Source organism: Streptomyces sp. NBC_00259 (assembly GCF_036181745.1).
Taxonomy (GTDB): Bacteria; Actinomycetota; Actinomycetes; order Streptomycetales; family Streptomycetaceae; genus Streptomyces; species Streptomyces pratisoli.
Map to the genome: position 1 here is coordinate 2,057,288 of NZ_CP108080.1, position 57,671 is coordinate 2,114,958.

Genomic DNA, 57,671 nt, shown 5'->3' on the forward strand with positions numbered 1-57,671 from the left:
GGCCGCGCCGGCGAATTCCTCGCCGACGCGGCCGAGCGCGCCATAAGGATGATCCTGCTGGGGACCCGTCTGCCGTCGCCGCTCGCTCAGACCGCGGGCACGCAACGGCCGTCCTCGGTGCGGTAGTTCCACTTCGCACCGTCGCGCACGAGCTCCTTCACCGCCCGGACGAACCGTTCGACGTGCTCGTCCGGCGTACCGGCCCCGAAGCTCACCCGGATCGCGTTCAGCAACCTCTCCCCCGGCTCGGCCTCCGGCGCGCCGCACTCGCCCACGTCCTGCGGGTCGCTGCCGAGCAGGGTGCGGACCAGCGGGTGGGCGCAGAACAGGCCGTCGCGTACGCCGATGCCGTACTCGGCCGAGAGCGCGGCGGCGAAGTGGGAGCTGTTCCAGCCCTCGACCACGAAGGAGATGACGCCGACCCGCGGAGAATCGTCGCCGAACAGCGACAGCACCTTGACCTCGGGGACCTCGGCGAGGCCGTCGCGGACCTTCGTGATGAGGTGCTGCTCGCGCGCGACGAGCGTGCCGAAGCCGGCCTCGGTCAGCGCCTTGCAGGCGGAGGCGATGGAGTAGACGCCGATGACGTTCGGCGAGCCGGCCTCGTGGCGGGCGGCGGTGCTGTGCCACTCGACGTCCACCCCGCCGTCCGTGCGCCGTGCGACCTTCCGTGAGGCGCCGCCGCCCGCGAGGTACGGCTCCGCGTCCTGCAGCCAGTCCGCGCGTCCGGCGAGGACACCGGAGCCGAAGGGCGCGTACAGCTTGTGCCCGGAGAAGGCGACCCAGTCGACGTCCAACTCCCGCACCGAGAGCGGGTGGTGAGGGGCGAGCTGCGCGGCGTCGAGGACGATGCGGGCGCCGTGGGCGTGCGCGGCGGCTGCCAGCTCCCGTACCGGCCACAGCTCACCGGTCACATTGGACGCGCCCGTCACGCAGACCAGCGCGGGGCCGTAGGGGTCGCGGTCGGCGAGCGCCGTCTCCAGGGTCCGCACCGCCTCCCCGTGCGTGCGCGGCGCGTTGAGGTAGGTGACGCGGGCGTCCCTCCACGGCAGCAGGGAGGCGTGGTGCTCCGTCTCGAAGACGAAGACCTGGCAGTCGGCGGGGAGCGCGGCGGCCAGCAGATTCAGCGAGTCGGTCGTGGAGCGGGTGAACACGACCTGGTCGTCGTCCCGGCAGTCCAGGAACTCGTGGACCGTCCCCCGGCTGTTCTCGAACAGGTCGGTGGACAGCTGCGAGAGGTATCCGGCGCCGCGGTGCACGCTGCCGTAGTAGGGGGCGTACGCGGCGACGTCGTCCCACACGCGCTGCAGCGCCGGGGCGCTGGCCGCGTAGTCGAGGGCGGCGTACGTGACTTCGCCACCGGTCACGAGCGGGACGGTGACGTCCCGGCCGAGGACCGGCAGCGGGGCGGCACAGCAGGGGTCGGCGTCGGTGACGGCCGCGGACGTGGCGACGGCGGGGGCAGGGACGGTGACGGCGGGGGCGGCGTCGGGGCGCACGGACATGGCGGTATCTCCCGGGAGGAAAGGGCGAAATGGCTGTGGAGAACCCGTAGGGCGGCTGAACTGCCGCTCGGCATACGGGTGTTGCCTCGACGTACGGCGTGACGGCACGCACGTACGGAGGTGAGGGAAGAGGGGCCGAGGGGCCCTAGCGCATTCGCTTGCTCACGAGACAGCTCCCTTGAGGACCAGGACCCCAGGGGCAGGGGTCCGCGCTTGCCGTAGACCTCGCTGCCTACGACCTGGTCTTCACCCGGGGCACCCCGCCACGGACGGAGGGTTGCCGGACAGCGGGCCGGGGCCGTAGTCGCTGTCACTCATGACCTTGAGGAGAATCCTGCCACACGTTCCGGAGCGCGCAAGGCGCAGTCCGTCATGCGGACTGCGCCCTGCGTCACATGGATCGGCGCCTAGCGATTGCTCGCCGCCACCCAGCGCTCCAGCGCCCGCTTCGCCGCGCCCGAGTCGATGGACTCCGCCGCCTGCGCCATGCCGGTCCTGAGCCGGTCCACCAGGTCGCCCTCGCCGTCCCCCAGCGCGGCCAGCGCCGCCGCCGAGTTCAGCAGCACCGCGTCCCGCACCGGCCCGGTCTCGCCGGCGAGCAGTCTGCGGGCCACGTCCGCGTTGTACGAGGCGTCCGCGCCGCGCAGCGCCTCCACCGGGACCAGTTCGATACCGACGTCCCGCGGGTCGAAGGCCTCCTCACGCACCGCGCCGTCGCGCACCACCCACACCCGGGAGGTCGCGGTCGTGGTGAGCTCGTCGAGTCCGTCGTCCCCGCGGAAGACCAGCGCGCTGGAGCCGCGCTCGGCCAGCACCCCGGCCATGATCGGCGCCATCCGGGCGTCGGCGACACCGGTGGCCTGCGCCTTGACCCGTGCGGGGTTGGTCAGCGGACCCAGGAAGTTGAACGTCGTACGGATGCCGAGTTCCTTGCGCGCCGCCGCCACATGCCGCAGGGCGGGGTGGAACTTCACGGCGAAGCAGAAGGTGATCCCGGCCTCCTCGGCGACCTCCGCGACCCGCTGCGGCGTCAGCTCCAGATTGACGCCGAGCTTCTCCAGGACGTCGGAGGCGCCGCTGGCGCTGGACGCCGCACGGTTGCCGTGCTTGACGACCTTCGCGCCGGTGCCGGCGACGACGATCGCGGACATCGTCGAGATGTTGACGGTCTTGGCGCCGTCGCCGCCCGTGCCCACGATGTCGACGGTCGCCCCGGGGACCTCGATCGTCCTGGCGTGCTCGTACATCGTCCGTACGAGCCCGGCGATCTCCTCGACGGTCTCCCCCTTGGCGCGCAGGGCGACGGCGAATCCCGCGATCTGCGCGTCGGTGGCCTCGCCCCGCAGGATCCGGTCCATCGCCCAGGCGGTGGCGTCCGCGCTCTGGTCGCGTCCGTAGAGCAGGGAGTCCAGTACCCCGGGCCAGGAACGGCCCGCCGCGGTAGTGCTCCCCCTCACTCCGCCGGGGGTACCCCCACCTGCGGGGGTCACAGCGCTCATGGTCGCTCCTGGGTCCGTACGTATGGGATGTCTCCACCCTATCGAGCCCCGGGCACGGCAAAGGGCCCCGTCCATCGAGTGGACGGGGCCCCTGCCGTGGCGATCGCTGCGATCAGCGGGTGGGATCAGTGGTGGCCGTGGCCGCTCGTGATCTCCTTGTACTCCTCGACCGTCGGCTTCTCGATCTGGTTGCCCTCGCCGTAGTACGCCTTGCTCAGCCGTGCCCGGAGCTTCTGGCTGCGCGGCACCTTGCGCTCGACACCGTTCTCGTCGACCGTCGGGCCGATCTCGGTCGGCTTGTACTGCTCGTGCGCCGTGAGCGTGTGCAGGGCCTCCTGCGTCAGCGGCTCGTGGACCTCGACGAACTCACCGTGCGGGAGCCGCTTGATGATGCCGGACTCGCGTCCGTGCAGCACCTTGTCGCGGTCGCGCCGCTGCAGACCCAGGCAGATCCGCTTGGTGATGATGAAGGCGAGGACCGGTCCGGCGAAGAAGAAGATCCGGACGAACCAGGTGATCGAGTTGATCGACAGGTTGAAGTGGGTCGCCCAGAGGTCGTTTCCACCACCGATCAGCAACACGAAGTACCAGGTCAGCCAGGCCACGCCGAAGGCCGTACGGGTCGGGGCGTTGCGCGGGCGGTCCAGGATGTGGTGCTCGCGCTTGTCACCGGTGACCCAGGACTCGACGAACGGGTAGACCGCGATCGCCACCAGCACCAGCGGGAAGATCACCAGCGGGATGAAGACGCCCAGGACCAGCGTGTGGCCCCAGAGGTTGATCTCCCAGCCGGGCATCACACGGATCAGACCCTCGGAGAAGCCCATGTACCAGTCGGGCTGCGCACCGGTGGACACCTGGTCCGGGCGGTACGGGCCGATCGACCAGATCGGGTTGATCGTGGCGATGGCCGAGACGACCGCGATGACACCGAAGACCAGGAAGAAGAAGCCGCCGGCCTTGGCCATGTAGATCGGCAGCAGGGGCATGCCGACGACGTTCTTCTCGGTCCGGCCGGGACCCGCGAACTGCGTGTGCTTGTGGTAGAAGACCAGGATCAGGTGCGCCACCAGCAGGCCGAGCATGATGCCCGGCAGCAGCAGGATGTGGACCGAGTAGAACCGGGCCACGAAGTCGCCGCCCGGGAACTCGCCGCCGAACAGGAACATCGACAGGTACGTGCCGACGACCGGGACGGACAGGACCGCGCCCTCCATGAAGCGGACACCGGTGCCGGAGAGCAGGTCGTCCGGGAGCGAGTAACCGGTGAAGCCGGTGAACATGCCGAGGACGAACAGCAGGAAGCCGAACAGCCAGTTGATCTCACGCGGCTTGCGGAACGCGCCCGTGAAGAAGACGCGCATCATGTGGACCATCATGGCCGCGAGGAAGATCAGCGCACCCCAGTGGTGGATCTGCCGGATGAGCAGACCACCGCGGACGTCGAAGCTGATGTCCAGGGTCGAGGCGAACGCCTCCGACATCAGCACGCCCTGCATCGGGACGTACGAACCGTGGTACTCCACCTCGTTCATCGACGGGTGGAAGAACAGCGTCAGATAGACACCCGTGAGGATGACGACGATGAAGCTGTAGAGCGCGACCTCACCCAGCATGAAGGACCAGTGGTCCGGGAAGATCTTGCGCATGTTGGTCTTGGCCAGGGAGTAGATCCCCAGGCGGCCGTCGGCCCAGTCCGCGACCCGCTCACCCGCGGGCGCTTTCCGCTTGTTTGCGTCGTTGGTGCTCATCCGCGCTCCCAGAAGGCAGGACCGACGGGCTCGTCGAAGTCGCCGAGCGCTTCGAGGAAGCCTTCGTCATTCACACCGATCCGCAGCTGCGGAAGGGCGTGACCGGCCGGGCCGAAGATGACGCGGGCGCCGTCGGAGAGGTCGAAGGTGGACTGGTGGCACGGGCAGAGCACGTGGTGCGTCTGCTGCTCGTACAGGGAGATCGGGCAGCCCACGTGGGTGCAGATCTTCGAGTACGCCACGATGCCGTCGTGGGACCACTCGAGCTCGCGCTTGTCCTTGATGTCCTCCGGCTGGATCCGGACGATCATCAGGGCGGCCTTGGCGATCTCGGTCTGGAAGCTGTGGTCGTGCTCGCTCAGACCCTCGGGCATGGCGAACGTCAGCGAACCGACGACGACGTCCTCGGGACGCAGCGGCTCGTTGGTGTTCATGTTGATGAGCTGCTTGCCCTTGGCCCACAGCGTGTGCCGGAGCTTGTCCTCGGGCAGCGGGCCCAGGTCGCGCAGCAGCACCACACCGGACAGCGGCACCATGGCCAGCGCGCCGAACATGGTGTTGCGGATCAGCTTGCGACGGCCGAAGCCGGACTCCTGCGCACCGGCCGCGAAGTCGGCCAGGACCTTGGCCTTGACCTCGGGCTCGGCCTCGATCGGGTGACGCTCGTCGGCGATCTCCGTGTCGGACATCAGGGTGCGGGCCCAGTGGACGGCACCCGCGCCGATGCAGAACAGCGCCAGACCGAGCGTGATGCCCAGCGAGAAGTTCAGCGCGCTCACATGACCGAACGGCCAGATGTAGACGATCTCGTCGACCGGGAAGATCACGTAGGAGGCGATGAAGGCGATCGTCGCCAGCATCGACAGCGTGAACAGGAGGGCGACCGTACGCTCGGACCGCTTGGCGGCCCGCTCGTCGATGTCCTGGACGCGCGGCTTGTGGGCCGGAAGCCCGGGGTCGGCGAAGGGGTCCTTCGCCTCCACGGTGCCGCGCGCGTGGTCCTGCTCGGAGGGCAGGGTCTCTTCTGGAATGTCTTGGCTACTCATGACTTCTTGGCCTTAGCGGTGTGGGCCGCGACCCAGATGGCAACGGTGATCAGCGCACCCAGACCGAACACCCAGGCGAACAGTCCCTCGCTGACGGGGCCGAGGCCACCCAGGCTGAGACCGCCCGGGCTTGCCGACTCGCCGCTGTTGACGGTCTGGATGTAGGCGATGATGTCCCGCTTCTCCTGCTCCGGCATCGTCGTGTCGGGGAAGGAGGGCATGTTCTGCGGGCCGGTCTGCATGGCCTCGTAGATGTGCTTCGGGCTCACGCCTTCGAGGTTCGGGGCGTACTTGCCGTGCGTCAGCGCACCGCCCTCACCCGTGAAGTTGTGGCACTGGGCGCAGTTGGTGCGGAACAGGTCACCGCCCTTGGCGATGTCGGCACCGTCGGGGCTGTACTGCTTCGCGGTCGGCGTGATCGGGCCGGCGCCGAGGGAAGCGACGTACGCCGCGAGCTGGTCGATCTGGGCCTGCGAGTAGATGACCTTCTTCTTCGGCACCTGGGCGCCCGGCTGCTGCGCGGGCATACGGCCGGTGCCGACCTGGAAGTCCACGGCGGCGGAACCGACGCCGACCAGGGACGGGCCGTCTGAGGTGCCCTGACCGCCGGTTCCGTGGCAGCTGGCGCAGCCGACGGTGTAGAGCTTCTTGCCCTCCTCGATGGCGAGGGACTGGGCGGTTTCATCGGCCTGCGCCTTGTCCGCGGGCGCGAACGCGGCGTACAGCCCCCCAGTGGCCGCCAGCGCGAGAAGTAGGACGACGACCGCCGCCAGCGGATGGCGTCGTCGTGCGGAGAGCTTTTTCACGGATTACCCCGGTGTCAGGATCTTCTGCGTCGATGCTTCTGGAATGTGTGCGGGTACGAGCCCGGCTACTTGATCATGTAGATCGTGGCGAAGAGGCCGATCCAGACGACATCGACGAAGTGCCAGTAGTAGGACACGACGATGGCGGCGGTTGCCTGCTCATGGGTGAATCTCCGGGCCGCGTACGTCCTGCCGAGAACGAGCAGGAAGGCGATGAGACCGCCCGTCACATGCAGTCCGTGGAAGCCGGTGGTCAGGTAGAAGACCGAGCCGTACGGGTCGGAGGAGAGCGAGAGGCCCTCGTGCTTGACCAGCTCGGTGTACTCGAACACCTGGCCGCCGATGAAGATCGCACCCATCACGAACGTGATCACGAACCAGGTGCGGAGCTTCTTCACGTCACCGCGCTCGGCGGCGAACACGCCGAGCTGGCAGGTGAGGGAGGAGAGCACCAGGATCGTGGTGTTGGTCGCCGAGAAGGGGAAGTTCAGGGCCGAAGCCTGTTCTGCCCAGTACTCGGCACCCAGCACCGATCGCAGGGTGAAGTACATCGCGAAGAGGGCCGCGAAGAACATCAGCTCGGAACTCAGCCAGATGATGGTTCCGACGCTGGTGAGGTTCGGCCGATTGACCGACGGGTGCGCGTGCCCGGTTTCTACTGTCGTTGCTGTCGCCACGACCGACATTATGTCGGTCGCTTATCCAGCCCTCACTCCGGGGGGTGCCGTTCGGTGTGTCAGTGAGCCGTGTCCAGCCCGAACGGCCCATCAGATGCCGTCATTGGGCCGTCACGAGCGGTGCTGTCGGGGCGCTGTGAGGGGTAGCATCCGGCGCATCGGTTCAGCCCGCAGTTCTCCCCGACGAAACCGGAGGAACAATGCAGTCGACCGCCACGGTGCTGGTGTACAGCGACAACGCCGGCACCCGCGAACAGGTGCGGCTCGCCACGGGCCGGCGCCCGGCCGCCGACGTTCCCGCGGTCGAGTTCATCGAGTGCGCGACCCTCCCCGCGGTCCTCAAGCAGCTGGACAAGGGCGGGATCGACGTCTGTGTGCTGGACGGCGAGGCGGTGCCCGCGGGCGGTATGGGCGTCTGCCGGCAGATCAAGGACGAGATCTTCCGCTGCCCGCCGGTCCTGGTGCTCATGGGGCGTCCGCAGGACGCCTGGCTGGCCACCTGGAGCCGCGCGGACGCCGCCGTGACACTTCCGGTGGAGCCGGTGGAGTTCGCCGACGCGCTGGCCGGTCTGCTGCGCAAGGGGCGGGCCGCGGCCTGAGCCCGGCGGCCCGCCCCCGTGCGGGTCCGGCCGGGGTCAGATGCGGGGACGCAGCCGTGCGTCGTCGGCGGCGCCGCTGCCGTCCCTGGTCCCCTCCAGCAGTGCGCTGCCCGTGCGCCACTGGTCCCAGTCCAGGTTCCAGTCGCCGAAGCCGTTCCCGAACGGATCCATGGCCTCGCCCAGGCTGTTGACGACCTTGACGATGTCGCCCTCGCGGACGGTGTTGTAGAACCAGGCGGCGTTGCCGGTGGACATTCCGGTGCAGCCGTGGCTCACGTTGGCGTACCCCTGGGAGCCGGTCGACCAGGGCGCGGCGTGGACGTACTCACCGCTCCAGGTGACCCGCGTCGCGTAGTAGACGGGCAGGTCGTAGGACTCCGCGCTGCCGACGGGGATGCCGATGCTGGTGCCGCGCATCCGTACGAAGTACTCCTTGCCGAGCACCACCTTGACGCCGTTACGGGTGGAGAAGCCCGGCTTGCCGGTGGTCACCGGAATGGTGTTGATCACTTCTCCGTTGCGCTTCACCGTCATCTGGTGGGTGCTCGCGTCGGTGATGGCCTCCACGCGGTCGCCGATCGTCAGCTTGAGGGGCTTCGCGGCTCCTCCGTACAGGTGATCGCCGACCTTTACGCCTTCCAGGTTGCTGTGCACCTCGACGACGGCGCCCGTCGGCCAGTACTCCTTCGGGCGGTAGTGCAGTTTCTTGTCGTCCACCCAGTGCCAGGCACCCTCCACGCCCGGCCAGGACTGGACCTTCAGGGCGCGTTCGACGGCGGCTCTGGCCTCCTTGGCGGCCACGGGCGCGCTGAGCTCGGCGGTGATGGGCTGTCCGACGCCGTAGGTGCCCGCCTTCGGGCCCAGCGCGACGTCGAGTATCCGTTTCGGGGACGCGGTCTCGAAGGTCACGGTACGGACGCCGGGAGCGCCGTGGCCGTCCTCCGTGGACACCTTGACGGTGTAGCGCGTTCCGGCCGCGAGAGGGCCCGTGGAGCGCCATCTGGCGCCGTCCGCGGAGAGTTCCCCGGCCAGGTAGCGTCCGGCGGTGTCGACGGCGGTGACGTCCGTGATCCGGCCGTCCTTGCCCTTGGCGGTGACCTCCAGGGGCTTGTCCGGGTCCGCCTTCTTGCCCGCTGCGGGTGCGTTCATGGTTACCTGACGCGCCGCGTCGTACGGCCTCGCCGACAACGGATGGCTGTCCTGGCCGCTGCACGCGGTCGCCCCCGCCCCGATGACCAGGGCCAGCACTGTGCAGCTCACTACGGTGCGCTTGCGCGGCGTGTCGTTCATGAGCACACGCTATGAAGAACCCCCGGCAGCGGCGCGCCGGATGACTGCAAACGAGGGGCCCGGACACACCCGTTCGGGTCAGTGTCCGGGCCCCTGCGCAGTGCGGAGCAGCGGATTCGCTACTGGTTCTGGTTCTCGCCGCGGTAGTACTCGAAGACCCAGCCGAACAGCCCGACCAGGATCAGCGGGGCCGAGAAGTACAGGATCCACCAGCCGATGGCGACGCCCAGGAAGGCCAGCGCACCGCCGACGGCCAGCGAGAGCGGCTGCCAGCTGTGCGGGGAGAAGAAGCCCACCTCACCGGCTTCGTCCGCGACGTCGGCCTCCTTGTTGTCCTGGGCCATGGCGTCCACTCGCCGGGCCGTGAAGGCCAGGTAGTAGCCGATCATGATGCTCAGGCCGAAGGCCAGGAAGAGCGCCGTCGTACCGGCCGGCTCCTTCGACCACACGCCGTAGAGGATGGCCATGGCGAGGATGAAGACGCTCAGCCAGATGAACATCCTGCCTTGGATCTTCACTTGCCGGCCTCCTTGTCAGCGCTGATGGCACCGTGACCGGCGTGGTCGAGCTGGTCGAGAGCCGCGATCTCCGGGTGGTGCAGATCGAACGCCGGGGATTCGGAGCGGATCCGCGGCAGGGTGAGGAAGTTGTGCCGCGGCGGCGGGCAGGATGTCGCCCATTCGAGTGAACGGCCGTAGCCCCACGGGTCGTCGACCTCGATCTTCTTGCCGTACTTCGCGGTCTTCCAGACGTTGTAGATGAACGGCAGGATCGACAGACCGAGCAGGAACGAGCTGATCGTGGAGATGGTGTTCAGCGCGGTGAACCCGTCGGCGGCCAGGTAGTCGGCGTAACGGCGCGGCATGCCCTCGGCGCCCAGCCAGTGCTGGACCAGGAACGTGCCGTGGAAGCCGATGAACAGCGTCCAGAACGTGATCTTGCCGAGCCGCTCGTCCAGCATCTTGCCCGTGAACTTCGGCCACCAGAAGTGGAATCCGGCGAACATCGCGAAGACCACGGTGCCGAAGACGACGTAGTGGAAGTGCGCGACGACGAAGTACGAGTCGGAGACGTGGAAGTCCATCGGGGGCGAGGCCAGGATGACGCCGGTCAGACCACCGAAGGTGAAGGTGATCAGGAAGCCGATCGTCCAGAGCATCGGGGTCTCGAAGGACAGTGAGCCCTTCCACATGGTGCCGATCCAGTTGAAGAACTTCACACCGGTCGGTACCGCGATCAGGAAGGTCATGAAGGAGAAGAACGGCAATAGCACTCCGCCGGTGACGTACATGTGGTGGGCCCACACGGTCACGGACAGACCGGCGATCGCGATGGTCGCGGCCACCAGGCCGATGTAACCGAACATCGGCTTGCGGCTGAAGACCGGGATGACCTCGGAGACGATTCCGAAGAACGGCAGGGCGATGATGTACACCTCTGGATGGCCGAAGAACCAGAAGAGGTGCTGCCATAGCAACGCGCCGCCGTTCGACGCGTCGAAGATGTGGGCGCCGAACTTACGGTCCGCCTCCAGGGCGAACAGGGCGGCGGCCAGCACCGGGAAGGCGAGCAGGACCAGCACACCGGTCAGCAGCACGTTCCAGGTGAAGATCGGCATCCGGAACATCGTCATGCCGGGCGCGCGCATGCAGATGATCGTGGTGATGAAGTTGACCGAACCGAGGATCGTGCCGAAGCCGGAGAAGGCCAGACCCATGATCCACATGTCGGCGCCGACACCCGGCGAGCGGACCGCGTCCGACAGCGGGGAGTAGGCGAACCAGCCGAAGTCGGCCGCACCGTTCGGGGTGATGAAGCCCGCCACCGCGATGATGGAGCCGAAGAGGTACAGCCAGTACGCGAACATGTTCAGCCGCGGGAACGCCACGTCGGGCGCGCCGATCTGCAGCGGCATGATCCAGTTGGCGAATCCGGCGAACAGCGGCGTCGCGAACATCAGCAGCATGATCGTGCCGTGCATCGTGAACGCCTGGTTGAACTGCTCGTTCGACATGATCTGCGTACCCGGACGGGCCAGCTCGGCGCGCATGAAGAGCGCCAGCAGACCGCCGATGCAGAAGAAGACGAACGACGTCGCCAGATAGAGCGTGCCGATGGTCTTGTGGTCGGTGGTCGTCAGCCACTTCACGACCACATTGCCGGGCTGCCTGCTACGGACCGGGAGCTCGTTCTCGTACGAGTCGTCAGTCGTCGCAGCACCCTGGGGTTCGTTGAGGATGCTCACAGTTGGTTCTTCTCCGCATTCCGGGCCGGGTCCGACTGCTCAATGCCCGACGGGATGAAGCCGGTCTGCCCCTTCTCGGCGAGCTCCTTCAGGTGCTGCTGGTAGCGCTCCGGGGAGACGACCTTGACGTTGAAGAGCATCCGGGAGTGGTCGACACCGCAGAGCTCGGCGCACTTGCCCAGGAAGGTGCCCTCCTGGTTCGGCGTGACCTCGAAGACGTTGGTGTGACCGGGGATGACGTCCTGCTTGAACAGGAAGGGCACCACCCAGAAGGAGTGGATGACGTCCCGGGAGGTCAGGATGAAGCGGACCTTCTCGCCCTTCGGCAGCCACAGTGTGGGGCCGGGGTTGCCGGTCTGCGGGTTCCGGGTGCCCGGGATGCCGGCGTCGTAGACGCCCTCGGCACCCTTGGGGAAGTCGTTGGTGTACTTGTCCGGAATCGCGTTCAGGTTCTTGTCGGCCTGAGCGTCGCCCGAGGCGGGGTTGCCGTCCACGTCCTCGAGGTAGTTGAAGCCCCAGCTCCACTGGTAGCCGACCACATTGACGGTGTGGGCCGGCTCGTCGGAGAGGGCCAGGAGCTTCGACTCATCGCGCGCGGTGAAGTAGAAGAGCACCGAGACGATGATGAGCGGAACCACGGTGTACAGCGCCTCGATGGGCATGTTGTACCGGGTCTGTGGGGGAACCTCGACCTTGGTCCGGCTGCGCCGGTGGAAGATGATGCTCCACAGGATCAGACCCCACACCAGCACACCCACGGCGAGGGCGGCCGCCCAGGAGCCCTGCCAGAGGGAGAGGATCCGGGGAGCCTCCTCCGTGACGGGGGTGGGCATTCCGAGGCGGGGGAAGTCCTCCCAAGTGGGGGAGCAACCAGTGGCGGTTGCCACGATCAAGCCCGCAGTCAGCACCTGCGGCAGCTTCCGCCGCATCGGGCGCCGCGACATGGGGGAACCGCCCACGCCCGGCGGGCGGTGGGGGAGGTCGGAGCCGTTGGGACTCACGTAGCGCCTTCCCGAGAGTCTCGCCCGCGCAACCGGCTGCGGCCGTCTCGCTGGTCGGTCGCCGGCCCTGACGCGGGCAGGGGTTTGGATGTTTATGCGGACCAAACCCTACTGGACGCTATTTGGGGTCGCGCATGGAGGGTGCCCAACGCGCCGTCCGACGACCCGAAGGGGTGGACCGTGCGGTTCCGGGAACGGTCCCGGGGCTGGTCACGGACCCCGACTGAGGGCTCGCGGCGGCCTTCTGACGCCTTCTCCGAAGCGGCGCGTTAGCGTGGAAACGTGCCCTACTTCGACGCCGCGTCCTCCGCCCCGCTGCACCCCGTCGCCCGGCAGGCCCTCCAGGCCTCCCTCGACGAGGGCTGGGCGGACCCCGCCCGGCTGTACCGCGAGGGTCGCCGGGCGCGCCTGCTGCTGGACGCGGCCCGGGAGGCCGCGGCGGACGCCGTGGGATGCCGCCCCGACGAGCTCGTTTTCACCCCTTCGGGGACACGGGCCATCCATACGGGCATCTCGGGCGCGCTGGCGGGCCGCCGGCGTGTCGGGAGCCATCTGGTGGTGTCGGCGGTCGAGCACTCCGCGGTGCTGCACGCGGCGGAGGGCCGTCCGGTCACCGAGGTCCCGGTGGATCGCTGGGGCGCGGTGTCACCGGGCGTGTTCGGTCAGGCACTGCGCGAGGACACCGCGCTCGCGTGCCTCCAGTCCGCGAACCACGAGGTCGGTACCGAGCAGCCGGTCGCCGAGGTCGCCGAGGCGTGCCGGGCGGCAGGGGTGCCGCTGCTCGTCGACGCCGCGCAGTCGCTCGGCTGGGGCCCGGTCGCCGGGGACTGGTCGCTGCTGACCGCGAGCGCGCACAAATGGGGCGGACCGGCGGGTGTGGGGCTGCTCGCGGTCCGCAAGGGCGTCCGGTTCGCCTCCCAACACCCCGCGGACGAGCGGGAGTCGGGCCGTGCGCCCGGCTTCGAGAACATCCCGGCGATCGTGGCGGCCGCGGCGTCCCTGCGGGCGGTACGGGACGGGGCACGGGAGGAGGCCCGGCGGCTGCGGGCGCTGGTGGACCGGATCCGGGCGAGCGTTCCGGAGCTGGTGCCGGACGTGGAGGTGGTCGGCGACCCGGTGCGCCGGCTGCCGCATCTCGTCACCTTCTCCTGTCTCTATGTCGACGGGGAGACCGTGCTGCACGAGCTGGACCGGGCGGGTTTCTCCGTGTCCTCCGGCTCGTCGTGCACGAGTTCGACGCTCACGCCGAGCCATGTGCTGCGGGCGATGGGGGTGCTGAGCGAGGGCAACGTACGGGTGTCGCTGCCGCCGGGCACGCAGGAGGCGGACGTGGACCGCTTCCTGGAGATCCTCCCCGGGGTGATCGCCGACGTCCGCGGGCGGCTCGGCGCGCCCGTCTCCCCCGGAGCCTCCGCCGGGTCCGCGTCCCTCGTCGTGGACGCGCTCGGCAGGCGCTGCCCCGTGCCCGTCATCGAGCTGGCGAAGGTCATCGGCGATGTGGAGGTCGGCGGCACGGTCACCGTCCTGGCCGACGACGAGGCGGCGCGCCTGGACATCCCCGCCTGGTGCGAGATGCGCGACCAGGAGTACGTGGGCGAGTCGCCGGTGGAACGGGGCACGGCGTACGTGGTGCGCCGCCGGACCTGATCCCCGGGACTCCGCACCGGGCCCGGCGCCCGGTCTCCCCGCGCGGTGCGCGGGGAGACCGAGGACGGGACGGACAGCCGGGGGTTACGCCAGGTGCTCGCGAACCTCGGAGGCGGCGTCGTGGCCGTACGCCTTGGTGAAGCGGTCCATGAAGTGGGCGCGGCGCAGGGTGTACTCCTGGGTGCCCAGGGTCTCGATGACCAGCGTCGCGAGCATGCAGCCGACCTGCGCCGCCCGCTCCAGGCCCACGCCCCACGACAGCCCGGAGAGGAACCCGGCGCGGAACGCGTCGCCGACGCCCGTCGGGTCGACCTTGGACTCCTCCTCGGCGCAGCCGACCTCGATGGCCTCCTCGCCCTTCTGCTCGATGCGCACACCGCGCGAGCCGAGGGTGGTGACCCGGTGGCCGACGCGGCCCAGGATCTCCTCGTCCGTCCAGCCGGTCTTGGACTCGATGAGCCCCTTCTCGTACTCGTTGGAGAAGAGGTAGGTCGCCCCGTCCAGCAGTATCCGGATCTCGTCGCCGTTCATCCGCGCGATCTGCTGGGAGAAGTCCGCGGCGAACGGGATCCCCCGGGACCGGCACTCCTCGGTGTGCCGGAGCATCGCCTCGGGGTCGTCGGCGCCGATCAGCACCAGGTCGAGTCCGCCGACCCGGTCCGCGACCGACTTCAGCTCGATCTGACGGGCCTCGCTCATCGCGCCCGTGTAGAAGGAGCCGATCTGGTTGTGGTCGGCGTCGGTCGTGCAGACGAAGCGCGCGGTGTGCAGCACCTCGGAGATCCGTACGGACGCGGTGTCCACGCCGTGCCGGTCGAGCCAGGCGCGGTACTCGTCGAAGTCGGCGCCCGCCGCGCCGACCAGGATGGGTCCGGTGCCGAGCTGGCCCATCCCGAAGCAGATGTTGGCGCCGACCCCTCCCCTGCGCACATCGAGGTTGTCGACCAGGAAGGAGAGGGAGACCGTGTGCAGCTGGTCCGCGACCAGCTGGTCGGCGAAACGGCCGGGGAAGGTCATCAGATGGTCGGTGGCGATGGAGCCGGTGACTGCGATTCGCACGGCGAAGTGCTCCTGGAAGGGAGGCGGCGTTGACAGTTAACGCTACCGGTTCGCGGTGCCCGCGCTGAAGCACGGAAACTACCCGATAGTAGGGCTTTTTCCGCCACGTAACCCTGCGTACGGTTCCCGTATGCCGAAGCACATGTCGTACACCGTCTCTCCTGAGCGCCGGGACACCGAGATCAGCCTGGCCGAGCTGCGCGGTGACAGCGCACGGATGGCGCCGCACTGGACCGTGCCGCCGCTCACCGCGGCCGCACCCGTGCACCCGTCGCTGATCCACGGCATCGTCGTCCCGTCGGCCTCCGCGCGGCTGGTCGACTCGATGTCCGTGTACGGCGACTGACACACGCCTCCCCGGCGCCGTCACCCCCGTACGGCGCACTCGGGGAACCGCGCGCTCCCCCACTCCGTCCCATGGGTGTCCCCCGACGAGGGTCCCTAAGGAGCGATGCGGTGAGCAGTACGGAGCGGCCCCAGAACAGCGCCGACGGACCCGAAGGCAGCCCCCGCCGTCTGCGCCGGTCCCCGCTGGCCGTCGCCTCGGTGGCCGCCGCCGTCCTGGTCGCGGGTGGCGGTGGTGCCTACCTCGCCACGACGGCCTCCGACGGCGGAGCCGGCGCCGTGCCGGGCGCCGACGACAAGCCGCCACCCCTGGCGCTGGACGGCGGCACGGGTGTCGCGGCAGGTGAGCCCAGCCCTTACGGCGTGGAGTACCGGGCGGCGGGCGAGCTGCCCGACGGCCCGGATTCGGCGCCGCTGTACGAGGCGAACGGGACGGTGGGCGAGGCCGAGGTGAAGCGCCTGGCCGAGGCCCTCGGGGTGCCCGGAACACCGCGGCTGCACGGCGATGTGTGGAAGGCCGGTGGCGAGAAGGACGGCGGCGGTCCACAGCTCCAGGTGAACCGGCAGGCACCGGGGACGTGGTCGTTCGCCCGGTTCGGGCTGCCGAAGGGCGACGACTGCGTCAAGAAGGACGTCTGCCGGCCCGGTGGAGGCATCCTGCCCCAGGCGCCGGAGACGGACGGGGTGCGGACGGTGAGCGAGGAGGCCGCGAAGAAGGCCGCCGCTCCCGTACTGGCCGCGGTCGGCCAGAGCGACGCCGGGCTCGACGCGACCCAGGTGATGGGCTCGGTCCGCGTCGTGCGCGCCGATCCGGTGGTCGGCGGGCTGCCCACGTACGGCTGGTCGACCGGTGTCCATGTCGGCGCCGACGGCACCGTGAGCGGCGGCAGCGGTCAGCTGGCCAAGCCCGTGAAGGGCCCCGAGTACCCGGTGATCGGCGCGGAGCGGACGCTGAAGCAGCTGAACGAGTCGCGCCGTGGCGGCCGGGTCGACATCGGCGGCTGCGCGACTCCCGGGCCGCTGACGGGTCAGGAGAAGCCGGCCGCGCCGGAACCCGCCGCACCGTGCGAGCCCAAGGGCACGACGGGTCCGGACGAGGTGATGACGATCACGAAGGCGGAATTCGGGCTCGCCGTGCACTCCGTGGCCGGGCGGCCCGCGCTCGTCCCGTCCTGGCTGTTCGAGGTGAAGCCGACGCGTGGCGCCCAGCCGTTCACCATGACCGAGCCCGCCGTGGCCCCGGCGTATCTGAAGCAGGCGCCGAAGGAGCCGGCCGCCCCACCCGTCACCCAGGAGCCGGCCAGGCCGCCCGGCACATCGGTGCCGTCACCCGGCGACCCGTCGAAGCTTCCCGAGACGACGGTGCGGGGCGTCGAGTCGTACGCCGTGGCCAAGGACGGGCGGACGCTGACCCTGCGCTTCTGGGGCGGGGTGTGCAGCGACTACTCGGCGGCCGCGGACGAGACCGGCACCGAGGTGAAGGTGAAGATCATCGAGTCGAGGCCGGACCCCGGGCGGGTCTGCATCCTGATCGCCAAGGAGCTGACGGCGAAGGTGACGCTGGACAAGCCGCTGGGCGGGCGCACCGTCCTCGACGTGGAGAGCGGGGACGCCGTTCCCCGCAAGTGAGCGACGAACGCCTGAGGGCGGCGACCCGGTCGGGTCGCCGCCCTCAGGCGTTGTCGTGCGGGCTCAGCTGAAGGAGTCGCCGCAGGCGCAGGAGCCCGTCGCGTTCGGGTTGTCGATCGTGAAGCCCTGCTTCTCGATCGTGTCGACGAAGTCGATCGAGGCACCGCCGAGATACGGGGCGCTCATGCGGTCGGTGACGACCTTCACCCCGTCGAACTCCTTGACGACGTCGCCGTCGAGCGAGCGCTCGTCGAAGAAGAGCTGGTAGCGCAGGCCGGAGCAGCCACCGGGCTGAACGGCGACGCGCAGCGCCAGGTCCTCCCGGCCTTCCTGGTCCAGCAGGGCCTTGACCTTGGCCGCGGCGGCGTCGGACAGGAGGATGCCGTCGCTCACGGTGGTGGTCTCGTCCGATACGGACATCTGCTTCTCTCCCGGGTTGTACGGAGACTGCTTGCCGACCTTCTGCAACCGGCGGGGCTCCGGATTCATTCCGGACGAGCCCTAGTCTTTCTCCTTCATGCTCGCACACACGCTCCGGTGGGGGCACCAGCCTGTGGACAGTCGGCGATCCAGGAATTGCGTCACATCGACGCTATCGGCATCGTCAAAGTGACGTGAAGCGGTTATGATAGATAGCGTCATATAGACGAAAAGGCTTCCGCCTCGCTCAACCGCTCGAGAAGAGAAAGGGTGCGTGACGTGACCACCGCCCAAACCCTGGATGTCCAGCCGACGCCGCTCGCGCTGCTCCTGCTCGGCCGTGAGGCCGACCCCAAGAGCGAGCGCGGCGTCGAGTGCCCCGGCGACCTCCCGTCCCCGTCCGACCCGGACCTGGTGGAGCGCGCCCGTGCGGCGAAGGAGAAGCTCGGCGACAAGGTCTTCGTGCTCGGCCACCACTACCAGCGCGACGAGGTCATCCAGTTCGCGGACGTCACCGGCGACTCCTTCAAGCTCGCGAAGGACGCGGCGGCCCGCCCCGAGGCCGAGTACATCGTCTTCTGCGGTGTGCACTTCATGGCCGAGTCGGCGGACATCCTGACCGGTGACGACCAGAAGGTCGTGCTCCCCGACCTGGCCGCCGGCTGCTCCATGGCCGACATGGCCACCGCCGAGCAGGTCGCCGAGTGCTGGGACGTGCTCACCGAGGCCGGTGTCGCCGAGGCGACCGTCCCCGTCTCGTACATGAACTCCTCCGCGGACATCAAGGCGTTCACCGGGAAGCACGGCGGCACGATCTGTACGTCGTCGAACGCCAAGCGGGCGCTGGACTGGGCCTTCGAGCAGGGCGAGAAGGTGCTCTTCCTGCCGGACCAGCACCTCGGGCGGAACACCGCGGTCCGTGACATGGGGATGTCGCTGGACGACTGCGTCGTCTACAACCCGCACAAGCCGGGCGGCGGGCTCACCGCCGAGCAGCTGCGCGGCGCGAAGATGATCCTGTGGCGCGGCCACTGCTCGGTGCACGGCCGCTTCTCGCTGGACTCCGTGAACGACGTCCGCGAGCGCATCCCGGGCGTGAACGTCCTGGTCCACCCCGAGTGCAAGCACGAGGTCGTCGCGGCCGCGGACTACGTGGGCTCCACGGAGTACATCATCAAGGCGCTGGAGGCGGCGCCGGCCGGGTCCAAGTGGGCGATCGGCACGGAGCTGAATCTGGTACGCCGCCTGGCGAACCGTTTCGCCCCCGAGGGCAAGGAGATCGCCTTCCTCGACAAGACGGTGTGCTTCTGCTCGACGATGAACCGCATCGACCTTCCGCACCTGGTCTGGGCGCTGGAGTCCCTGGCGGAGGGCAACCTGGTCAACCGCATCCAGGTCGACCGCGAGACCGAGAGCTTCGCGAAGCTGGCGCTGGAGCGCATGCTGGCGCTCCCGTAACGGGGCCGCGCCCCGTCGACCCCCGGTGCCCCCGGTACGCCTCCGCGTACCGGGGGCACCGGCGTTCGCGCGGCACCAGGAGCGACCGCCGCGAACCACCGGGCACCCGGCGAAGGCCACAACGGCAACCGCCCGGCACCGGATGGACCGGTACCGGGCGGCGCGCCGGAGGCGTTACGCGCTTACGCGTTGACCGGCTGCGGGTCGGGGTCGTCCGACGGGGCAGGGGCCGCCGGGGCGGCGGGCCCCGACTTCCGCGCCCGCTTCGCCTCGCGCTTGGCACGGCGGCGCTCCTTGCGGAGTTCGACCATCGCGTAGAGCGTCGGCACCAGCAGCAGCGTGAGCAGCGTCGACGTCACCAGACCACCGATGACCACGACCGCCAGCGGCTGGGCGATGAAGCCGCCCTGGCCGGTGACGCCCAGCGCCATCGGCAGCAGCGCGAAGATCGTCGCCAGGGCCGTCATCAGGATCGGGCGGAGCCGGTGCCTGCCGCCCTCGACGACCGCCTCGACCACGCCCAGGCCCTGCGCCCGGTACTGGTTGATGAGGTCGATCAGCACGATCGCGTTGGTGACCACGATGCCGATCAGCATCAGCATGCCGATCATCGCCGGCACGCCCAGCGGCGTACCGGTGGCGATCAGCAGACCGATCGCGCCGGTCGCCGCGAACGGGATGGACACCAGCAGGATCAGCGGCTGGACGAGCGAGCGGAACGTCGCGACCAGCAGCATGAAGACGATCGCGATCGCCGCGAGCATCGCCAGGGCCAGCGAGGCGAAGGCCTCGTCCTGGTCCTCGGAGACACCGCCGATGGACGCGGTCGCGCCGTCCGGCAGGTCCAGCGCGTTGATCTTCGTCTGGAGCGACGCGCTCACGGCGCCCGTGTTGTCACCGGTCGGCTTCGCCGAGATCGTCGCGGCGCGCGCACCGTCGATCCGGGTCATCGAGACCGGGCCCGGCACCAGCTTCACGTCGGCGATGTCACCGAGCTTCACCGGCCCGAGCGGCAGCTTCTTCAGCTCGGCCATCGTCGTGGCGGGCTTGGCGGAGGTGATGACGACATCGCGCTCGGAGTCGTCGAGGATCGCCGTGGCCGCCGGGGTACCGCGCACCGCCTGGGCGACCGCGGCGCCGAGCGTGGCGTCGTTGAAGCCGGCGTCCGCCGCCTTCGCGTTGGCCCTGACGGAGATCCGCGGCACGGACTGGGACAGGTCGCTCTGGACGTCGGTGACGTCGTCGAGCTTCGCGATCTCGTCCCGTACCTGCTCGGACGCCGTGCGCAGGACGTCCGCGTCGGCCGCCTTCACCACGACGCTGAGGTCCTGGCTGCCGAAGCCGTCGCCCGCCGCGATCGTCGTGTCGCCGATCCCGTCGAGCTTGCCCAGCTCCTCGTCGATGACGTCGCGGGTCTTCTCGTAGGACGCGGAGTCCTTCAGGGTCAGCTGGTACGAGGCCTGGTTGGCGCCCGTGCCGCCGCCGAAGGCCGCCATGAAGCCGGAGGAGCCGACGGTGACCTGGTAGGCCTTGATCGCGTCGATCCCGTCGAGGACCTTCTCGATCTTCTTCGCGGACGCGTCGGCCGCCTCCAGGCTGGTGCCGGGCTTCAGCTCCTGCTTGATCGACATGACCTCCTGCTCGCCCTGGTCGAAGAAGTTCGTCTTCAGGAGCGGGGCCATGCCGAAGGTGCCGAAGAGCACGACGATCGCGAGGACGACGCTGGTGAGGCGGCGACGGGTCGCGAACCGCAGGACCGGCACGTACATCCGCTGGAGCCGGCTGCGGGCCTCCTTCTCCTCGGCCTTGCGGCGCGCCTCGTCCGGGTCGATGTCCCGTACGGCCTTGGGGGCGCGCAGGAACCAGTACGACAGGACGGGCACGACGGTCAGGGAGACCAGGAGGGACGCCAGCAGCGCCGCGGTGACCGTCAGCGAGAACGAGCCGAACAGCTCGCCGACCATGCCGCCGACCAGACCGATCGGCAGGAAGACGGCGACCGTGGTCAGCGTCGAGGAGGTGACGGCGCCCGCCACCTCGCGCACGGCCGTGAGGATCGCGGTCTCGCGCTCCTCTCCGTAGCCGAGGTGACGCTTGATGTTCTCCAGGACCACGATCGAGTCGTCGACGACCCGGCCGATGGCGATGGTCAGCGCGCCCAGCGTCAGCATGTTGAGCGACAGGTCGCGGGTCCACAGCACGATCAGCGCGAGGACGACGGACAGCGGGATGGAGACCGCGGTGACGAGCGTCGAGCGGATCGAGGCCAGGAAGACCAGGATGATGACGACGGCGAAGAGCAGACCGAGCGCGCCCTCCGTGGTCAGACCGGAGATCGACTTGGAGACGGCCGGGCCCTGGTCGGAGACGATGGAGAGTTCGGCGCCGGAGCCGAGGTCCTTGCGGAGCTCGGGCAGCTTCTCCGTGACCGCGTCGGAGATGGCGACGGCGCTGCCGTCCTTGTCCATCGTGGCCATGACGGCGAGGCTGGGCCTGCCGTTCGTCCGGGTGATGGAGACGCGCTGCGACTCCTCCTGCTCCACCGTGGCGACGGAGCCGAGCCGGACCGGCTTGGCCTTGCCGCCCTTGCCCGCCGCGGCGGCCTGCGGCGCGATGCGCAGGTCCTCGATCTGCTTCAGCGAGGTGAAGCCGCCGCCGACCTGGACGGTGCGGCTGCTGCCCGCCTCGGAGAAGGAGCCCGCGGGGACGGTCGCGCCGCCCGCCTTGAGCGCCTCGGCGAGGGCCATGGTGTTCAGCCCGGCCGCGGCCAGCTTCTTCTCGTCCGGCGTGACCGAGACCTGGAGGTCCTGGACGCCGTCGATGGTGACCTGGCCGACGCCGTCGATGTCCTCCAGGGCCGGGACGACGGTCCGCTCCAGCTGGTCGGCGAGCGCCTGCTGGTCCTTGTCGGAGCTGACGGCGAGGACGACGGTCGGGATGTCATCGGTGGAACCGGCGATGACCTGCGGGTCCACGTCGTCGGGGAGCTGGACGCGGGCGCGGTTCACGGCCTGCTGGACATCGGCGACGAGCTGCTTGGTGCCCTCGTCCCCGTAGTCGAACGTGGCCATGATCACGGCGTTGCCCTCGCTCGCCGTGGAGGTGATGCCCGTGATGCCGTCGACGGCCTTGATGGTGCTCTCGAGCGGCTCGACGACCTGCTTCTCGACCACATCGGGGGACGCACCCTGGTAGGGGGCCAGCACCGACACCATCGGCAGTTCGATGGAGGGCAGCAGTTGCTGCTTGAGCTGGGGAATGGCGATCGCTCCGAAGACGATCGCCACGATCGACATCAGCCCTATCAGGGCCCGTTGCGCGAGGCTGAATCTGGACAGCCAGGACATGGGGTCTCTCTTCTGTGGCGGTACGCAGGAGGCGGGCATGGTCAGGTGCCCCTCTATACGATCGGCCATCCAGGAGGGTGAATCCGTAGGCCCCAGGTCCACATCCTTATCCGGCGCATACTCCTCCTGGAGTACTGCCGGGTGGAGACTCACTCCACCCTTGGGCGTACCAGGCCCGATTCATACGCAATGACCACCAATTGCGCCCGGTCGCGGGCGCCGAGCTTCGCCATCGCCCGGTTCACATGCGTCTTGACGGTGAGCGGGCTGACCTCCAGGCGCTCCGCGATCTCGTCGTTGGAGTGGCCGCCCGCGACGAGGACGAGGACCTCGCGTTCCCGGCCGGTCAGCGCGGCCAGCCGCTCCGAGTACGCGCCCGAGTCCTGGCCGCCCTCCGAACTGCCGCCCTGCGCGAGGAAGGTGGCGATCAGGCCCTTGGTCGCGGCGGGCGAGAGCAGCGCCTCCCCGGCCGCGGCGATCCGGATGGCGCTGAGCAGTTCGTCGGGCTCCGCCCCCTTGCCGAGGAAGCCGGAGGCCCCCGCGCGCAGCGACTGCACGACGTACTCGTCCACCTCGAACGTCGTCAGCATCACCACCCGCACATCGGCGAGCGCGGGGTCGGCGCTGATCAGGCGGGTGGCGGCGAGCCCGTCCGTACCGGGCATCCGGATGTCCATGAGCACCACGTCCGCCCGGGCCGAGCGGGCCAGCTCCACGGCCTGTGCGCCGTCGGCGGCCTCCCCGACGACCTCCATGTCCGGCTCCGAGTCGACCAGCACCTTGAACGCGCTGCGCAGCAGCGCCTGGTCGTCGGCGAGCAGCACCCTGATCGTCATGCGTCCTCGTCCCCCTCCGCGTGGGCCTTGACCGGCAGTATCGCCTGCACCCGGAAGCCTCCTCCGTAACGGGGTCCCGCGCTGAGGGTGCCGCCGAGTGCCGTGACCCGTTCGCGCATGCCGATCAGTCCGTGGCCGCCGCTGTCCGCCTCGTGCCCAGGTCCGCTCCCCTGGCCGGCCGGGCAGCCGTTGTCGAGGATCGTGACCTCCACCGTGCGGCCCACCCGGACGACGCTCACCTCGGCCTTGGCGTCGGCGCCGCCGTGCTTCTGCACATTGGTCAGCGCCTCCTGGATGATCCGGTACGCGGCGAGGTCGACGGCGGCGGGCAGCTCGGTGCCGTGGTCGGTACGGGCCAGCTCGACCGGCAGTCCGGCGTTGCGGAAGGTGTCCAGCAGCGCGTCGAGCACCGCCAGTCCCGGGGCCGGCTCGGTGGGCGCCTCAGGGTCGCCGGACTGCCGCAGCAGACCGACGGTGGCGCGCAGCTCGTTCAGCGCGGACCGGCTCGCCTCCCGTACGTGGGAGAGCGCCTCCTTGGCCTGGTCGGGGCGCTTGTCCATGACGTGTGCGGCGACCCCGGCCTGCACGTTGACCAGGGCGATGTGGTGCGCGACGACATCGTGGAGGTCGCGGGCGATCCGCAGCCGCTCCTCGGCGACCCGGCGCCCGGCCTCCTCCTCACGGGTCCGCTCCGCCCGCTCGGCCCGCTCCCGAATGGCGTCGACGAACGCGCGCCGGCTGCGTACGGCGTCGCCCGCCGCGGCCGCCATACCGGTCCAGGCGAAGAGCCCCAGGTTCTCCTGGCTGTACCAGGGCGCCGAGCCGAACAGCATCGCCGAGCCGGTCAGCACGGCCATCGTCAGCAGGCCGACCCGCCAGGTGGTGGGGCGGTCGGTGCGGGAGGCGACCGTGTAGAGCGCGACCACCGCGGACATGGCGACGGGGGCGGGCGGATCGCCCGCGACGAGCTCCACGACGGACACGGCGGCGGTGACCGCGAGCACCGCCACGGGCCGGTTCCGCCGGAACACCAGGGCCCCGGCCGCGACCACCATCAGCAGCAGGCTGCGGACCTCGGGTGTACGGGTGCCGAAAGTGGGCCCGTGCGGCCCGTGCGGATCGGCGAACGACGCGGTGACCATGCAGACGAGCACGGCGACGGCGAGGGCCGCGTCGAACGCCGTCGGATGCGCGCGCAGCCAGCAACGGGTGTGCGCGAGCCGGGTGAATCCCGTCAGAGGTGCCGTCACGTCAAGCAACGGTACGGGGTGCGCGACCCCCGGGGCGCCGCTCCCTCAGGGGCACGGAACCCGGTCCCCCACGGGCAACAGAAACCGGCCCGCGCCCGGAGGGTGTCCGGGCGCGGGCCGAGGTGCCGAGTACCGGGGTCAGCCCGGGATGAGGCCGTCGTCGCTGAGCATCGCCTTGACCTCGCCGAGCGTCGCGTCCGGGGAGGGCAGGATCAGCTCGGACGGCTCCAGGGAGTCGTCGGGCAGCGGAGCGCCGAAGCGGCGGACCGCGTCGAGCAGGGCGCCCAGGGTGCGGCGGAAGCCGGCCCCGTCACCCGACTCCATCTCGGCGAGCAGCTCGTCGTCCAGCTTGTTCAGCTCGACGAAGTGGCAGTCCTCGACCTTCCACTGGCCCTCCCCCATGATCCGTACGATCATGACGCGCCATCCCTACTGCTTGTCGAACTTGTGCTGGGTCTGGCCCTGGGCCTGGTCCTGCGCCGAACCGCTGCCGCCCTCGATCGCCTGCTGCTGTGCGCTGCTGCCCCCTGCCAGCTCGGCCTTCATGCGCTGCAGCTCCAGCTCGACGTCCGTACCGCCGGAGATCCGGTCCAGCTCCGCGGCGATGTCGTCCTTCGCCATGCCGGTCGGGTCGTCCAGCGCACCGGACGCCAGGAGCTCGTCGATGGCGCCGGCGCGGGCCTGCAGCTGGGCGGTCTTGTCCTCGGCGCGCTGGATCGCCAGGCCGACGTCGCCCATCTCCTCGGAGATGCCGGAGAAGGCCTCCCCGATCCGGGTCTGCGCCTGGGCCGCCGTGTACGTGGCCTTGATGGTCTCCTTCTTCGTACGGAAGGCGTCGACCTTGGCCTGCAGCCGCTGGGCGGCGAGCGTGAGCTTCTCCTCCTCGCCCTGCAGGGTCTGGTGCTGCGTCTCCAGGTCGGTGACCTGCTGCTGAAGCGCGGCGCGGCGGGACAGCGCCTCACGCGCCAGGTCCTCACGGCCGAGCGCCAGCGCCTTGCGGCCCTGGTCCTCCAGCTTCGTGGACTGACCCTGGAGCTGATTCAGCTGCAGCTCCAGGCGCTTGCGCGAGGTCGCCACGTCGGCGACTCCGCGGCGCACCTTCTGCAGCAGCTCCAGCTGCTTCTGGTACGAGTAATCGAGGGTTTCGCGCGGATCCTCGGCCCGGTCAAGGGCCTTGTTTGCCTTCGCGCGGAAGATCATCCCCATACGCTTCATGACACCGCTCATGGGCTTCGCGCGCCCCCTTCTGACGGACTCAGCTCCAGCTACTCCAGGACCCACAGTACGGGCCCTGCATCCATTACCGCACTGTTCGAGCGCGGATGCGCTCCTCCCCAAGAACGACCTGTCCACGGCTGCGATCCAGCGCAAGGAGTAGGTGACCGTCAGGGGAAGCCGCGGTTGCCTCGTCGTGCACACGCGCCAACGTACGTTCTGCCTGCTTCTGCCCCGTACAGACGCTCGCCGTTGCCGGATCGTTCCCCCGGGGGCTGGGGTCCATGCCCGGCACCCCGTACCCTTGTGTTTTGTGTTCCGTAGCCGTTCGAAGGATGAGAAGGCCCCCACCGACAAGGTGACGGCGGACCTCTCCAAGCAGCCCCGCGACCCCGAGGCCCCCAAGGGCCGCCCGACCCCGAAGCGGAGTGAGGCCCAGACGCAGCGCCGTCGCGCGCAGTCGGCACCGACCGACCGCAAGGAGGCCATGCGCCGCCAACGAGAGGCGCGCCGCGCCGACCTGGCCAAGCAGCGCGAGGCGCTGGCCGGTGGCGACGAGCGCTATCTCCCGGCCCGTGACAGGGGTGCGGTGCGTCGATTCGTCCGCGACTTCGTCGACTCGCGGTTCTGCATCGCCGAGTTCTTCCTGCCGCTGGCCGTGGTGATCCTGGTGCTCTCCATGATCCGCGTGCCCCAGCTGCAGAACATCGCGCTGCTGCTGTGGCTCGGTGTGATCGTGCTGATCGTCATCGACTCGATCGGCATCTGGCTCCGCCTGAAGAAGCAGCTGGCCGAGCGCTTCCCCGACGAGCCGAAGCGCGGCGCCGTGGCCTACGGCCTGATGCGTACGCTCCAGATGCGCCGACTGCGGCTGCCCAAGCCCCGCGTCAAGCGCGGAGAGCGGCCCTGAGCGCGGACGTCGTCTCCGGTCAGGGTCAGGACGTCTCCGGTTTCGCGAGCTGCGCGGCCGCCTGGCTGAAGGGCCTGGGCGGGCTGCGCAACACCGTCCGCCAGGAGCTCGTCGCCCGTCAGCTCGACGAGCAGATAGCGGCACGCTTCCCCGTCGGGCAGCGGCTGCGGGTCCTCGACGTCGGCATGGGACAGGGCACGCAGGCCCTGCGGCTGGCGCGGGCCGGGCACAAGGTGACCGGTCTGGAGTCGGACGCGGGAATGCTCCGGGTCGCCCGGGAGGCGCTGGCGACCGAGCCCGAAGGCATCCGGGAGCGCTTCCGGACGATCGAGGGCGACGGCCGGGACACCGGGGTGCACTTCCTGCCCGGTTCCTTCGACGTGGTGCTGTGCCACGGCGTGCTGATGTACGTCGAGGAGCGCGACGCGATGCTGGCGGGCCTGGCGCGGATGCTGGCGCCCGGCGGTCTGCTGTCCCTGCTCGTGCGGAACGCGGACGCGCTGGCGATGCGGCCCGGCCTCGCGGGTGACTGGACCGCGGCGCTGACCGCCTTCGACTCGGACACGTACACCAACCGGCTCGGCATCCAGGTCCGCGCGGACCACATGGCGTCGTTGAAGGCGACCCTCGCGGGGATCGCCGCCCCCCTGCACGCCTGGTACGGCGTGCGGGTCTTCACGGACGGCGCCGCCGACGACGCGGAGCTGCCGCCCGAGGACGAACTGGCCCGGCTGCTGACGGCCGAGGACCGCGCGGGACGCATCGACCCCTACCGCTCGGCGGCCGCGCTGCTGCATCTGTGCGGGGTGCGGGGCCAGTAGGCCGTGTCTGACCCGGCCTGGGCCCGCCCCGGGGCGGTTCCCCCGGGTGCGGACCGTGAGTGGGCTCAGCCCTCGGCGTTGAGGCTCATCGGGCCGTAGATGCGGCTGCCGTCCTCGAAGAGGAAGACCTGGTCCGCACCGCCCTCCAGGAGCTCTCGCCAGACCTCGCCGATCCAGGACTCCGCGTCGCCCTGCGTGCTGAACTCCTCCGGCTCCACGGCCGGCTGGACCTCCGTCCCGTCGGACTTCTCGAACCGCCACGTCCACGCCATGTGCGCCTCCCGGGTCCACGCGCTGATGACCTTGCTTCCCGCAGCGTAGCCGGGCGCGCACCCGCAGCGGTGACGCGGGAAGATCGTGACCGTGGAACTGACTCTGCTCGGCACCGGAGCCCCCACCGGGCTCCCCCGCCCCGACTGCCCCTGCGCCGTCTGCGCCGCCGCCCGCGGCGAACGGGCGCGCGCGGCGACCGCCCTGCTGGTGGACGGCGCGCTGCTGCTCGACCTGACGCCGGGGGCGGCGCTGGCCGCCGCCCGGGCGGGCCACTCACTCGTGGGGGTACGGCAGGTCCTGCTGTCGCACCCGCACGACGGGCCCGCGATGGAGCTGCCCGTGGGGCTGCCGACGGCCGGGCGGGTGCCGGACGGTCAGGAGTTGACGCTGATCAGCGGGCACCGGGTGCGGGCGGTCGCGCTGGACTCCCCGGGTACGGGGTACGAGGTGACCTCGCCGGAGGGGGAGCGACTGCTGTACCTGCCGCCGGGCGGCGCGCCCGCCGGCGTGACGGACGGTGATCCACTGCCGTACGACATGATCGTCGCCGATGTCGTCGGACGCCCCGACGGACTGGCGAGGCTGCGGGCGGTGGGCGCGGTCGGCGCCACGACGGACGTCGTCGCCGTCCACATCGACCACGACGCGCCCCCCGGTGCCGAGCTGGACCGGCGGCTCGCGGCGGCGGGGGCGCGGACCGTGCCGGACGGCACGACGCTGTACGTCGGGGAGTACCACGCGGTCCCGGACGTACCGCGGCGCACGCTGGTCACCGGCGGGGCGCGGTCCGGGAAGTCGCTGGAGGCGGAGCGGCGGCTGGAGTCGTTCCCCGACGTGGTGTACGTGGCGACGAGCGGCGCGCGCGGGAACGACCGGGAGTGGGCGGCCCGGGTCGCGGCGCACCGGGAGCGCCGGCCGGGCAGCTGGCGCACGATCGAGACCTGCGAGCTGGTTCCCCTGCTGGCCGAGAGCGGTCCTCCGCTGCTCATCGACTGCCTGGCGCTGTGGCTCACCGACGCGATGGACCAGGTGGGCGCGTGGGACGACGAGCGCTGGGAGACGGTCGGCCGCGGCCTCCTGCACGCCCGCACGTCCGCCCTCGTCGCGGCCGTCCGCGAGACGCGCCGCACGGTCGTCGCCGTCACCAACGAGGTCGGTTCGGGCGTCGTCCCCGCGACCCCGTCGGGCCGTCGTTTCCGCGACGAACTGGGCCGCCTGAACGCGGCCTTCGCCTCGGAGTGCGAGCACGTCCTGCTGGTGGTGGCGGGCCAGGCGCTGCCGCTGCGGTGAGCGGGTGGCCCGGGAGCCGGAAAGGCGGGGCGGGCCGGTACTGTTCGGCGAATGAGCTCGCTGAATCTCGACGACTTCTCCGACCTTATCGAGCGCCCCGACACCGGTATGCGGCGCGACGCCGAGGAACGCCGGGAGCGGCTGTCCGTGCCGCCCGGGGCCCTGGGGCGGCTGGACGAGCTGGGCGAGTGGCTGTCGGCCGCGCAGGGGGCCGTGCCGGCGCGGGCCGTCGAACGGCCGCGGGTGGTGCTGTTCGCGGGGGACCACGGGGTCGCTGAGCTGGGTGTGTCGGGACGGCCGGCGGGAACCGCGCACGAGCTGGTGCGGGCCACGCTGGAGGGCGCGAGCCCCGTCGCGGTGCTGGCCCGGCGGATGGACGTGCCGGTGCGGATCGTCGACGCCGGACTGGACTGCGATCCGGACCTGCTGCCCGAGGACGTCGTACGGCACCGGGTGCGGCGCGGCAGCGGGCGCATCGACGTCGAGGACGCGCTGACCCCGGACGAGGCCGAGGCGGCCGTGCGTCTGGGTGTGACGATCGCCGACGAGGAGGCCGACTCCGGTACCGATCTGGTGGTGCTCGGCGATCTCAGTGTCGGCGGTACGACGCCCGCCTCCGCCCTGATCGCCGCGCTCTGCGGCACGGACGCCTCGGTGGTGACCGGTCGCGGCGGTGCCGGGATCGACGATCTGGCGTGGATGCGCAAGTGCGCGGCGATCCGTGACGCGCTGCGCCGCGCCCGGCCCGTGCTCGGCGACCAGCTGGCGCTGCTGACGGCCGTGGGCGGGGCGGATCTGGCCGCGACGACCGGGTTCCTGCTGCAGGCCGCGGTGCGCCGGATGCCCGTGATCCTGGACGGTGTCGTCTCGGCGGCCTGCGCCCTCGTCGGGCAGCGGGCGGCGTTCCGTGCGCCGGACTGGTGGCTGGCGGGCCAGGTGACCGGAGAGCCGGCCCAGGCGAAGGCCCTCGACCGGATGGCGCTCGACCCGCTGCTCGACCACGGCGTCACCGTCGGGGAAGGAACGGGCGCCCTGCTCGCCCTCCCCCTCGTCCGGGCGTCCGCGGCGCTCGCCGCCGAACTGCCCGTGCGTACGGAGTAGTTCCCACCCGCAGCCCGCGCGAGATCGGGATCACTCGGATCCCACTCAACTTCTCGGCATCGTCGCCGGTCTTCGATCGTGGCGCGGGGCTCGGGGCGGGACCGGATCGAGTCGTTGTAGCGCGCCGACGCCACATACCGACCCATCTGGGAGCCACGTTCCATGCTCTTCGACGTGAGCGCCGTTCTCGAGCCCTCGGCGAGCCGGCGGTGAACCGTGCGCGCGCTTTCGCGCGCCGCGAGTGGGGGCCGCTGTACACGACCGTACGGACGGCGCTCGTGACGAGGACGTGGCGCGCGGTCCCCATGACGCTCGGCGCGGTCTGTCTCACCGGCCTGTTCCAGCTGGTGCAGAACCAGTCCTGGGGCTATCAGCCGGTGCAGGACATCGGCTCGGTGCGGGCGGAGGACCCGCTCTGGCTCGCTCTGCTCCGTACCCCGCTGTCCCTCTTCGTCCCGGCGCTCGATCTGCCGGTGTGGGGCGCGCTGGCCCAGGTCCTCCTGGTGTTCGGCATCTGCGAGATCTGTCTGGGACGGCCGCGCACCCTGATGGTCGCGTACGCGGCCACGCTCGCCGGGACGCTGTACGCACGGGCCGGGATCGCCCTGGGGCCCGGTCATCCGCTGAGCCTGCCCGCCTCGGACGCCCAGGTCGTGGACACGGGGCCGTCGGCGGCGGTGGTGGGGCTCGCGGTCTGGGTCTGTCACCGCTACGGGGCGCGGGTGACGATGGGCCTGGTGGTCGTCGCGATGATCGTCGAAGTGCTGGTGAAGAACAATCTGGCGGGCAAGGAGCATCTCGCCGCGATCGCCGGCGTGCTCGTGGTGCTCGCCGTGACGGCGTGCTTTCAGCGTGCGCCGGAGCCGGGTTCGGAACCGGTGTCGGAAACGGAACCGGGAGCAGAGCCCGGGCCGGCGCCGGAGCCGAGGTCGGTGCCGGAGCCGGGATCGGGATCGGGATCGGGATCGGGATCGGGATCGGGATCGGGACCAGTGTCGGAGCCACGGCTGGAACCGGGGCTGGAACCGGAGCCCGGTTCCAGCGCCGGGGCGGGGGCGCGGCCGGCCGGCAGCCGGTCCGGGGCGCCGCCGATCAGGTCCTCGAACTTGCGGCGCGGTCCGCTCCAGCGTTTGTCGTGGTGGAACGCGCGCAGCACCGCCTTCGCCCGGGAGCGCGGGCGGCGCCGGTAGACCCGCTTGGCCCACGGCGAGGCGGGCCTGGCCAGCCGGAGCGCCGCGATGATCGCGACGAACGGCACCAGCGTGCCGATGATCGCCATCCGCAGTTTGCCCTTGAAGAGGGCGATCAGGACGAAGGCGAAGTTGACGGCGAGGGTGAGCAGGAAGACCCGGCGGTCGTCGCGTTCGTCCTCGGTGAGGTTGTCGACCCCGAGCGGCGAGAAGCCGCCGAGGATCAGCAGCAGCAGTGAGGCGGTGAGCACGACCACCTCGACGCTCTGACGGCCCGCCTCGGTCCAGTAGACGTCGTCGAGGTGCAGGATCAGCGCGAACTCGTCGAGGACCAGCCCGGCGCCCATCCCGAAGACCACCGCGAAGACGACGGTGCCCGCGCCGGTGTGCTGGCTGCTGGCGACCGACCCGAATCCGCCGATGATGATGAGGACGACACCGGGCACCACATGGTGGATGTGCAGCCCGCCGGAGCTGACGTTCCGGAAGGGTCCCTTTCCGAGCCGGATCAGCCGGGTGACCGTGCGGGTGATCAGGAAGGTCAGGACGAAAGAGGCCAGCGCGATGAGCAGCGGGAGCTTTCCCGGCTCCACGATGTTGCGGTAAAACCAGTGACCCATGCCACCCGCTCCCGTTTTGTCCGTCATGCGCAATTTACCGTCGGAGCGCACCGACTACCCTGCGCGCGGTGAGCTCTCTCAGGACAGTCGGCCCGGTCGGCATACGGTTCGCCTTCGGCACCCTCACCGTGCTGCCGGTACGCGTCACCCGCTGGGACCGCGACGCCGCACGGGCGGGAATGCTCTGCGCCCCGCTCGCCGGGCTGGTCGTGGGCCTCTGCGCGGCCGCCCTCGGCGGACTGCTGCTCGTGCTCGGCGCGGGCCCGCTGCTCGCCGCCGTCGGCTCCGCCGCCGTACCCGCCGTGCTCACCCGGGGCCTCCACCTCGACGGCCTCGCCGACACCGCCGACGGCCTGGGCAGCGCCAAGCCCGCCGAGGACGCGCTGCGGATCATGAAGCAGTCGGACGTCGGGCCGTTCGGTGTGATCACCCTGCTCTTCGTGCTGCTGGCGCAGGTCGCGGCACTGTACGAGCTGTACGGGCACGGCTGGGTCCACGGCGCGGCGGGGGCGGCGGCCGCGGGCGTCGCGGCGCGGCTCGCGCTCACGCTCGCCTCGCGCACGGGCGTCCCGGCGGCCCGCCCGGAGGGCCTCGGCGCCATGGTCGCCGCCACCGTCCCCGTACGCCACGCCGTGACGGCCGCCGTCCTGGTCACCGCGGCATGCGCGGCCGCGGGCGCGGCGTCCGGCGGGTACGGGGCGCTCCGGGTCGCCGTGGCCCTCCTCGCCGGAGCGGCGGCGGCCGAACTGCTGCTGCGGCACTGTGTGCGCCGCTTCGGCGGGGTGACGGGAGACGTGTTCGGCGCGCTCGCGGAGACGGCGGCGACGGCGACGCTGATCGCGCTGGCCGTGGGCTCCTAACAGGCCTTCCGCCACACCCCCAGCTCGTACCTCTTCAGCATCGAGCTCAGCCGCAGCCGCTTCGACTGCGGGCAGAAGCGGTCCGTCGTCAGCTCGTACTCGACGTGGAAGACCGCCTTGCCCGCTTCGACGAACGGGGTCAGCGCGGCGCATTCGGCGTACTGCGCGCACTGCTCGTTGACCGCGAAGTCGAAGTCACCGACCAGCTGCGGGATCTGGTCCAGGTCGTTCTTCAGGCCGACGGCCAGTCCCCGGTCGTGGGCGAGCCGGGCGATGAGCCGGTTGTAGCGGAGCTGGTCGGCGGTGGTGAGCGGGAAGCCCGTGTCGTTGGCGTAGCCGTCCATGTTGTCCGGCTCGACCGCGTCGAAGCCCTTCTCCCTGCACATGTCGAAGCGTTCGGCCATCAGCGGTTCCAGGACGTCCGTGCGGCGGATGTCGAGCCAGCGTTCGCCCTTCCAGCCGTTGCCCTTGCCGAGCAGGGCCCTGGGGAAGGCGTCCGCGTCCGGGCGGAAGTCCTCCCACGCGCCCGTGGAGATGTAGCAGATGACCTTGCGGCCGCGCCGGTGCAGATCGGCGACGACGGACTCCGGATGCTCGAAGCCGTCGATGTCGTAGACGGGTACGTCGACCGTCGGATCGAGGCGGCCGCTGAGCTGCCACTGCCAGGCGAGCCCCGGCTTCGGCTGCCAACGGGTGCGCGGCGGCGCGGCGTCGTCCGGGGCGGCGTGGTCCGGGACGGTGGTGCAGCCGGCGAGCAGCACCGGTGTCAGGAACAGCGCCAGGAGCAGCATAAGACGTCTTGGCGGGACCGACAGGCTCATGTTCCGTGGGCTCCTCAGCGATGCGCGGTGACCCGGCCCAGCAGAGCACAGACCAGCCCCACCAGCACGACGGCGGCGGCCGCGGGGACGAGCAGCAGGTCCGCGCCGGGGACGAGGACCGTGGCGAGCGCGGCCGCGCAGCACACCACGGCCGCGCTCGTCACCGCGCCGAACGCCTGAAGCAGCAGTGCCGTCCAGAGCACGACGCCGAGCAGCAGCACCCCGGCGAGCGCCGCTCCGCCCGGTCCGTGGCCGCTGCCCGGCCACAGCAGCGTCGCCGCCGCCGTGAGCGTCAGCAGCGCGCCCAGATGTCCGGCGAGGCAGCGCGCCAGCGCCGCGGCGACGGTGACGCGGAAGCGATGCGGGGAGGTGCTGGCCCGCAGCCCGGCGAGGCTGTCCGCCCGGAACCGGTGCAGCAGCCACTCGGCGGGCCCCATGCCGAGCGTCAGCGCGACGGCGAACGGCGGGGTGTCCAGGGCGACCTGGAGCACGAGCACACCGGCCCCGAGCCCGAACAGCCCGTACGGCACCGACCCGCCGAGCCGCGGCCGGCCACGGCCCCCGGTGCGGATACGCGTGACCAGGCCACGGGCCGGTGTGCGGTGGGCCCGGCCACCGGCAGGGCCGGGTTTCCCGCCCGGATCACCCGGACCGCCCGGACCGGCCGCACCGCCCGCACCGCCCGCACCGGCCGAGCGCAGTTCCGAGCTCACCGCCCACGCCGCCAGGGCAACCGCGGCGATGACCGAGGCCAGCGGCAGGGCGAGGTGCGCCCAGACCGGCATCGGGTGCAGTGCGGCGAACAGCGCGCCACCGGCCGGCGGCGCCAGGACGAGCAGCAGCGCACGGTCGCGGCCCAGCACCAGCAGCACAGTCGCCGCCACGAGGTACAGCGACTGGCCGGCCGCGAAGAGGACCATCGGCCCCTCGGCGGTGACCGCCGAGGCCGTGCCGAGCAGCGCGCCCACGGGCGCGCCCAGGAGCAGCGACCGGGCGGCCGCCGCGCGGTCGCCGAGGCCCAGCCAGGTGTAGGCGCGGTGGGCGAGGGCCTGGTTCCACGCCCAGCCGGCGAGCGCGGCGGCGATCAGCGGTTCGTACGCCGGGCGGCCGCCCGCGAGGAGCGGTACGGCCAGGACGTGGGCGAGCCCCGGGAGGGTGAAGACCAGGCCGCGCAGCAGGCAGGCGAGGAGCGTCGGGCCCGTGGGTGCGGCCGGCGGGCCGCCGGGCTCCGGGAAGCGGCGCTCGGCGCGTGCGTACAGCTCCTCCGCCAGGGCGAAGGAGTCCTCGCGGCCGTAACGCAGACGTATCTGCTCGTCCGTCAGCCCGTCGGACTCCAGCAGCGCGGCGATCTCGTCGGGATGGACGGCCGCCGCGATGAAGTCGCCCAGCCGCCCGGCGAGTTCGTCGACCGGGTCGGCCTCGGACCGGTCCGCGGGGAGCCGGCTGCCCGGTACGGACGGCAGCGCGTCCCGCCCGGCGGAGCCCGGTTCCTTCAGCCACAGCGATCCGCTCACCACACGCTCCCGTCCGCGGCCGGCTGCAGGTACCAGGGGTCCCTCAGTTCCAGCGTCCAGTCGGCGACGGTCTCGGCGAGCGGCTCGGGCACCGCGCCCGGCGCCCCGTCCAGTTCCCGGTAGATCCGGCGGAAGGCGTCCACGGAACGCCGCAGTGTGAAGCGGTCGAGGACCCGCTGCCGGGCGCGCCGGCCCAGTTCCGCCCGGCGCTCGTCGTCCCGCAGCAGTTCCAGGGCCGCCGCGGCCAGCGCCTCCGGCTCGCGCGGCGGCACCACCAGGCCCGTGTCGCCGACGGCCTCCCGTACCCCGCCCACATCGGTGGACACCGTCGTCCGGCCGCACGACATCGCCTCGATGACCGAGAACGGGAATCCCTCACTGATGCTGGACAGCATCACCACGTGCCCGGCGGCGTAGGCGCGCGCCACATCGCTGATCCGCCCCTCCCACACGATGCCGTCGGCGACGCCCAGTTCCGCGGCGAGCTTCTCCAGCCCGGTCGCGTACCGCTCACCGCCCGCGGGCGCCGCCCCGAACAACCGCAGGCGCAGCTCCGGCAGTTCGGCCCGGGCCAGGGCGTAGGCCCGGATCAGCGTCTCCAGGTCCTTGATGGGGTCGATCCGGCCGGCCCAGGTGAGCGTGGGTACGGAGGGTTCGGCACCGGCATGCGGGAAGGCGTGCGGATCGACACCGTTGTAGACCGTGCGGATCCGGTCGGCGGGGGCGCCTCCGCGCTCCTCCCACCGGCGGTTGTACCGGTTGCACGGCGTGATCAGATCGGCCCGCGCGTAGCCGAGGGTGTTGAGCTCCCGGTAGAAGCCCAGCATCAGCGCCTTGACGGGCCACCGCTGGGCCGTGGCTCGCTGGCCGAGATAGCGCTCGCGCAGATAGATGCCGTGCTCGGTGAGGAGGAAGGGCACGCCGTCCAGGCGCTGGGCGGCGAGCGCGGGCAGGGTGGCGAGCCCGCTGCTGACGGCGTGGGCGACGCTGTCCGTGGGGATGCGCACGGCGAGCGGGCGCAGCGCGTGTTCGAGCAGATCGACGGCGGTCAGGGCGTCGTGGACGGTGGGCCGGGCCGCGGCGGTGGGCAGATGCGGCAGCGTCCACAGCCGCATCAGGGTGCGGACGGCGGACTCGGTGCGCAGCGCGGCGGAGAGGCGGCCGGCGCGGGCCTCCTCGGCGAGCGCGTCCAGCCCGGCGCCGAAGTCGGCGTGCGCGTGCGGGTCGAGCACCGACATGAGGAAGCGTGCGTAGAGGTCGGGGAAGCGCCGGCGGGCGGCTCTGCCGAACTGCGCGCGGGCACGGCCGGGGCGAGGCCCCCACAGCGGCACGGAGGTGTGTCGGCGGATGTTGGGCGGCAGCTCCCAGGTGACGGGCTCCCGGCCGCTTCCGGTGAGGGCGGTGACGGTGAACTCGACCTCGGGCATGCCCCGGATCAGCTGGTCGCACCAGGTGCTGACGCCACCGTGGGCATGCGGATACGTTCCTTCGGTGAGCATGGTGACGTGACGTCCCTGGCTCATCGTGCTGGGTCCCCCTGGACGTGCGTCATGGGCGTGGGTGACGCACCCCGGCCGGACCGGCCGGGGTGCGTGCGATGACGGGGTGGACCCGCGCGTCAGACGGCGGGCAGCCGCAGGGTGACGGCGGACTGCAGAAGGTCAGGACCGGTCCAGGCCGAGCGCCGGCCCGCGTACGGGCTGCCGAAGAGGCTCGTACCGAGCAGCAGTTGCTTCCGCGTGCCCTCGGGCGCGGTGACGGGAACGACGACCCCGTTCGGTGCCTGGACGGTGACGGTGGTGCCGATGCGGTACGCCGTGACCTTGCCCGTGTCGAGGGCCTTCTGCCACGCGGCGCGGCGGCTCAGTTCCGTACCGGTGTCGCGCTGGCTCTGGTTGACGAGCGGCGCGCTGTCGGCGAACAGCGACCGGTAGTCGGCGAGGATCCGGTCGAGGACGGGGTAGAGGATGCGGTCCTCGGCCAGGTTGGACTGGTGGACGTAGTGGGGGCGGGGGTCGTTCGCGACGACGTGGCCCAGCGCGATCCTGGCCTCCTGCGGCACGATGTACTGCGCGTAGCCGGTCTGCTCGTCCAGGGACTCGTCCAGGCAGGTGGAGGCCGGGTTGCTCTCGCAGATGCCGCTGCCGCCGTCCGCCCTGGAGGTGTAGATCCAGTTGTACTCGTCGGCCATCTCCGCGGCCGTGCCCGTGTTGTAGTACACGTTCATCGGGTGACGGGGCACGGTGAGGGCGCCGCCCACGGGGCGCTGCTGCGGCTCGCGGGAGTTGTCGCCGGCGATCCACTTGACGCCGTTGTCGGCGAGCGCGGGCGCCAGGTTGGGATTGTCGACAGGCTGCTGCGGAAGGGTCTTGAGACCCGAGTGCTCTCCGGTGACCAGCTCGGTACGGTCGACGGAGATGCCCTTGTTCACCGCCCAGTTGTGGTTGTCGCGGATCTGCGCGGCGATCTCGGCGCGGCTCATGTACTGCGTCGTGCCGTTCGCGTTCTTCGCGCACTGCCACGGGACGACGGACACGTTCTGGACGCAGCCGAGGAACGGGTGGGTGTAGGTGTGGTTGATCCAGCGGTACTTGGCACGGTCGGCGACCAGCCGGGCGGCGAGCGCGTCGGTGCCGCCGTGCTCGGCCTTCCACTCCTCGCCGGCCCCGGCGTTGTAGACCATGTCGAGGGTGAAGCCGCTGGACTGCTGCCACTGCGCGGCGTACTGGGCGTCCGCGGCGGTCATGCGGATGTCGGGCGTGGTGTCCTCGGCCCCGCCACCGCAGTCGATGTCGCCCGGTGTGCAGTTGCGGTCCTTGTCCCAGCGGGCGTCGGGCGCGAACACGTCGTCGACGTGGACCGCGAAGTAGTTGCGGCTCTGTCCGAGGTGGACGCCCTGGGTGAGCCATTCGACGATGCCCCGCGCCAGCAGCCGGAACTGCCGCTGGTGCTGGTTGTAGGCGAAGGTGACGACCAGCTCACGGCGCCCGTCGTGCGCGTACTCGCCGAGCAGGCTGGCCCGGCCCTCGCCGCCGGGCACGGGGGCGTCGACGTAACTCGTGAACCCCTCGCGCGGGCGCGCCAGATAGCCGTAGCTCTCGCCGATGTCGGGCGCGTTGTCCTCGAACGTCAGCGGGCCGTCGAGATAGCCGAAGGGCCCGGTGCGGCCCGCGGCGGTGACGGTGGCCGCGGCGCCGTCGAGGGTGCCGGCCCAGCCGCCTTCGCTGGTGTAGTCGAGCCCGACGCCCGGATGCGCCCAGGTGTAGGCGTCGACCTGACGGACCCCGAAGGTCTTCTCGTAGGCGACGAGCGCGGCCTGCTCGGCGGCGCCCGCGGAGTCCGTCCCGAACGGCGCCTCGTTCGGCAGGACCACACCCTGGTACTTGGCGCGCGGCCGGCCGCTCACGGTGTCGCTCAGGAAGGCCGCGTTGATCGTCGGACGGCTCGGATCGCCGAGGTCGACGACGCTGTACGGGACTCCCGTACTGCGCAGCTCGGAGGTGACCGCGGCCACCGAGTCACCGCCGTCGTCGACGACCAGGACCTTCAGGTCGATCCGCGGCACCGGGTCCGCGGCCGCCGCGGGCGTCGCGGGCAGCACGGCGGTGAGCAGCGCGCACGTCGTGAGCGTCACCGCCGCCGTGCCGAGCCTGCCCTTCGTGGAACCGTTGGATCCTCTCGTGAATCCGCTCGTGAATCCGCTCGTACGCAACCTCGTACCGAATACGGGCGCCATGGCGTTTCCCCCCACCCCTCGTTGGCCCTCCCTCGCGGAGAATCCGGGGAGGACATGTGGAAATCATGCAAAGCAGCCACTCGCTCCCTTGCGCATTCGGGCCGAGTGTGACGCAGGACTCACCGATCGGCCGGGGAAACGTGGCGGAGACACCACGGATGGGTGAATCACCGCTGGCGCGAGCGAACACAGCGGGCGCGCGTAGGCTCGTGGCGGCGCTCCGGCTCGCCCGATTTACGATGCGCCGGGCGGCCGACCCACCTCTTCGGCCATGGAACTCAACGGAAGCGAGATTTCACCACCGTGACTGCTCTCACTCTCAGCACTGCCGGCGCTGCGACGCTGCGCGCCGACGCGGTCGTCGTCGGCGTCGCGAAGGGCGCCAAGGGCCCGGTCGTCGCCGCCGGCGCCGAGGCCGTGGACAAGGCGTTCGACGGAAAGCTCGCCACCGTCCTCGAGACCCTCGGCGCCTCCGGTGCCGAGGGCGAGGTGACCAAGCTGCCCGCGCCGGCCGGCCTGAAGGCCCCGGTCGTGATCGCGGTCGGCCTCGGTGCCGCCCCGGAGAAGGACGACTCGTACACCGCGGAATCGCTGCGGCGCGCCGCGGGTTCCGCGGCCCGGGCGCTGTCCGGCACGAAGAAGGCCGCGTTCGCGCTGCCGATCGAGGCCTCCGAGGACGCCGAGGCGATCGCCGAGGGCGCGCTGCTCGGTGCCTACGCCTTCACCGCGTACCAGGACGGCGAGAACGGCAAGAAGCCGCTGGCCGAGATCGCCCTGCTCGGCGCCAAGCCGCGCGACAAGGCGTACAAGGCCGCGGCCGACCGGGCGATCGCGCTGACCGAGGAGATCAACCGCGCCCGCGACCTGGTCAACACCCCGCCGAACGACCTCTTCCCCGAGTCCTTCGCCGCCGTCGCCTCCGCGGCCGGCAAGGAGCACGGCCTCAAGGTGCAGGTCCTCGACGAGAAGGCGCTCCTCAAGGGCGGCTTCGGCGGCATCCTCGGCGTCGGCCAGGGCGCGGCCAACGGCCCGCGGCTGGTGAAGGTCGCGTACACGCACCCCAAGGCGGAGAAGTCCCTGGCCTTCGTCGGCAAGGGCATCACCTACGACTCGGGCGGCATCTCGCTGAAGCCGGCGGGCCACAACGAGACGATGAAGTGCGACATGAGCGGCGCCGCCGCCGTGTTCGCCGCCGTCGTCACGGCCGCCCGGCTCGGCCTGCGCGTGAACGTCACCGGCTGGCTGGCGCTCGCCGAGAACATGCCGTCCGGCACCGCCACCCGCCCCGGTGACGTGCTGCGCATGTACAGCGGCAAGACGGTGGAGGTGCTCAACACCGACGCCGAGGGCCGTCTCGTCCTGGCCGACGCGCTCACCAGGGCGTCGGAGGAGAAGCCCGACGCGATCGTCGACGTGGCGACGCTGACCGGCGCGATGGTGCTGGCGCTCGGCAACCGCCGCTTCGGCATCATGGCCAACGACGACGCCTTCCGTACCTCGATCCACGAGATCGCGGAGGAGGTCGGCGAGGACTCCTGGCCGATGCCGCTCCCGACCGACCTGCGCAAGGGCATGGACTCGCCGACCGCCGACATCGCGAACATGGGCGAGCGGATGGGCGGCGGCCTGGTCGCCGGCCTGTTCCTCAAGGAGTTCGTCGGCGAGGGCATCACGTGGGCCCACCTGGACATCGCCGGCCCGGCCTTCCACGAGGGCGCCCCGTACGGCTACACCCCGAAGGGCGGCACCGGCTCCGCGGTCCGCACCCTGGTCAGGCTGGCCGAGCGCACCGCCGAGGGCGACCTGGGCTGACGCACCACCGTGCACCGGGTCCGGAGGACGTTCCGGACCCGGGCGTCGGTGGCCCTCCGCGGGCGCCGCGGGAATCTCTCCGCGAGCGCCGCGGGAAGCCTTCCGCGGGTGCCGCAGGAATACCGGGCGGGGGTCCTCGGTTTGTCCACCCGGTGGTCTTTCCGTTCGCCTTCGACGAAATTCGCAGGTTCGTACGTACCAGTAATCGCCGGTGACGGCTGAACCGCCGTCCCGTACCCCGGCCCCGCGTCCCGCCTTCCGTCGACAAGTGCGAAGATGGGTTCTCGGCAGGACAGGGCCCCCACCACAGGGCCGAAGACAAGCGGCCGAACACCAGCCGCCGCGTAGGTCATGGACGACCGGCGCCCGGCGCACATGCATGGAGGACGTGACGTGGCGAACGACGCCAGCACCGTTTTCGACCTAGTGATCCTCGGCGGTGGCAGCGGTGGTTACGCCGCGGCCCTGCGCGGAGCGCAGCTGGGCCTGGACGTCGCCCTGATCGAGAAGGACAAGGTCGGCGGCACCTGCCTGCACCGTGGATGCATCCCCACCAAGGCCCTGCTGCACGCCGGTGAGATCGCCGACCAGGCGCGCGAGAGCGAGCAGTTCGGCGTCAAGGCCACCTTCGAGGGCATCGACGTCCCGGCCGTCCACAAGTACAAGGACGAGGTGATCTCCGGGCTGTACAAGGGCCTGCAGGGACTGATCGCCTCCCGCAAGGTCACGTACATCGAGGGTGAGGGCCGGCTGTCCTCCCCCACCTCGGTCGACGTCAACGGCCGCCGCGTCCAGGGCCGCCACGTCCTCCTCGCCACCGGCTCGGTCCCGAAGTCGCTGCCGGGTCTGACCATCGACGGCAACCGCATCATCTCCTCCGACCACGCCCTGGTCCTGGACCGGGTGCCGCAGTCCGCGATCGTGCTCGGCGGCGGTGTCATCGGCGTCGAGTTCGCCTCCGCCTGGAAGTCCTTCGGCACCGACATCACGATCATCGAGGCCCTGAAGCACCTCGTCCCGGTCGAGGACGAGAACAGCTCCAAGCTTCTTGAGCGCGCCTTCCGCAAGCGCGGCATCAAGTTCAACCTCGGCACCTTCTTCGAGAAGGCCGAGTACACCGAGAACGGTGTGCGGGTCACCCTCGCCGACGGCAAGACCTTCGAGGCCGAGGTGCTGCTGGTCGCCGTCGGCCGCGGCCCGGTCTCGCAGGGCCTCGGCTACGAGGAGCAGGGCGTCGCGATGGACCGCGGCTACGTCCTGGTCGACGAGTACATGCAGACCAACGTGCCGACCATCTCGGCCGTCGGTGACCTCGTCCCGACCCTCCAGCTCGCGCACGTCGGCTTCGCCGAGGGCATCCTGGTGGCGGAGCGACTGGCCGGTCTGAAGACCGTCCCGATCGACTACGACGGCGTGCCGAAGGTGACGTACTGCCACCCCGAGGTCGCCTCCGTGGGTCTCTCCGAGGCCAAGGCCAAGGAGATCTACGGCGCGGACAAGGTCGTCGCTCTGAAGTACAACCTCGCGGGCAACGGCAAGAGCAAGATCCTCAAGACCGCGGGCGAGATCAAGCTCGTGCAGGTCAAGGACGGTGCCGTGGTCGGCGTCCACATGGTCGGTGACCGTATGGGCGAGCAGGTCGGTGAGGCTCAGCTGATCTACAACTGGGAGGCTCTGCCGGCCGAGGTCGCGCAGCTCATCCACGCGCACCCGACGCAGAGCGAGGCGCTCGGCGAGGCCCACCTGGCCCTCGCGGGCAAGCCCCTCCACTCCCACGACTGATTCAGTCCACGGGCGCGACGACCACTACCGCACTTTCGTAAGGAGCAACCGAAACCATGCCGGTTTCCGTAACCCTTCCGGCGCTCGGCGAGAGCGTCACCGAGGGCACCGTCACCCGCTGGCTGAAGGCCGAGGGCGAGCGCGTCGAGGCCGACGAGCCGCTGCTGGAGGTGTCGACCGACAAGGTCGACACCGAGATCCCCGCACCGGCCGCCGGTGTCCTGGCGTCCATCAAGGTCGCCGAGGACGAGACCGTCGAGGTCGGCGCAGAGCTGGCCGTCATCGACGACGGCACGGGCGCCCCCGCTGCCGCCCCGGCCCCAGCCGCCGCCGAGGCCCCCGCCCCCGCCCCCGAGCCGGCGCAGCCCGCCGCGGCCGCCCCGGCCGCCGAGCAGGCCGCCCCCGCACCGGCTCCGACCGCCGAGGCCGCCGCCGGCGGCAGCGGTGCCGAGGGCACCGACGTCGTGCTGCCCGCGCTGGGCGAGTCGGTCACCGAGGGCACCGTCACCCGCTGGCTCAAGGCGGTCGGCGACTCCGTCGAGGCCGACGAGCCGCTGCTCGAGGTCTCCACCGACAAGGTCGACACCGAGATCCCGGCGCCCACCTCGGGTGTGCTGCTGGAGATCACGGTCGGCGAGGACGAGACCGCCGAGGTCGGCGCGAAGCTCGCCGTGATCGGCGCCCCGGGTGCCGCTCCGGCTGCTCCGGCCGCCCCCGCGGCCCCGGCTCCCGCTGCCGCCCCGGCTCCGGCCGCTGCTCCGGCCGCTCCTGCTCCGGCGCCCGCGCCGGTCCAGGCCGCGCCTGCCGCTGCCGCCCCGGCTCCGGCACCGGCACCGGTGGCCCCCGCCGCCCCCGCTCCGGCCGCTCCGGCTCCCGCCGCTCCGGCCGCCGACGAGGGCGCGTACGTCACGCCGCTGGTCCGCAAGCTCGCGGCCGAGAGCGGTGTGGACCTGTCCTCGGTCAAGGGCACCGGCGTCGGTGGCCGTATCCGTAAGCAGGACGTCATCGCGGCCGCCGAGGCCGCGAAGGCCGCCGCCGCTGCGCCGGCTCCGGCCGCCGCCGCTCCGGCCGCCGCGAAGAAGGCCCCGGCCCTCGAGGTGTCCCCGCTGCGCGGCCAGACCGTCAAGATGACCCGCATGCGCAAGGTCATCGGCGACAACATGATGAAGGCGCTGCACGGCCAGGCCCAGCTGTCCTCGGTCGTCGAGGTCGACATCACCAAGCTGATGAAGCTGCGCGCCCAGGCCAAGGACGCGTTCGCCGCCCGCGAGGGCGTCAAGCTGTCCCCGATGCCGTTCTTCGTCAAGGCCGCGGCCCAGGCGCTGAAGGCCCACCCGGTCGTCAACGCCCGGATCAACGAGGACGAGGGCACCATCACCTACTTCGACTCGGAGAACATCGGCATCGCCGTCGACTCCGAGAAGGGCCTGATGACGCCGGTCATCAAGGGTGCGGGCGACCTCAACCTGGCCGGTATCGCCAAGGCCACCGCCGATCTGGCGGGCAAGGTCCGCGGCAGCAAGATCACGCCGGACGAGCTGGCCGGTGCGACCTTCACGATCAGCAACACCGGTTCGCGCGGTGCGCTGTTCGACACGATCATCGTGCCGCCGAACCAGGTCGCGATCCTGGGCATCGGTGCGACGGTCAAGCGTCCGGCCGTCATCGAGACCGCCGAGGGCACCGTCATCGGCGTCCGCGACATGACGTACCTGACGCTCTCCTACGACCACCGCCTGGTGGACGGCGCCGACGCCGCCCGCTACCTGACGGCGGTCAAGGCGATCCTGGAGGCCGGCGAGTTCGAGGTCGAGCTCGGCCTCTGAGCGACCCGGCTGTAACCAGCCTCACGAGCGGCGCCCCTGCCCGGGAGTACTCCCAGGTAGGGGCGCCGCCGTATTGTCTAGGGGTCTTCTCTTCTTGAAGGAGCGCTTCCATGACCATGCCCGTCGTCCACTCGCTGCGCGATCAGATCCGCGAGCACATCGTGGAGGGCATCGTCAGCGGCCGCTGGAAGCCGGGCGAGCGGATCGTGGAGCGCCGGATCGCCACGGAGCTGGCCGTGAGCCAGACGCCCGTGCGGGAGGCGCTGCGCGAGCTGGAGTCGCTGCGGCTGATCGAATCGGCGCCCAACAAGGGCGTACGGGTACGGAATCTGACGGCTGCGGACCTGGAGGAGAGCTACCCCGTCCGGGCCGGTCTGGAGCAGATCGCGGCCGAGCTGGCCGCGGAGCGGCTGGCGGCCGACTGCTCGGCGCTGGAGCCGCATGTGGCAGCGCTGTACGAGGCGGACCGCGCCGCGGACGGGACGGAGCAGGTACGGCACACGGTGGCGTTCCACCGGGAGCTGGTGAAGGCGGCGGGCAACGGGGTGCTGCTGCACACGTGGGAGGGCCTGGGGATCGAGGTCTTCACCGCGCTGTCCATCCGGTGGCTGGGCACGAAGCAGAAGTCCTACGCGGAGGAGCACGAGGAACTGGTCGCGGCCTTCCGCCGCCGCGACCCCCAGATCGGCACCCTGGTCAAGTCCCACGTCCTCGGCTGCGCCCCTCGCGCGTAGCGCCTCCGGCTCGGCCTCCGGCAGAGGTAGCGGTACCGCGGGGTCGGCAGCTCGCCGGGGCATTGCCTGCCCGTCGATTCGCGGCACCCTCGTCGAGTGCCCGCCCCCGTGAGCGGTGCGCCTCGCCCGCCCGCCGTGGGAGCCCCGTCCGGGGTGCGGGGCCTCACTCTGCACCGAAAGATCTCGGCACCCGGTGCCCTATTTCGCGGCACCCTGTGCCGACTTTGTCGATCTGAAGAAGTTTTTCGCTTCAAACTTTGATCGATCATCGATCGTCGGCTTACAGTCGACCACGGACTCACCAGTCCGTCGGCCCCGTCCTGCCAGACAAGGCCCCATCTCCACCCCCCTCCTCTCCGGAAGGCGGCGTCATGACCGACCCCGTAGGCAAGCTTCCGAGCGAGCTCGACCAGCTCCCGGACCGTGACACCGAGGAGACCGCCGAATGGGCGGCCTCCCTCGACGCCGTCACCAAGGCCGCCGGCCCCCACCGCGCCGCGTACCTCATGCGACGCACCCTCCAGCACGCCGAGGGTGTCTCAGGGCTCGATCTGCCCAAGCTTCTGGAGACGGACTACGTCAACACGATCCCGACCGCCGCCGAGCCCGCCGTGGACGGCGACGAGGCGATGGAGCAGCGGATCACCGCCTGGAACCGGTGGAACGCCGCCGCGATGGTCACCCGCGGCGCCAAGCACGGCGTCGGCGGACACATCGCCACCTTCGCCTCCGCCGCCTGGCTCTACGAGACCGGCTTCAACCACTTCTTCCGCGGCAAGGAGCAGGACGGCTCCGGCGACCAGCTCTACATCCAGGGCCACGCCTCCCCCGGCATCTACGCCCGCGCCTTCCTCGACGGCCGCCTCACCGAGGCCCACCTGGACAACTTCCGCCAGGAGTCCGGCGGCAACGGCCTGCCGTCCTACCCGCACCCGCGCCGACTGCCCTGGCTCTGGGAGTTCCCGACGGTCTCCATGGGCCTCGGCCCGCTCTCGGCGATCTACCAGGCGCGCTTCAACCGCTATCTGACCAACCGCGGCATCAAGGACGTCTCCGCTTCGCACGTCTGGGCCTTCCTCGGCGACGGCGAGATGGACGAGCCCGAGTCGACCGCGGCGCTGGCACTCGCCGCCCGCGAGGGCCTCGACAACCTGACCTTCGTCATCAACTGCAACCTGCAGCGCCTCGACGGCCCGGTCCGCGCGAACTTCAAGATCGTGCAGGAGCTGGAGGCCCAGTTCCGCGGCGCCGGCTGGAACGTCGTCAAGAGCCTGTGGGGCAACGCCTGGGACGAGCTCTTCCAGCTCGACACCACCGGCGCCCTGGTCCGCCGCCTCCGCGAGGTCCCGGACGCGCAGGTCCAGACGTACCAGACCCGCGACGCCGCCTACATCCGCGAGGACTTCTTCGGCAAGGACCCCGCGCTCGTCGAGATGGCGAAGCTGCTGTCCGACGACAAGATCCTCGAGTGCTTCCACCTCTCGCGGGGTGGCCACGAGCCGCGCAAGGTATACGCCGCGTACAAGGCCGCCGTGGAGCACAAGGGCGCCCCGACGGTGATCCTGGCCCAGACGGTCAAGGGCTACACGCTCGGCGAGGGCTTCGCGTCCAAGAACGCCAACCACCAGATGAAGAAGCTGACGGTGGACGAGTTCAGGACGATGCGGGACCTGCTCGGCCTGCCGATCTCCGACGCGGCCTTCGCCGACGGCCAGGTGCCCTACGGCCACCCGGGAGCGGACTCCCCCGAGGTCCGCTACCTCCAGGAGCGCCGCGCCGCCCTCGGCGGCCCGGCCCCGGCCCGCCGCGTGCACCCCCTCGCCCCGCTGCCCGCGCCCGCCGAGAAGGCGTTCGCCGCCTTCGACAAGGGCTCCGGCAAGCAGGCCCTGGCGACCACGATGGCCTTCGTCCGCCTGGTCAAGGACCTGATCCGCGACAAGGACACCGGCAAGCGCTGGGTGCCGATCGTCCCCGACGAGGCGCGCACCTTCGGTATGGAGTCGCTCTTCCCGTCGCTCGGCATCTACTCGCCGAAGGGCCAGACGTACGAGCCGGTCGACCGCGACCAGCTGATGTACTACCGCGAGGCCAAGGACGGCCAGATCCTCAACGAGGGCATCACCGAGGCCGGTTCGATGGCCGACTTCATCGCCGCGTCGACCACGTACTCGACGCACGGCGAGACGATGATCCCCTTCTACATCTTCTACTCGATGTTCGGCTGGCAGCGGACCGCCGACCAGATGTGGCAGCTCGGCGACCAGCTCGGCAAGGGCTTCCTGGTGGGCGCCACGGCCGGCCGTACGACGCTGACGGGTGAGGGCCTGCAGCACGCGGACGGTCACTCGCCGATGATCGCGGCGACCAACCCGGCGGCGCTGACGTACGACCCGGCGTTCGCGTACGAGATCGCGGCCATCGTCAAGGACGGTCTGCGCAGGATGTACGGCGAGGCCCGCCCGGACGAGGACTCGGAGGTCTTCTACTACCTCACCGTCTACAACGAGCCGATGGTGCAGCCCGCGAAGCCGGAAGGCGTGGACGAGGGCATCGTCCGCGGTCTCTACCGCTTCAACGAGGGCGAGGGCGCGGCGGACAACCCGCGCATCCAGCTGCTCGCGTCGGGTACGGCGATCCACTGGGCGCTTCAGGCGCAGCAGCTGCTGGCCTCCGACTGGGGTGTCACGGCCGACGTCTGGTCCGCCACCTCCTGGACCGAGCTGCGGCGCGACGCGCTGGAGGCGGACGCGGCACTGCTGCGGGGCGAGTCCCGGGTGCCGTACGTACGCCAGGCGCTGGAGGGCGCGCAGGGCCCGGTGCTCGCGGTCAGCGACTACATGCGTCAGGTGCCGGACCAGATCGCGCAGTGGGTGGAGCAGGACTGGTCCTCGCTCGGCGCGGACGGCTTCGGTCTCTCGGACACCCGTGAGGCGGCCCGCCGCCACTTCGGTGTCGACGCCCAGTCGGTCGTCGTCGCCGCCCTGGCCCAGCTCGCCCGCCGCGGCGAGGTCCCGGCCTCCGCGGTCAAGGACGCCCGGGAGCGGTACGGCTTCTGAGGCTCTCCCTCGCAGTGACGCCCCCGTCGCCCACTGGGTGACGGGGGCGTCGTGCCTGCGCGTCCTGGGTTCCCCACGCCCGCAGGGGCACAGGAGGCGCGGCCCCCCGGGCGAGGAGGCTCCGGGGAAGGGCGGGGAAGGGCGGGGAGGGGCGGGGAGGGGAAAATGGCCCGCATGCGTGCCGCCCGCCTCATCAAGATGGTTCTCCTCCTCCAGTCCCGTCCCTCCATGACCGCCGCCGAGCTCGCCCAGGAGCTCGAGGTCTCCGAGCGCACCATCACGCGCGACGCCCTCGCGCTCTCGGAGGCAGGCGTTCCGGTGTACGCGGACCGGGGCAGGGCCGGGGGCTACCGGCTGATCGGGGGGTACCGGACACGGCTGACCGGGCTCGCCAGGAGCGAGGCGGAGGCGTTGTTCCTGTCCGGCGTGCCGGGGGCGCTGCGCGAGATGGGGCTGGAGGACGCGGCCTCCGCCGCACAGCTCAAGGTGTCCGCCGCGCTGCTGCCGTCGCTGAAGGACGCCTCGCACTCGGCGGCGCGGCGGTTCCACCTGGACGCGCCCGGCTGGTACCAGGAGCCGGCGACCCCCGACCTCCTGCCGGTCGTCGCCGAGGCGGTGTGGGACGACCGCGTCGTCACGGCCCGCTACCGGGACGCCGAGCGGCGGCTGGAGCCGTACGGCCTCGTACTGAAGGCCGGGGTCTGGTATCTGTGCGCCCGGGCCGACGGCAGCTCCTTCCGGGTCTACCGCATCGACCGCTTCACCGCCGTCGCCCTCACCGAGGACCGCTTCGAGCGGGACGAGGCCTTCGACCTGGCGGGCTTCTGGGAGGAGCGCGCCGCCCAGTTCGCCCGCTCGATCCTGCGCGCCGAGGTGGTCGTCCGGCTCTCCCCGGACGGCGCGCGCCGGCTTGCGTACGTCACCGACCGTGCCGCCGCCGAGGAGGCCCTGGCGGCCGCGGGACCGCCCGACGGTCAGGGGTGGGTCACGGTGACGCTGCCCGTCGAGTCCGACGTGGTGGCGTTCACTCAGCTCCTCTGTCTCGGAGCGGAGTTGGAGGTGCTGGAGCCGGCGGGCCTCCGTGAGCGCTTCACGGAGGCCGCGGCAGGGCTGCACGCCCTCTACTCCCGCCGTCAGCGGTAGTCCTCCGCCGTCCCCTCCCCGCCTCCGTACACGACGTCCTCGAAGTAGCCCCACGCGTCCGGCCTGCTCCCGTCGGCGTCCGTGAAGCCGTACTCCTTGGCGAGCTGTCCGCTGGACAGCGACTGTCCGTTCCAGCGCGCCCGCTCCGGGTCCGCGGCGAGCGCGGCCACCGCCCGGCCCACGTACACGGGCGATTCGGCGATCGCGAAGTGCGGCTGCCCGGCGATCGCTTCCCGCCAGTTCTCCTCCCGCACCCCGAAGGTGTCCAGCATCTGCTCGGAGCGCAGGAAGCCGGGGGTGACACAGACGGCGGAGCAGCCGACGCTCTTCAGGTCCTCGCCGAGCGCGAAGGCCATCCGGATCGGGGCGCTCTTGGTGAGGTCGTAGTAGAAGTTCTCGCGGAACCGGCGGTTGGTCTCCGCGGTGCCGTCGGTGACCTCGACGACGAGCCCGCCGGGGTTGCGTACGAGCAGCGGCAGCGCGCAGCTGCTGGTGATGATGTGGCTGCGGACGCCGAGCTCCAGCATCCGCAGGCCGCCCTCCAGGTCCGTGTCCCACATCTTCGTGTTCCAGACGATGAGGTGTTCGCCGCCCCAGACGTCGTTGACCAGGATGTCGAGGCGGCCGTGGTCCTCGTCGATGCGCGCGACCAGGGCGCGGACCCGGTCCACGTCGAGATGGTCGGTGGGGACGGCGATGCCCTCGCCGCCGGCCGCGGTGACCAGTTCGGCGGTCTCCTCGACGGTCTCGGTCGCCCGGCCGACCTCGCTGACGTGTTCCCTGGTCGTACGCCCGGTCACATAGACCGTCGCGCCCGCCGCGCCGAGTTGTACGGCGATGGCCCGGCCCGCGCCCCGTGTCGCACCCGCGACCAGCGCGATCTTCCCCTGCAGTGCTGTGTTCGTCACCATGCCGGGACGGTCGCACGGAAATGCGACACCCTCTGTCCACATTTCCGAAAGGGAGCGTTTCGGCCGCTCCACGTGCGCAGGTCAGCGCGAACCCCGATGCTTGTCCCGTGATGGACGAGACGGAGTTCTGGGAGATCATCGACAGCACGCGCGAGGCCGCCGAGGGCGACCCCGAGGAACACGCCGATCTGCTCGTCGACCGGCTGCTGCAGCTCGACCCCGACTCCGTCCTGGACTTCGCCCGGCACTTCGAATCGCGGTACAACCGCGCGTACCGCTGGGACCTGTGGGCCGCCGCCGCCGTCCTGCTCGGCGGCGCGAGCGACGACGCCTTCGACTACTTCCGGTGCTGGCTCATCGGCCAGGGGCGCGAGGTGTTCGAGGGCGCGGTGCACGACCCGGACTCCCTGTCCGAGCTCCTGGACGACTTCGACGAGGAGATCGACGGGGACGGGGAGGAGCTGGGGTACGCGGCCGACGAGGCGTACGAACAGCTCACCGGTGCGGTCGCACCCGATCTGGGGATCCCGGCGCAGTCGGCGGAACCGGAGGGCACGCCGTTCGACTTCGACGACGACCGCGCGCTGGCGGAGCGCTTCCCGGCGCTCTGGGAGCGCTTCGGAACGTAGCGCCGCCCGCGCCGCGCGCCTGCCGCCGGGCGCGCGCAACACGCGCGGGCACCCGGGAGGCGCGGCCCGCCCGGCGCCGGCCGGTGCCGGGCGTACGCTTTCTCCGGTGAACATCACGCCGCCGTCCCCGCCGTCGCCGCGTCGGCCGCTCACCGAGCGCCGCAAGGCCACGACCCGGCTGGAGATCGCGCGCGCCGCCGCCGAGCTGTTCGCCGAGCGCGGGCCCGACGGCACCACGGCCGAGGAGATCGCGGACCGTGCCGGGGTGGCGCTGCGCACCTTCTACCGGTACTTCCGCAACAAGCGCGATGCCGTCGGCCCGCTGTTCGCGATCGGCGCCGAGCGCTGGCGCGTGCGGCTGACGGCGGTCGCGCCCGGACCCGGGCCCGCCACGGGGCCCGAGCTGCCCGAGCTGCCCGAGCTGCTGGAGCGGACTCTCGCCGAGGCGCTGTCGGTGCCGCCGGGTACCTCGGCCGAGTGGCTGCGCTGGACGCGCTGGCTGGTGCGTACGGCGCTGCGGGACCCTGCGCTGCGGGCGGTCTGGTACCGGGTGAACCAGGAGTCGGAGGAGCAGCTGCTGCCGGTGCTGGCCGCGCTGACCGGGCCGGACGCCGAACCGCTGGAGGTTCGGCTGGCCGCGGCGGTGGCCACGGACGCGGTCAGGATCGCGCTGGAGACCTGGGCCGAGGCGGACGCCCCGCCGCTCGCGGGTCCGGGTTCGCCGTCGGAGCTCGCTGTGCGGTGTCTGCGCGAACTGATGGGCGGGATGCGCCCGTTGACGGGCGCGGGGCGGGCTACCGGGTGAGCGAACGGCCCATCAGCACGTCGTCGGCGTAACGCCCGGCCAGGTAGAACTCACCGGGCAGGACACCTTCCACGGCGTACCCCTCGGACTCGTAGAGCCGGCGGGCCGGGGTGTTGTGCCCGAGCACACGCAGGGTGATGCGCGTCGCGCCCTGACGCCGGGCCTCATCCCCCGCGGCCCGCAGCAGCGCCCGCCCGACGCCCTGACCGCGCGCCCCGGCGGCCACGGCGAGGCCCTGGATCTGGCGTACGTGCCGGTGGCAGGCGAGCGGGGTGGGGGCGACGACGCAGATGAATCCGGCGATCCGGCCGTGGCGGTCGTCGTGCTCGCCGCGGTCGCAGCCGCCGTCGCGGTCGCCGCGGGCGTCGTGGTCGCCGCGGGCGTCGTGGTCGCCGTGGTCGACGCGGCCGTCGCCGTCGTCCGTCTCCGCGACGAGGTAGTCCTCGGGGCGGTGGGCCTTGAAGAACGGGCCGTACGGCGGCACCGGGCGGGCCTGCACGGAGTGCAGCGTGGACCAGGTGGCGCGGTCGAGCTCGCCGAGCGCGGCGTCGTCGCAGCCACGGGCCGGGCGTATGGAGAAGAGGGTGCCGGGTTCGGACATGGCGGCCACTGTGTCATGGGGGGAGGATGTGAGACATGCGCATTGCGGTCACCGGCTCGACCGGGCTCATCGGTACGGCACTTGTACGTTCCCTGCGTGAGGACGGGCACGAGGTGGTGCGGCTCGTGCGGCGGGCGCCGCGGGCCGCGGACGAGGTGGAGTGGGATCCCGCACGGCAGCACGTGGACGCGGCGGGGCTCATCGGCTGCGAGGCGGTGGTGCATCTCGCGGGTGCGGGCGTGGGCGAGCAGCGGTGGACGGCCGCGTACAAGAAGGAGATCCGGGACAGCCGGGTGCTCGGTACGGCCGCGATCGCCGAGGCGGTGGCGTCGCTGGAGGAACCGCCTCGGGTGCTGGTGTGCGGTACCGCGGTCGGGTACTACGGCGACACGGGTGACCGCGCGGTCGACGAGAGCGCACCGCCCGGCGCCGGCTTCCTGCCTTCGGTGTGCGAGGAGTGGGAGGACGCGGCGGCGCCGGCCGAGGAGGCGGGCATCCGGGTGGCCTTCGCCCGTACGGGCCTGGTCGTGGCCCGCGAGGGCGGGGCGTGGGGCCGGCTCTTCCCCGTCTTCCGGGCGGGCCTGGGCGGGCGGCTCGGCAAGGGGCGCCAGTTCTGGAGCTTCATCTCCCTGCACGACGAGGTCGCGGCACTGCGGCACATCGTCGACACGGACACCCTGTCCGGGCCGGTCAACCTCACGGCCCCGGACCCCCTCACGAACCGCGAGGTGACCGCGGCGATGGGCCGCGTCCTGCGCCGTCCGACGCTCTTCACGGTCCCGCCGATCGCGCTGCGGGTCTACCTCGGCGACTTCGCCGAGGACGTCCTCGGCAGCCAGCGCGTACTGCCGGCGAAGCTGCTCGAATCGGGCTTCACGTTCAGCCACCCGTCCATCGAGGAGGCGATCCGCGCGGCCCTCGACTGAGCCGCCGGCGCGGCCGGGAAGGCAACCGCCGGAACCCCGGAGTCCGAATCCGGCCGGAGTCCCGGTCCGAGTCCCGGCCCGAGTCCCTGGGGTCCCGCACGGGAACCGCCCCACGAGACGCCGTCACGGCACCGGGCAACCCGTGCCCGTCCCGCCGGAGGCACCCGTGCGACCCCGTGCCACCGGGCGCCCCGACGCGCGCGCGTCGCGGTCGGTGGCGAGGTTTCTACGCTCGATCCGAACTTCGGCATTCCGCTCGCCGGTTGGGGGCATGAGCCCCCACACCAGCCGCGCCGACCCGGGGAGGGGCACGTGCTCAGCAGCGCACGCCACGCGGACGTCGTCATCGTCGGAGCCGGTATCGCCGGGCTCGCGGCGGCTCACAGGTTGACCAGTGCGGGGGTCACGGTCCTCGTGCTGGAGGCCGAACCGAGGGTCGGGGGCCGGATGGTCACCGAGGACCTGGACGGGTTCCGGCTGGACCGGGTCGGCCCGTTGCTCAACACGTCGTATCCGGAGCTCCGCCGTGACCCTGCTCTCGCCGGCATGCCGCTGCGGACCTTCACCCCCGGCGTGCTCGTGCACAGCGACGGCCGGCACCACCGCGCCGGTGAGACCCGCGGCGTACGCCACGCACGGAGCGCGAGGGGCGCACTCACGGCTGCGCGCGCCCTCGCGAGCGCCCCTCGCACGCCTCTCGGTGGCGCCATCGACCAGGCCCGCCTCGCCGCCGCGCTCGGCCGGCTCGCGGCCACCCCGCCCCGCCGGCTGCTCGCCCGCCGTGAACTGCCCACGCACGAGGCCCTGTTCGCCCGCGGGCTCCCCCCTCGTACCGTCAACTCCTTCCTCCGTCCGCTGCTCTCCGCCCTCCTCGGCGACCCGGAGCTCACGACCTCCAGCCGCTGCGCCGACCTCGTCCTGCGCGGTTTCGCCCGCGGCCGGCTCTGCGTCCCCGCCGGCGGCGCCGCGACCCTTCCCGAGGCGCTCGCGGACGCCCTCCCGCCCGGCACCGTCCTCACCGGCGCCCGGGTCACCGAAGCGTCGATCAGCTCCGTCACCACCGAGGAGCACGGCACGTTCACCTGCCGCTCGCTGCTCCTGGCCACCGGCGCCCGCGCCGCCGCCGCGCTCCTGCCCGGGCTGCGCGTCCCGGACTTCCACCCCGTGACGGTCCTGCACCACACCGCCCCCGCACCGCCGCTGGCCGAGCCGGCCCTGCTCCTGGACGCGGACGGCCCGGGCCCGGTCGCGCACACCGCGGTGATGAGCGAGGTCGACCCGTCCCGTGCGCCGGAGGACCGGGTGCTGATCACGTCCACCGTCCTCGGCCGCCCGCCCGCCGGGCTCGACCGCCGGGTCCGTACGCATCTCGCCACGCTGTACGGCACGTCCACCGCCGACTGGGAGCTGCTGGACGCGCACCACGACCCGGAGGCCGTACCGGCGATGCCCCCGCCGCACGACGCACGCCGCCCGGTTCGGCTCCTCTGCGGGCTCTACGTCTGTGGCGACCACCGCGACACGAGCACCGTCCAGGGCGCCCTGTTCTCCGGCCGGAGGGCGGCGCACGCGGTCCTGCGCGACCTCGGCATCCAGCCGGAGCTCAGCCCGTCCTCCCTCAGCACGGCTGCGGCGTAGCTCTGGGAGTCCAGCAGCAATACATCCGACCTCTCTTGTCGCCAGCTCTTGTCAGTGACCTGACACAGCACTACGGTCCCCGTGTCCCTTGATGCCAGGAGTGACACCGGGAGGCAGTAGTGCGCCGAGCCATGCCCGTGCTCCTCTTCATCCTCAGCCTAGTCATCGGAGCTATCACTCCCACTGCCGCTGGGGCGGGCGAGCCAGGGGCCACGGCGCCACCGTCCGTCGTCCCGCGCCCCACCGACTGGACGGACCTCGGCGGTCGTACCGTCCTCACCCCTCGCACCCGCATCGTCGTGGACCCCCGCAGCGCCCGGGCCACCGCGCTTCCCGCCGGGCGCGCCGAACTCCCCGGTCCCGCACGCCAGTCGGTGCGCGGGCTCGCCGATCAGCTGCGGGCCGAGCTCGCGAGCGTCAGCGGGCTGCGTCCCCGGATCGCGTACGGCCACCCGGCCCCCGGCGACATCGTTCTGCGCCTCACGGACACCGGACTCGGGGCGGAGGGCTACCGCTTCGACAGCGGCAGCGGCAGCCGCACTGCCGGAGACACGGGCGGCGCCGTCACCGTCGAAGCCGCCTCCACGCACGGCCTCTTCTACGGCACCCGCACGCTCCTCCAGCTGCTCCGCGCCACCGCCCCCGACCACCACTCGCTCCCCCGCGCCCGCGCCGCCGACCGGCCCGCCCAGGCCGTCCGCACGGTCCATCTCGACGCGGGCCGCAAGTACTGGCGGATCCCCTACCTGGAGAACCTCATCCGCAGGATGGGCGACCAGAAGCTCAACACCCTGTTCCTGCACCTGTCGGAGTCGGAGGGTTTCCGCCTCCACAGCCCGAAGTTCCCCGGGCTCGCCGACCCCGGCCACAGCTACAGCCGCGCCGACATCGAGCACCTCAAGGCTTTCGCGGCCCGCCACCACGTCCAGCTGATGCCCGGCATCGAGGTCCCGGGCCATGCGACCGTCATCAGCGAGGCGTTCGGCATCGGCTTCGGCGCGGACAACGGCACCGGCTCGGCCCCGTGCACCGGCGCGCACACCCACTCGCACCTCACCGCCGACTGGATCATCGACATGACCAGTGAGCGGGCGGTGGAGAAGACCGAGGAGATCGTCGACGAGTTCGCGGGCTGGTTCGACGCGCCGCTGTTCGCCATCGGCGCCGAGGAGGTCCCGGGCCAACTCGCCGAATGCCCGCGCGTGAAGGACTTCCTGGCCGCGGACCCGGACGTCAGCACCCTCGGCGACCTGCTCAACCGCTACATCAACACCCTCGACGACGTCGTGAGCAAGCACGGCAGGCGCACCGCCGTCTACAACGGTTCCGAGCACCTCGCCGCGCCCCAGCAGAAGGTCCACGGCCCGGTCGTCTTCATCACCTGGGAGGGCACGGGCGCGGAGCCGGCCATTCCGGGCCATGACGAGATCGCCATCGGCCCCTTCTACGTCACCCCGAACAACTACCACCACCTGTATCCGGACGAGCCCTGGATGTACGACACCTGGGCCCCGAGCACCACGCCCGACATGCTCGGCTCCGGCCTGGTCAACTGGGCCGACTACAACTTCTGGTCGGACGACGGCTACTTCGAGCAGCAGATGGCGGCAGCCCGCGCGATCCTCGCCGACCGCGCCTGGAACGCCTCCCCCACCCCCGACACGGTCGACGGCTTCCGCGCCCTCGTCGCCCGCCTCGGCGACCCGCCCGGCATCCGTCCCCTGCCCGTGGCACCCCGCACCGACGACGGCCGCCCCAGCCACCACTGGACCTTCGACCCGGCCCCGTACCCGAGCGGCTGGACGTACGCGGGCAGCCCCGGCAACACCCTCTACGCCGAGGACGTCGCGGGCGCCCTGCCCGGCACCTCGTACATCATCAACAACCCCACGCCCGTCACCGGTGACGGCGCGACCGGCGGCGCCTGGCGCTTCGACCACGACCGGGACGGCGTCGGCCTCGGCGGCCTCGACACCGCCGAGCCGTGGACGGTCTCCGTACGGGTACGCCCCACCGCCCGCACCGCCGACCAGGTGCTGCTCAGCTCGAAGGCGGGCGCGCTCAAACTCATGCAGTACGGCACCGGCCGGGTCGGCCTCACCCGCTACGGCACCGCCGACCACTCCTTCCCCTACACCCTCCCGCTCGACCGCTGGACCCTGCTGACCTGGGTGGCCGAGCCGGGCCGCACCACCCTGTACGCCGACGGCGAGCGCGTCGGCACCGTGGAGGCATCCGTCCCGCTGCCGCTGCGCTCCATCGGCACCGAGAAGGCGAGCCTCCGCGGCGATCTCGACGAACTGCGCACCTGGGACGAGGCGCTGAGCCCCGGACAGGTACGCGACCTCCTCCGAAGGGATGCACAGTGAGACGCACCGCGGCCGCGGCGGCCCTCGCCGCCTGTGCGGCACTGCTCCTCGCACCGCCCGCCTCGGGCGCCGGGGACGGTGCCCGAGGCGGGGGCGCAGACGGGGGCAAGGACTACGAACCCACCGTCGAGTCCCTCAACAGCCACCCCACACCGACGTGGTTCGAGGACGACAAGTTCGGCATCTTCATCCACTGGGGCGCCTACTCGGTGCCCGCCTGGGGCCCGCGCGGCAGCTACGCCGAGTGGTACTGGAACTACATGAACTCCCCGGGCAGCGCCACCAACACCCACCACCGGGACACCTACGGCGCGGACGCCGACTACGACGACTTCATCGGGCAGTGGAAGGCCGAGAAGTACGACCCGGACGACTGGGTGAAGCTCTTCAAGGACGCCGGGGCCAAGTACTTCGTGCTCACCTCCAAGCACCACGAAGGTGTCGCGCTGTACGACTCCGAGGTGTCCGGCCGCGACAGCGTCGACCTCGGCCCCCGCCGGGACCTCGCGGGCGAACTCTTCGCCGCCGCCCGCAAGGACGGCCGGGGAGAGACGCTGAAGGCCGGCTTCTACTACTCGCTGTACGAGTGGTTCAACCCGTCCTACACCGGCCGCCCCGCCACCAACCCGTACACGGGCGCCACCGTCGCGTACACCGGAGCCCCGGCGGTCGACGACT

47 protein-coding genes, 3 pseudogenes and 1 riboswitch (2 of these 51 running past the window's edge) are annotated in these 57,671 nt (G+C 71.4%); of the genes and pseudogenes, 25 read left to right on the forward strand and 25 right to left on the reverse strand.

What is annotated here, in order from left to right; translation table 11 throughout:
* Positions 1-126, forward strand: partial view of a glycerate kinase family protein gene (locus OG766_RS09265; RefSeq protein ID WP_328725002.1) — the final stretch only. The gene continues 1,197 nt to the left of window position 1, outside the view; 126 of the gene's 1,323 nt are visible here — the last part of the coding sequence; its start codon lies off the left edge, out of view; its stop codon occupies positions 124-126.
* Here the strand turns inward: OG766_RS09265 and OG766_RS09270 are convergent.
* From OG766_RS09270 to ctaE, 6 genes are all read right to left on the reverse strand, one after another.
* Entirely contained in the window at positions 87-1,505 is a 1,419-nt protein-coding gene (locus tag OG766_RS09270; protein ID WP_328725003.1) for an aminotransferase class V-fold PLP-dependent enzyme, read from the reverse strand. The two genes, OG766_RS09265 and OG766_RS09270, sit on opposite strands and share 40 nt — an antisense overlap.
* 204 nt (positions 1,506-1,709) lie before the next feature.
* Positions 1,710-1,827: riboswitch (SAM riboswitch) on the reverse strand.
* An 85-nt stretch (positions 1,828-1,912) separates the two neighbouring features.
* On the reverse strand, positions 1,913-3,004 hold the full coding sequence (trpD, locus tag OG766_RS09275; RefSeq protein ID WP_266374764.1) for an anthranilate phosphoribosyltransferase: 1,092 nt from the start codon (positions 3,002-3,004) through the stop codon (positions 1,913-1,915).
* A 125-nt stretch (positions 3,005-3,129) separates the two neighbouring features.
* Complete coding sequence (qcrB, locus tag OG766_RS09280) at positions 3,130-4,755, reverse strand: cytochrome bc1 complex cytochrome b subunit (protein WP_266374762.1); 1,626 nt, start codon at positions 4,753-4,755, stop codon at positions 3,130-3,132.
* On the reverse strand, positions 4,752-5,801 hold the full coding sequence (gene qcrA, locus OG766_RS09285) for a cytochrome bc1 complex Rieske iron-sulfur subunit (RefSeq protein WP_266374760.1): 1,050 nt from the start codon (positions 5,799-5,801) through the stop codon (positions 4,752-4,754). The genes qcrB and qcrA overlap by 4 nt, the downstream gene beginning before the upstream one ends.
* A complete protein-coding gene (qcrC, locus tag OG766_RS09290; RefSeq protein ID WP_266374758.1) occupies positions 5,798-6,607 on the reverse strand; it encodes a cytochrome bc1 complex diheme cytochrome c subunit in 810 nt (269 codons plus the stop codon). The genes qcrA and qcrC overlap by 4 nt, the downstream gene beginning before the upstream one ends.
* A 65-nt stretch (positions 6,608-6,672) precedes the next feature.
* Positions 6,673-7,293, reverse strand: a complete 621-nt coding sequence (gene ctaE, locus OG766_RS09295) for an aa3-type cytochrome oxidase subunit III (RefSeq protein WP_266374756.1) — start codon at positions 7,291-7,293, stop codon at positions 6,673-6,675.
* A gap of 191 nt (positions 7,294-7,484) precedes the next feature.
* On the opposite strand from ctaE, the gene OG766_RS09300 reads away from it, so the two are divergent.
* Positions 7,485-7,883 (forward strand): hypothetical protein, encoded by a 399-nt coding sequence (locus tag OG766_RS09300; protein WP_266374755.1) that lies wholly within the window; start codon positions 7,485-7,487, stop codon positions 7,881-7,883.
* A gap of 36 nt (positions 7,884-7,919) precedes the next feature.
* On the opposite strand, the gene OG766_RS09305 is transcribed toward OG766_RS09300, so the two are convergent.
* The 4 genes from OG766_RS09305 to ctaC form a co-directional block, all read right to left on the reverse strand.
* Positions 7,920-9,173 carry a L,D-transpeptidase gene (locus tag OG766_RS09305; protein ID WP_328725005.1) on the reverse strand — a complete coding sequence of 418 codons (1,254 nt, stop codon included), beginning with the start codon at positions 9,171-9,173 and terminating at the stop codon, positions 7,920-7,922.
* Between the two features lie 119 nt (positions 9,174-9,292).
* Positions 9,293-9,691, reverse strand: a complete 399-nt coding sequence (locus OG766_RS09310; protein ID WP_328725006.1) for a cytochrome c oxidase subunit 4 — start codon at positions 9,689-9,691, stop codon at positions 9,293-9,295.
* Positions 9,688-11,418 (reverse strand): aa3-type cytochrome oxidase subunit I, encoded by a 1,731-nt coding sequence (gene ctaD, locus OG766_RS09315; protein ID WP_328725007.1) that lies wholly within the window; start codon positions 11,416-11,418, stop codon positions 9,688-9,690. The genes OG766_RS09310 and ctaD overlap by 4 nt, the downstream gene beginning before the upstream one ends.
* Entirely contained in the window at positions 11,415-12,419 is a 1,005-nt protein-coding gene (gene ctaC / locus OG766_RS09320; protein WP_423247023.1) for an aa3-type cytochrome oxidase subunit II, read from the reverse strand. Before ctaC ends, ctaD begins: the two co-directional genes overlap by 4 nt.
* A 282-nt stretch (positions 12,420-12,701) precedes the next feature.
* On the opposite strand from ctaC, the gene OG766_RS09325 reads away from it, so the two are divergent.
* Complete coding sequence (locus tag OG766_RS09325) at positions 12,702-14,066, forward strand: cysteine desulfurase/sulfurtransferase TusA family protein (protein WP_266374750.1); 1,365 nt, start codon at positions 12,702-12,704, stop codon at positions 14,064-14,066.
* 84 nt (positions 14,067-14,150) lie between these two features.
* On the opposite strand, the gene OG766_RS09330 is transcribed toward OG766_RS09325, so the two are convergent.
* Positions 14,151-15,125, reverse strand: a complete 975-nt coding sequence (locus OG766_RS09330; protein ID WP_266374748.1) for a carbohydrate kinase family protein — start codon at positions 15,123-15,125, stop codon at positions 14,151-14,153.
* Between the two features lie 130 nt (positions 15,126-15,255).
* Here OG766_RS09330 and OG766_RS09335 point away from each other — a divergent pair, with 130 nt between their 5' ends.
* Positions 15,256-15,471, forward strand: a complete 216-nt coding sequence (locus tag OG766_RS09335) for a hypothetical protein (protein ID WP_266374746.1) — start codon at positions 15,256-15,258, stop codon at positions 15,469-15,471.
* Positions 15,472-15,581: 110 nt separating this feature from the next.
* The gene (locus OG766_RS09340) at positions 15,582-17,099 is read left to right on the forward strand and encodes a hypothetical protein (RefSeq protein WP_328725008.1); all 1,518 of its coding nucleotides are present in this window, start codon (positions 15,582-15,584) and stop codon (positions 17,097-17,099) included.
* Between the two features lie 63 nt (positions 17,100-17,162).
* Here OG766_RS09340 and erpA read toward each other — a convergent pair whose 3' ends face one another.
* A complete protein-coding gene (gene erpA / locus OG766_RS09345) occupies positions 17,163-17,519 on the reverse strand; it encodes an iron-sulfur cluster insertion protein ErpA (RefSeq protein ID WP_266378101.1) in 357 nt (118 codons plus the stop codon).
* Between the two features lie 279 nt (positions 17,520-17,798).
* Here erpA and nadA point away from each other — a divergent pair, with 279 nt between their 5' ends.
* Positions 17,799-18,977, forward strand: a complete 1,179-nt coding sequence (gene nadA / locus OG766_RS09350; RefSeq protein ID WP_266374742.1) for a quinolinate synthase NadA — start codon at positions 17,799-17,801, stop codon at positions 18,975-18,977.
* Positions 18,978-19,159: 182 nt separating this feature from the next.
* On the opposite strand, the gene OG766_RS09355 is transcribed toward nadA, so the two are convergent.
* The 5 genes from OG766_RS09355 to OG766_RS09375 form a co-directional block, all read right to left on the reverse strand.
* Positions 19,160-22,324: an efflux RND transporter permease subunit gene (locus OG766_RS09355; protein ID WP_328725009.1), complete on the reverse strand. Its 3,165-nt coding sequence runs from the start codon at positions 22,322-22,324 to the stop codon at positions 19,160-19,162.
* 149 nt (positions 22,325-22,473) lie between these two features.
* Entirely contained in the window at positions 22,474-23,160 is a 687-nt protein-coding gene (locus tag OG766_RS09360) for a response regulator (RefSeq protein ID WP_266374740.1), read from the reverse strand.
* Positions 23,157-24,410, reverse strand: a complete 1,254-nt coding sequence (locus OG766_RS09365; protein WP_328725010.1) for a sensor histidine kinase — start codon at positions 24,408-24,410, stop codon at positions 23,157-23,159. The genes OG766_RS09360 and OG766_RS09365 overlap by 4 nt, the downstream gene beginning before the upstream one ends.
* A 138-nt stretch (positions 24,411-24,548) precedes the next feature.
* Positions 24,549-24,827: a PspA-associated protein PspAA gene (gene pspAA / locus OG766_RS09370; RefSeq protein ID WP_266374737.1), complete on the reverse strand. Its 279-nt coding sequence runs from the start codon at positions 24,825-24,827 to the stop codon at positions 24,549-24,551.
* 12 nt (positions 24,828-24,839) lie between these two features.
* Positions 24,840-25,625: a PspA/IM30 family protein gene (locus tag OG766_RS09375; RefSeq protein WP_266374735.1), complete on the reverse strand. Its 786-nt coding sequence runs from the start codon at positions 25,623-25,625 to the stop codon at positions 24,840-24,842.
* A gap of 313 nt (positions 25,626-25,938) precedes the next feature.
* Here OG766_RS09375 and OG766_RS09380 point away from each other — a divergent pair, with 313 nt between their 5' ends.
* Both OG766_RS09380 and OG766_RS09385 read left to right on the forward strand, forming a co-directional pair.
* Complete coding sequence (locus OG766_RS09380) at positions 25,939-26,535, forward strand: DUF3043 domain-containing protein (RefSeq protein ID WP_266374733.1); 597 nt, start codon at positions 25,939-25,941, stop codon at positions 26,533-26,535.
* 83 nt (positions 26,536-26,618) lie between these two features.
* Entirely contained in the window at positions 26,619-27,356 is a 738-nt protein-coding gene (locus tag OG766_RS09385; RefSeq protein WP_328727450.1) for a class I SAM-dependent methyltransferase, read from the forward strand.
* Between the two features lie 65 nt (positions 27,357-27,421).
* Here the strand turns inward: OG766_RS09385 and OG766_RS09390 are convergent, their stop codons facing one another.
* Positions 27,422-27,628 carry a hypothetical protein gene (locus OG766_RS09390; protein WP_266374732.1) on the reverse strand — a complete coding sequence of 69 codons (207 nt, stop codon included), beginning with the start codon at positions 27,626-27,628 and terminating at the stop codon, positions 27,422-27,424.
* Positions 27,629-27,719: 91 nt separating this feature from the next.
* On the opposite strand from OG766_RS09390, the gene OG766_RS09395 reads away from it, so the two are divergent.
* From OG766_RS09395 to OG766_RS09405, 4 genes and pseudogenes are all read left to right on the forward strand, one after another.
* Entirely contained in the window at positions 27,720-28,919 is a 1,200-nt protein-coding gene (locus OG766_RS09395; RefSeq protein WP_266374730.1) for a bifunctional adenosylcobinamide kinase/adenosylcobinamide-phosphate guanylyltransferase, read from the forward strand.
* A 60-nt stretch (positions 28,920-28,979) separates the two neighbouring features.
* Positions 28,980-30,020, forward strand: coding sequence for a nicotinate-nucleotide--dimethylbenzimidazole phosphoribosyltransferase (cobT, locus tag OG766_RS09400; protein ID WP_266378096.1), 1,041 nt, complete (start codon positions 28,980-28,982; stop codon positions 30,018-30,020).
* Between the two features lie 17 nt (positions 30,021-30,037).
* Positions 30,038-30,209: pseudogene (locus OG766_RS36730) on the forward strand (phosphatidylglycerol lysyltransferase domain-containing protein); the annotation flags it as partial.
* Positions 30,210-30,229: 20 nt separating this feature from the next.
* Positions 30,230-30,940 (forward strand): annotated as a pseudogene (locus OG766_RS09405) (hypothetical protein); the annotation flags it as partial.
* 134 nt (positions 30,941-31,074) lie between these two features.
* Here OG766_RS09405 and OG766_RS09410 read toward each other — a convergent pair.
* Positions 31,075-31,830, reverse strand: a pseudogene (locus OG766_RS09410) (hypothetical protein); the annotation flags it as partial.
* A gap of 59 nt (positions 31,831-31,889) precedes the next feature.
* Here OG766_RS09410 and OG766_RS09415 point away from each other — a divergent pair.
* Complete coding sequence (locus tag OG766_RS09415) at positions 31,890-32,690, forward strand: adenosylcobinamide-GDP ribazoletransferase (RefSeq protein ID WP_443045598.1); 801 nt, start codon at positions 31,890-31,892, stop codon at positions 32,688-32,690.
* On the opposite strand, the gene OG766_RS09420 is transcribed toward OG766_RS09415, so the two are convergent.
* The 4 genes from OG766_RS09420 to OG766_RS09435 all read right to left on the reverse strand — a co-directional run bounded on the left by OG766_RS09420 (position 32,687) and on the right by OG766_RS09435 (position 38,761).
* Positions 32,687-33,511, reverse strand: a complete 825-nt coding sequence (locus OG766_RS09420; protein ID WP_328725015.1) for an endo alpha-1,4 polygalactosaminidase — start codon at positions 33,509-33,511, stop codon at positions 32,687-32,689. The genes OG766_RS09415 and OG766_RS09420 overlap by 4 nt on opposite strands.
* Before the next feature lie 14 nt (positions 33,512-33,525).
* Complete coding sequence (locus OG766_RS09425) at positions 33,526-35,025, reverse strand: hypothetical protein (RefSeq protein WP_328725016.1); 1,500 nt, start codon at positions 35,023-35,025, stop codon at positions 33,526-33,528.
* Positions 35,022-36,548, reverse strand: coding sequence for a GT4 family glycosyltransferase PelF (gene pelF, locus OG766_RS09430; protein WP_266374723.1), 1,527 nt, complete (start codon positions 36,546-36,548; stop codon positions 35,022-35,024). Before pelF ends, OG766_RS09425 begins: the two co-directional genes overlap by 4 nt.
* Positions 36,549-36,643: 95 nt before the next feature.
* Complete coding sequence (locus tag OG766_RS09435; protein ID WP_328725017.1) at positions 36,644-38,761, reverse strand: hypothetical protein; 2,118 nt, start codon at positions 38,759-38,761, stop codon at positions 36,644-36,646.
* Positions 38,762-39,064: 303 nt separating this feature from the next.
* Between OG766_RS09435 and OG766_RS09440 the strand changes: the two genes are divergently transcribed.
* From OG766_RS09440 to OG766_RS09465, 6 genes are all read left to right on the forward strand, one after another.
* Positions 39,065-40,573 carry a leucyl aminopeptidase gene (locus OG766_RS09440; RefSeq protein ID WP_266374721.1) on the forward strand — a complete coding sequence of 503 codons (1,509 nt, stop codon included), beginning with the start codon at positions 39,065-39,067 and terminating at the stop codon, positions 40,571-40,573.
* Between the two features lie 393 nt (positions 40,574-40,966).
* On the forward strand, positions 40,967-42,355 hold the full coding sequence (gene lpdA / locus OG766_RS09445; RefSeq protein ID WP_266374719.1) for a dihydrolipoyl dehydrogenase: 1,389 nt from the start codon (positions 40,967-40,969) through the stop codon (positions 42,353-42,355).
* 56 nt (positions 42,356-42,411) lie between these two features.
* Positions 42,412-44,181, forward strand: coding sequence for a 2-oxoglutarate dehydrogenase, E2 component, dihydrolipoamide succinyltransferase (gene sucB, locus OG766_RS09450; RefSeq protein WP_328725019.1), 1,770 nt, complete (start codon positions 42,412-42,414; stop codon positions 44,179-44,181).
* A gap of 110 nt (positions 44,182-44,291) precedes the next feature.
* Entirely contained in the window at positions 44,292-44,915 is a 624-nt protein-coding gene (locus tag OG766_RS09455; RefSeq protein ID WP_266374715.1) for a GntR family transcriptional regulator, read from the forward strand.
* Between the two features lie 371 nt (positions 44,916-45,286).
* Positions 45,287-47,971: a pyruvate dehydrogenase (acetyl-transferring), homodimeric type gene (gene aceE / locus OG766_RS09460; RefSeq protein ID WP_328725020.1), complete on the forward strand. Its 2,685-nt coding sequence runs from the start codon at positions 45,287-45,289 to the stop codon at positions 47,969-47,971.
* 174 nt (positions 47,972-48,145) lie between these two features.
* Positions 48,146-49,114, forward strand: coding sequence for a helix-turn-helix transcriptional regulator (locus OG766_RS09465; RefSeq protein ID WP_266378093.1), 969 nt, complete (start codon positions 48,146-48,148; stop codon positions 49,112-49,114).
* Here OG766_RS09465 and OG766_RS09470 read toward each other — a convergent pair.
* Positions 49,105-50,025: an SDR family oxidoreductase gene (locus OG766_RS09470; RefSeq protein ID WP_328725021.1), complete on the reverse strand. Its 921-nt coding sequence runs from the start codon at positions 50,023-50,025 to the stop codon at positions 49,105-49,107. The genes OG766_RS09465 and OG766_RS09470 overlap by 10 nt on opposite strands.
* A 110-nt stretch (positions 50,026-50,135) precedes the next feature.
* On the opposite strand from OG766_RS09470, the gene OG766_RS09475 reads away from it, so the two are divergent.
* The gene (locus tag OG766_RS09475) at positions 50,136-50,654 is read left to right on the forward strand and encodes a DUF4240 domain-containing protein (protein ID WP_328727451.1); all 519 of its coding nucleotides are present in this window, start codon (positions 50,136-50,138) and stop codon (positions 50,652-50,654) included.
* Positions 50,655-50,766: 112 nt separating this feature from the next.
* Positions 50,767-51,459 (forward strand): TetR/AcrR family transcriptional regulator, encoded by a 693-nt coding sequence (locus tag OG766_RS09480; RefSeq protein ID WP_328727452.1) that lies wholly within the window; start codon positions 50,767-50,769, stop codon positions 51,457-51,459.
* Here OG766_RS09480 and OG766_RS09485 read toward each other — a convergent pair.
* Positions 51,449-52,060: a GNAT family N-acetyltransferase gene (locus OG766_RS09485; RefSeq protein WP_328725022.1), complete on the reverse strand. Its 612-nt coding sequence runs from the start codon at positions 52,058-52,060 to the stop codon at positions 51,449-51,451. The two genes, OG766_RS09480 and OG766_RS09485, sit on opposite strands and share 11 nt — an antisense overlap.
* A gap of 35 nt (positions 52,061-52,095) precedes the next feature.
* Between OG766_RS09485 and OG766_RS09490 the strand changes: the two genes are divergently transcribed.
* From OG766_RS09490 to OG766_RS09505, 4 genes are all read left to right on the forward strand, one after another.
* On the forward strand, positions 52,096-52,986 hold the full coding sequence (locus tag OG766_RS09490) for a TIGR01777 family oxidoreductase (protein ID WP_328725023.1): 891 nt from the start codon (positions 52,096-52,098) through the stop codon (positions 52,984-52,986).
* A 312-nt stretch (positions 52,987-53,298) separates the two neighbouring features.
* A complete protein-coding gene (locus OG766_RS09495; protein ID WP_328725024.1) occupies positions 53,299-54,624 on the forward strand; it encodes an FAD-dependent oxidoreductase in 1,326 nt (441 codons plus the stop codon).
* A 119-nt stretch (positions 54,625-54,743) separates the two neighbouring features.
* On the forward strand, positions 54,744-56,993 hold the full coding sequence (locus OG766_RS09500; protein ID WP_328725026.1) for a family 20 glycosylhydrolase: 2,250 nt from the start codon (positions 54,744-54,746) through the stop codon (positions 56,991-56,993).
* A protein-coding gene (locus OG766_RS09505; RefSeq protein ID WP_328725028.1) for an alpha-L-fucosidase crosses the window boundary here: on the forward strand, positions 56,990-57,671 show its 5' end (the start). 1,556 nt of this gene lie beyond the right edge of the window; 682 of the gene's 2,238 nt are visible here — the first part of the coding sequence; its start codon is at positions 56,990-56,992; its stop codon lies off the right edge, out of view. Before OG766_RS09500 ends, OG766_RS09505 begins: the two co-directional genes overlap by 4 nt.

What these genes read in the sequence shown, in the direction of transcription:
- OG766_RS09270 (WP_328725003.1), bottom strand. Translation starts at nt 1,505, where the DNA reads ATGTCCGTGCGCCCCGACGCCGCCCCCGCCGTCACCGTCCCTGCCCCC.
- trpD (WP_266374764.1), bottom strand. Translation starts at nt 3,004, where the DNA reads ATGAGCGCTGTGACCCCCGCAGGTGGGGGTACCCCCGGCGGAGTGAGG.
- qcrB (WP_266374762.1), bottom strand. Translation starts at nt 4,755, where the DNA reads ATGAGCACCAACGACGCAAACAAGCGGAAAGCGCCCGCGGGTGAGCGG.
- qcrA (WP_266374760.1), bottom strand. Translation starts at nt 5,801, where the DNA reads ATGAGTAGCCAAGACATTCCAGAAGAGACCCTGCCCTCCGAGCAGGAC.
- ctaE (WP_266374756.1), bottom strand. Translation starts at nt 7,293, where the DNA reads ATGTCGGTCGTGGCGACAGCAACGACAGTAGAAACCGGGCACGCGCAC.
- OG766_RS09300 (WP_266374755.1), top strand. Translation starts at nt 7,485, where the DNA reads ATGCAGTCGACCGCCACGGTGCTGGTGTACAGCGACAACGCCGGCACC.
- OG766_RS09305 (WP_328725005.1), bottom strand. Translation starts at nt 9,173, where the DNA reads ATGAACGACACGCCGCGCAAGCGCACCGTAGTGAGCTGCACAGTGCTG.
- OG766_RS09335 (WP_266374746.1), top strand. Translation starts at nt 15,256, where the DNA reads ATGCCGAAGCACATGTCGTACACCGTCTCTCCTGAGCGCCGGGACACC.
- erpA (WP_266378101.1), bottom strand. Translation starts at nt 17,519, where the DNA reads ATGTCCGTATCGGACGAGACCACCACCGTGAGCGACGGCATCCTCCTG.
- OG766_RS09355 (WP_328725009.1), bottom strand. Translation starts at nt 22,324, where the DNA reads ATGTCCTGGCTGTCCAGATTCAGCCTCGCGCAACGGGCCCTGATAGGG.
- OG766_RS09360 (WP_266374740.1), bottom strand. Translation starts at nt 23,160, where the DNA reads ATGACGATCAGGGTGCTGCTCGCCGACGACCAGGCGCTGCTGCGCAGC.
- pspAA (WP_266374737.1), bottom strand. Translation starts at nt 24,827, where the DNA reads ATGATCGTACGGATCATGGGGGAGGGCCAGTGGAAGGTCGAGGACTGC.
- OG766_RS09375 (WP_266374735.1), bottom strand. Translation starts at nt 25,625, where the DNA reads ATGAAGCGTATGGGGATGATCTTCCGCGCGAAGGCAAACAAGGCCCTT.
- OG766_RS09390 (WP_266374732.1), bottom strand. Translation starts at nt 27,628, where the DNA reads ATGGCGTGGACGTGGCGGTTCGAGAAGTCCGACGGGACGGAGGTCCAG.
- OG766_RS09420 (WP_328725015.1), bottom strand. Translation starts at nt 33,511, where the DNA reads ATGAGCCTGTCGGTCCCGCCAAGACGTCTTATGCTGCTCCTGGCGCTG.
- pelF (WP_266374723.1), bottom strand. Translation starts at nt 36,548, where the DNA reads ATGAGCCAGGGACGTCACGTCACCATGCTCACCGAAGGAACGTATCCG.
- OG766_RS09435 (WP_328725017.1), bottom strand. Translation starts at nt 38,761, where the DNA reads ATGGCGCCCGTATTCGGTACGAGGTTGCGTACGAGCGGATTCACGAGC.
- sucB (WP_328725019.1), top strand. Translation starts at nt 42,412, where the DNA reads ATGCCGGTTTCCGTAACCCTTCCGGCGCTCGGCGAGAGCGTCACCGAG.
- OG766_RS09455 (WP_266374715.1), top strand. Translation starts at nt 44,292, where the DNA reads ATGACCATGCCCGTCGTCCACTCGCTGCGCGATCAGATCCGCGAGCAC.
- aceE (WP_328725020.1), top strand. Translation starts at nt 45,287, where the DNA reads ATGACCGACCCCGTAGGCAAGCTTCCGAGCGAGCTCGACCAGCTCCCG.
- OG766_RS09465 (WP_266378093.1), top strand. Translation starts at nt 48,146, where the DNA reads ATGCGTGCCGCCCGCCTCATCAAGATGGTTCTCCTCCTCCAGTCCCGT.
- OG766_RS09470 (WP_328725021.1), bottom strand. Translation starts at nt 50,025, where the DNA reads ATGGTGACGAACACAGCACTGCAGGGGAAGATCGCGCTGGTCGCGGGT.
- OG766_RS09475 (WP_328727451.1), top strand. Translation starts at nt 50,136, where the DNA reads ATGGACGAGACGGAGTTCTGGGAGATCATCGACAGCACGCGCGAGGCC.
- OG766_RS09485 (WP_328725022.1), bottom strand. Translation starts at nt 52,060, where the DNA reads ATGTCCGAACCCGGCACCCTCTTCTCCATACGCCCGGCCCGTGGCTGC.
- OG766_RS09490 (WP_328725023.1), top strand. Translation starts at nt 52,096, where the DNA reads ATGCGCATTGCGGTCACCGGCTCGACCGGGCTCATCGGTACGGCACTT.